Annotated in this window: 51 protein-coding genes and 2 rRNA genes (2 of these 53 running past the window's edge); 26 read left to right on the top strand and 27 right to left on the bottom strand. The window is 41.8% G+C overall.

The window, feature by feature from the left end:
* Nucleotides 1–383, bottom strand: partial view of an N-acetylmuramate alpha-1-phosphate uridylyltransferase MurU gene (murU, locus tag P4S60_RS02220; RefSeq protein ID WP_337114866.1) — the 5' portion only. 274 nt of this gene lie to the left of the window's left edge; the window shows 383 of its 657 coding nt (coding positions 1–383); its start codon is at nucleotides 381–383; its stop codon lies off the left edge, out of view.
* Complete coding sequence (locus tag P4S60_RS02215; protein WP_337114865.1) at nucleotides 380–1,381, bottom strand: aminoglycoside phosphotransferase family protein; 1,002 nt, start codon at nucleotides 1,379–1,381, stop codon at nucleotides 380–382. Before P4S60_RS02215 ends, murU begins: the two co-directional genes overlap by 4 nt.
* A 103-nt stretch (nucleotides 1,382–1,484) precedes the next feature.
* On the opposite strand from P4S60_RS02215, the gene lptD reads away from it, so the two are divergent.
* The 7 genes from lptD to P4S60_RS02180 all read left to right on the top strand — a co-directional run bounded on the left by lptD (nucleotide 1,485) and on the right by P4S60_RS02180 (nucleotide 10,213).
* Nucleotides 1,485–3,731 carry an LPS assembly protein LptD gene (lptD, locus tag P4S60_RS02210; RefSeq protein WP_337114864.1) on the top strand — a complete coding sequence of 749 codons (2,247 nt, stop codon included), beginning with the start codon at nucleotides 1,485–1,487 and terminating at the stop codon, nucleotides 3,729–3,731.
* A 36-nt stretch (nucleotides 3,732–3,767) separates the two neighbouring features.
* Nucleotides 3,768–5,060 (top strand): peptidylprolyl isomerase SurA, encoded by a 1,293-nt coding sequence (gene surA / locus P4S60_RS02205; RefSeq protein ID WP_063702976.1) that lies wholly within the window; start codon nucleotides 3,768–3,770, stop codon nucleotides 5,058–5,060.
* Nucleotides 5,061–5,065: 5 nt separating this feature from the next.
* On the top strand, nucleotides 5,066–6,058 hold the full coding sequence (gene pdxA, locus P4S60_RS02200; RefSeq protein ID WP_063702974.1) for a 4-hydroxythreonine-4-phosphate dehydrogenase PdxA: 993 nt from the start codon (nucleotides 5,066–5,068) through the stop codon (nucleotides 6,056–6,058).
* The gene (gene rsmA / locus P4S60_RS02195; RefSeq protein ID WP_063702973.1) at nucleotides 6,055–6,861 is read left to right on the top strand and encodes a 16S rRNA (adenine(1518)-N(6)/adenine(1519)-N(6))-dimethyltransferase RsmA; all 807 of its coding nucleotides are present in this window, start codon (nucleotides 6,055–6,057) and stop codon (nucleotides 6,859–6,861) included. The genes pdxA and rsmA overlap by 4 nt, the downstream gene beginning before the upstream one ends.
* Entirely contained in the window at nucleotides 6,845–7,234 is a 390-nt protein-coding gene (gene apaG / locus P4S60_RS02190; protein ID WP_054550996.1) for a Co2+/Mg2+ efflux protein ApaG, read from the top strand. Before rsmA ends, apaG begins: the two co-directional genes overlap by 17 nt.
* A gap of 6 nt (nucleotides 7,235–7,240) precedes the next feature.
* A complete protein-coding gene (locus tag P4S60_RS02185; protein WP_337114863.1) occupies nucleotides 7,241–8,056 on the top strand; it encodes a symmetrical bis(5'-nucleosyl)-tetraphosphatase in 816 nt (271 codons plus the stop codon).
* Between the two features lie 141 nt (nucleotides 8,057–8,197).
* Nucleotides 8,198–10,213 carry a methyl-accepting chemotaxis protein gene (locus P4S60_RS02180; RefSeq protein WP_337114862.1) on the top strand — a complete coding sequence of 672 codons (2,016 nt, stop codon included), beginning with the start codon at nucleotides 8,198–8,200 and terminating at the stop codon, nucleotides 10,211–10,213.
* Nucleotides 10,214–10,479: 266 nt separating this feature from the next.
* Here the strand turns inward: P4S60_RS02180 and P4S60_RS02175 are convergent, their stop codons facing one another.
* The 5 genes from P4S60_RS02175 to rplU form a co-directional block, all read right to left on the bottom strand.
* Nucleotides 10,480–10,857 (bottom strand): DUF3718 domain-containing protein, encoded by a 378-nt coding sequence (locus tag P4S60_RS02175; protein WP_063702967.1) that lies wholly within the window; start codon nucleotides 10,855–10,857, stop codon nucleotides 10,480–10,482.
* Nucleotides 10,858–10,936: 79 nt separating this feature from the next.
* Complete coding sequence (gene folA, locus P4S60_RS02170; RefSeq protein WP_442961493.1) at nucleotides 10,937–11,416, bottom strand: type 3 dihydrofolate reductase; 480 nt, start codon at nucleotides 11,414–11,416, stop codon at nucleotides 10,937–10,939.
* Between the two features lie 79 nt (nucleotides 11,417–11,495).
* The gene (cgtA, locus tag P4S60_RS02165; protein WP_063702966.1) at nucleotides 11,496–12,650 is read right to left on the bottom strand and encodes an Obg family GTPase CgtA; all 1,155 of its coding nucleotides are present in this window, start codon (nucleotides 12,648–12,650) and stop codon (nucleotides 11,496–11,498) included.
* A gap of 150 nt (nucleotides 12,651–12,800) precedes the next feature.
* Nucleotides 12,801–13,058, bottom strand: coding sequence for a 50S ribosomal protein L27 (gene rpmA / locus P4S60_RS02160; RefSeq protein WP_054551015.1), 258 nt, complete (start codon nucleotides 13,056–13,058; stop codon nucleotides 12,801–12,803).
* A gap of 16 nt (nucleotides 13,059–13,074) precedes the next feature.
* The gene (gene rplU, locus P4S60_RS02155) at nucleotides 13,075–13,386 is read right to left on the bottom strand and encodes a 50S ribosomal protein L21 (RefSeq protein ID WP_036965957.1); all 312 of its coding nucleotides are present in this window, start codon (nucleotides 13,384–13,386) and stop codon (nucleotides 13,075–13,077) included.
* Nucleotides 13,387–13,796: 410 nt separating this feature from the next.
* On the opposite strand from rplU, the gene ispB reads away from it, so the two are divergent.
* On the top strand, nucleotides 13,797–14,768 hold the full coding sequence (ispB, locus tag P4S60_RS02150; RefSeq protein WP_337114860.1) for an octaprenyl diphosphate synthase: 972 nt from the start codon (nucleotides 13,797–13,799) through the stop codon (nucleotides 14,766–14,768).
* An 89-nt stretch (nucleotides 14,769–14,857) separates the two neighbouring features.
* On the opposite strand, the gene mdh is transcribed toward ispB, so the two are convergent.
* A complete protein-coding gene (gene mdh, locus P4S60_RS02145) occupies nucleotides 14,858–15,793 on the bottom strand; it encodes a malate dehydrogenase (protein ID WP_105181340.1) in 936 nt (311 codons plus the stop codon).
* A 225-nt stretch (nucleotides 15,794–16,018) separates the two neighbouring features.
* Here mdh and argR point away from each other — a divergent pair, with 225 nt between their 5' ends.
* Nucleotides 16,019–16,486 (top strand): transcriptional regulator ArgR, encoded by a 468-nt coding sequence (gene argR / locus P4S60_RS02140; RefSeq protein WP_063702957.1) that lies wholly within the window; start codon nucleotides 16,019–16,021, stop codon nucleotides 16,484–16,486.
* Here argR and P4S60_RS02135 read toward each other — a convergent pair.
* The 11 genes from P4S60_RS02135 to ampD all read right to left on the bottom strand — a co-directional run bounded on the left by P4S60_RS02135 (nucleotide 16,483) and on the right by ampD (nucleotide 31,825).
* Nucleotides 16,483–17,382 carry a Dyp-type peroxidase gene (locus P4S60_RS02135; RefSeq protein WP_054562779.1) on the bottom strand — a complete coding sequence of 300 codons (900 nt, stop codon included), beginning with the start codon at nucleotides 17,380–17,382 and terminating at the stop codon, nucleotides 16,483–16,485. The two genes, argR and P4S60_RS02135, sit on opposite strands and share 4 nt — an antisense overlap.
* Before the next feature lie 61 nt (nucleotides 17,383–17,443).
* Nucleotides 17,444–18,487 (bottom strand): ABC transporter ATP-binding protein, encoded by a 1,044-nt coding sequence (locus P4S60_RS02130; RefSeq protein ID WP_337114859.1) that lies wholly within the window; start codon nucleotides 18,485–18,487, stop codon nucleotides 17,444–17,446.
* The gene (locus P4S60_RS02125; RefSeq protein WP_337114858.1) at nucleotides 18,484–20,118 is read right to left on the bottom strand and encodes an ABC transporter permease; all 1,635 of its coding nucleotides are present in this window, start codon (nucleotides 20,116–20,118) and stop codon (nucleotides 18,484–18,486) included. Before P4S60_RS02125 ends, P4S60_RS02130 begins: the two co-directional genes overlap by 4 nt.
* Nucleotides 20,119–20,195: 77 nt before the next feature.
* Nucleotides 20,196–21,200, bottom strand: coding sequence for a Fe(3+) ABC transporter substrate-binding protein (locus P4S60_RS02120; protein WP_337114857.1), 1,005 nt, complete (start codon nucleotides 21,198–21,200; stop codon nucleotides 20,196–20,198).
* A 793-nt stretch (nucleotides 21,201–21,993) separates the two neighbouring features.
* The gene (locus P4S60_RS02115; protein ID WP_337116812.1) at nucleotides 21,994–22,635 is read right to left on the bottom strand and encodes a tRNA-uridine aminocarboxypropyltransferase; all 642 of its coding nucleotides are present in this window, start codon (nucleotides 22,633–22,635) and stop codon (nucleotides 21,994–21,996) included.
* 372 nt (nucleotides 22,636–23,007) lie between these two features.
* Entirely contained in the window at nucleotides 23,008–24,432 is a 1,425-nt protein-coding gene (gene lpdA / locus P4S60_RS02110) for a dihydrolipoyl dehydrogenase (protein ID WP_063702946.1), read from the bottom strand.
* A gap of 188 nt (nucleotides 24,433–24,620) precedes the next feature.
* Complete coding sequence (gene aceF / locus P4S60_RS02105; protein WP_337114856.1) at nucleotides 24,621–26,519, bottom strand: pyruvate dehydrogenase complex dihydrolipoyllysine-residue acetyltransferase; 1,899 nt, start codon at nucleotides 26,517–26,519, stop codon at nucleotides 24,621–24,623.
* Between the two features lie 9 nt (nucleotides 26,520–26,528).
* Nucleotides 26,529–29,195, bottom strand: a complete 2,667-nt coding sequence (aceE, locus tag P4S60_RS02100; protein WP_337114855.1) for a pyruvate dehydrogenase (acetyl-transferring), homodimeric type — start codon at nucleotides 29,193–29,195, stop codon at nucleotides 26,529–26,531.
* Between the two features lie 85 nt (nucleotides 29,196–29,280).
* Entirely contained in the window at nucleotides 29,281–30,030 is a 750-nt protein-coding gene (pdhR, locus tag P4S60_RS02095; RefSeq protein ID WP_036965924.1) for a pyruvate dehydrogenase complex transcriptional repressor PdhR, read from the bottom strand.
* Between the two features lie 379 nt (nucleotides 30,031–30,409).
* Nucleotides 30,410–31,261, bottom strand: a complete 852-nt coding sequence (gene ampE / locus P4S60_RS02090) for a beta-lactamase regulator AmpE (protein ID WP_337114854.1) — start codon at nucleotides 31,259–31,261, stop codon at nucleotides 30,410–30,412.
* 21 nt (nucleotides 31,262–31,282) lie between these two features.
* Entirely contained in the window at nucleotides 31,283–31,825 is a 543-nt protein-coding gene (gene ampD, locus P4S60_RS02085; protein WP_337114853.1) for a 1,6-anhydro-N-acetylmuramyl-L-alanine amidase AmpD, read from the bottom strand.
* Nucleotides 31,826–32,012: 187 nt separating this feature from the next.
* Between ampD and nadC the strand changes: the two genes are divergently transcribed.
* The 8 genes from nadC (at nucleotide 32,013) to yacG (ending at nucleotide 40,254) form a co-directional block, all read left to right on the top strand.
* Nucleotides 32,013–32,861, top strand: a complete 849-nt coding sequence (gene nadC / locus P4S60_RS02080; protein ID WP_337114852.1) for a carboxylating nicotinate-nucleotide diphosphorylase — start codon at nucleotides 32,013–32,015, stop codon at nucleotides 32,859–32,861.
* A 493-nt stretch (nucleotides 32,862–33,354) separates the two neighbouring features.
* On the top strand, nucleotides 33,355–33,777 hold the full coding sequence (locus P4S60_RS02075; RefSeq protein ID WP_337114851.1) for a pilin: 423 nt from the start codon (nucleotides 33,355–33,357) through the stop codon (nucleotides 33,775–33,777).
* A gap of 49 nt (nucleotides 33,778–33,826) precedes the next feature.
* Complete coding sequence (locus P4S60_RS02070) at nucleotides 33,827–35,155, top strand: O-antigen ligase family protein (protein WP_337114850.1); 1,329 nt, start codon at nucleotides 33,827–33,829, stop codon at nucleotides 35,153–35,155.
* A 63-nt stretch (nucleotides 35,156–35,218) separates the two neighbouring features.
* Nucleotides 35,219–36,448, top strand: coding sequence for a type II secretion system F family protein (locus tag P4S60_RS02065; RefSeq protein WP_105174901.1), 1,230 nt, complete (start codon nucleotides 35,219–35,221; stop codon nucleotides 36,446–36,448).
* A 129-nt stretch (nucleotides 36,449–36,577) separates the two neighbouring features.
* A complete protein-coding gene (locus P4S60_RS02060) occupies nucleotides 36,578–37,474 on the top strand; it encodes a prepilin peptidase (RefSeq protein WP_337114849.1) in 897 nt (298 codons plus the stop codon).
* A gap of 2 nt (nucleotides 37,475–37,476) precedes the next feature.
* Entirely contained in the window at nucleotides 37,477–38,076 is a 600-nt protein-coding gene (coaE, locus tag P4S60_RS02055) for a dephospho-CoA kinase (protein WP_337114848.1), read from the top strand.
* Between the two features lie 193 nt (nucleotides 38,077–38,269).
* The gene (gene pilB / locus P4S60_RS02050) at nucleotides 38,270–39,946 is read left to right on the top strand and encodes a type IV-A pilus assembly ATPase PilB (RefSeq protein WP_337114847.1); all 1,677 of its coding nucleotides are present in this window, start codon (nucleotides 38,270–38,272) and stop codon (nucleotides 39,944–39,946) included.
* Nucleotides 39,947–40,020: 74 nt separating this feature from the next.
* A complete protein-coding gene (gene yacG / locus P4S60_RS02045) occupies nucleotides 40,021–40,254 on the top strand; it encodes a DNA gyrase inhibitor YacG (RefSeq protein ID WP_337114846.1) in 234 nt (77 codons plus the stop codon).
* Nucleotides 40,255–40,313: 59 nt separating this feature from the next.
* Here yacG and P4S60_RS02040 read toward each other — a convergent pair whose 3' ends face one another.
* Nucleotides 40,314–40,841: a Spy/CpxP family protein refolding chaperone gene (locus P4S60_RS02040; protein ID WP_337114845.1), complete on the bottom strand. Its 528-nt coding sequence runs from the start codon at nucleotides 40,839–40,841 to the stop codon at nucleotides 40,314–40,316.
* Nucleotides 40,842–41,012: 171 nt separating this feature from the next.
* Between P4S60_RS02040 and P4S60_RS02035 the strand changes: the two genes are divergently transcribed.
* From P4S60_RS02035 to P4S60_RS02025, 3 genes are read left to right on the top strand one after another with little or no spacing between them, the layout of a single operon-like run.
* Entirely contained in the window at nucleotides 41,013–41,702 is a 690-nt protein-coding gene (locus P4S60_RS02035; RefSeq protein ID WP_054550979.1) for a response regulator, read from the top strand.
* Between the two features lies 1 nt (nucleotide 41,703).
* Entirely contained in the window at nucleotides 41,704–43,089 is a 1,386-nt protein-coding gene (locus P4S60_RS02030; protein ID WP_337114844.1) for an ATP-binding protein, read from the top strand.
* Nucleotides 43,090–44,028: an alpha/beta fold hydrolase gene (locus P4S60_RS02025; RefSeq protein WP_337114843.1), complete on the top strand. Its 939-nt coding sequence runs from the start codon at nucleotides 43,090–43,092 to the stop codon at nucleotides 44,026–44,028.
* Here the strand turns inward: P4S60_RS02025 and P4S60_RS02020 are convergent.
* The gene (locus tag P4S60_RS02020; protein ID WP_337114842.1) at nucleotides 44,007–44,915 is read right to left on the bottom strand and encodes a cation diffusion facilitator family transporter; all 909 of its coding nucleotides are present in this window, start codon (nucleotides 44,913–44,915) and stop codon (nucleotides 44,007–44,009) included. The genes P4S60_RS02025 and P4S60_RS02020 overlap by 22 nt on opposite strands.
* A 101-nt stretch (nucleotides 44,916–45,016) precedes the next feature.
* Between P4S60_RS02020 and trmL the strand changes: the two genes are divergently transcribed.
* Both trmL and P4S60_RS02010 read left to right on the top strand, forming a co-directional pair.
* On the top strand, nucleotides 45,017–45,481 hold the full coding sequence (gene trmL / locus P4S60_RS02015) for a tRNA (uridine(34)/cytosine(34)/5-carboxymethylaminomethyluridine(34)-2'-O)-methyltransferase TrmL (RefSeq protein ID WP_054550977.1): 465 nt from the start codon (nucleotides 45,017–45,019) through the stop codon (nucleotides 45,479–45,481).
* Between the two features lie 104 nt (nucleotides 45,482–45,585).
* Entirely contained in the window at nucleotides 45,586–47,469 is a 1,884-nt protein-coding gene (locus tag P4S60_RS02010; protein ID WP_337114841.1) for a putative bifunctional diguanylate cyclase/phosphodiesterase, read from the top strand.
* Between the two features lie 74 nt (nucleotides 47,470–47,543).
* On the opposite strand, the gene gpsA is transcribed toward P4S60_RS02010, so the two are convergent.
* The 4 genes from gpsA to P4S60_RS01990 are packed head-to-tail and all read right to left on the bottom strand — an operon-like array spanning nucleotide 47,544 to nucleotide 49,804.
* The gene (gpsA, locus tag P4S60_RS02005; protein ID WP_337114840.1) at nucleotides 47,544–48,551 is read right to left on the bottom strand and encodes an NAD(P)H-dependent glycerol-3-phosphate dehydrogenase; all 1,008 of its coding nucleotides are present in this window, start codon (nucleotides 48,549–48,551) and stop codon (nucleotides 47,544–47,546) included.
* 3 nt (nucleotides 48,552–48,554) lie between these two features.
* The gene (gene secB / locus P4S60_RS02000; RefSeq protein ID WP_058586639.1) at nucleotides 48,555–49,043 is read right to left on the bottom strand and encodes a protein-export chaperone SecB; all 489 of its coding nucleotides are present in this window, start codon (nucleotides 49,041–49,043) and stop codon (nucleotides 48,555–48,557) included.
* Between the two features lie 41 nt (nucleotides 49,044–49,084).
* The gene (gene grxC / locus P4S60_RS01995) at nucleotides 49,085–49,342 is read right to left on the bottom strand and encodes a glutaredoxin 3 (protein ID WP_054550973.1); all 258 of its coding nucleotides are present in this window, start codon (nucleotides 49,340–49,342) and stop codon (nucleotides 49,085–49,087) included.
* Nucleotides 49,343–49,372: 30 nt separating this feature from the next.
* A complete protein-coding gene (locus tag P4S60_RS01990; RefSeq protein WP_054562817.1) occupies nucleotides 49,373–49,804 on the bottom strand; it encodes a rhodanese-like domain-containing protein in 432 nt (143 codons plus the stop codon).
* Between the two features lie 192 nt (nucleotides 49,805–49,996).
* Between P4S60_RS01990 and gpmM the strand changes: the two genes are divergently transcribed.
* From gpmM to P4S60_RS01970, 4 genes are read left to right on the top strand one after another with little or no spacing between them, the layout of a single operon-like run.
* The gene (gene gpmM, locus P4S60_RS01985) at nucleotides 49,997–51,541 is read left to right on the top strand and encodes a 2,3-bisphosphoglycerate-independent phosphoglycerate mutase (protein WP_063702902.1); all 1,545 of its coding nucleotides are present in this window, start codon (nucleotides 49,997–49,999) and stop codon (nucleotides 51,539–51,541) included.
* 3 nt (nucleotides 51,542–51,544) lie between these two features.
* Entirely contained in the window at nucleotides 51,545–52,684 is a 1,140-nt protein-coding gene (locus P4S60_RS01980) for a murein hydrolase activator EnvC family protein (protein ID WP_337114839.1), read from the top strand.
* Nucleotides 52,685–52,719: 35 nt separating this feature from the next.
* Nucleotides 52,720–53,988, top strand: coding sequence for a S41 family peptidase (locus P4S60_RS01975; protein ID WP_337114838.1), 1,269 nt, complete (start codon nucleotides 52,720–52,722; stop codon nucleotides 53,986–53,988).
* 35 nt (nucleotides 53,989–54,023) lie between these two features.
* Nucleotides 54,024–54,782 (top strand): divergent polysaccharide deacetylase family protein, encoded by a 759-nt coding sequence (locus tag P4S60_RS01970; RefSeq protein ID WP_337114837.1) that lies wholly within the window; start codon nucleotides 54,024–54,026, stop codon nucleotides 54,780–54,782.
* Nucleotides 54,783–55,392: 610 nt separating this feature from the next.
* On the opposite strand, the gene rrf is transcribed toward P4S60_RS01970, so the two are convergent.
* A 5S ribosomal RNA gene (gene rrf / locus P4S60_RS01965) occupies nucleotides 55,393–55,507 on the bottom strand.
* Between the two features lie 126 nt (nucleotides 55,508–55,633).
* Nucleotides 55,634–57,671: ribosomal RNA gene (locus P4S60_RS01960) — 23S ribosomal RNA — on the bottom strand; it runs 847 nt beyond the window's last position.

Genomic DNA, 57,671 nt, shown 5'->3' with positions numbered 1-57,671 from the left:
TGCGCCTCACCGGCTTGCAGGTGCAACTGCATTAACGAAGTAACATCGTAATCAGTAAACACATCACCATTGATGACAATAAATTGTTCGCCCAATAACGGCAATGCTTGAATGATTCCCCCGGCGGTTTCAAGCCCCCCAGCCTGCTCTTGGCTGTAAGTGATCGATACACCAAACTGCGAACCATCACCGAAATACTCTGTTATTTTGTCGCCTTGCCAGGCAAGGTTAATAACAATATCGGTAACCCCGGCTTGACGTAAGTTATTAATATGATGCTCTAATAGTGGCTTGCCGTTAATTTTTAGCATCGGCTTTGGCATCGTTTCGGTTAGCGGCATCATGCGTTTACCACGCCCCGCCGCTAGGATCATTGCTTTCATTTGGACTCTTTCGTTAAACGCTGCTTAGCCTGTGGAATAATTATCTGCTCTATCCACTGACCAAGGGCTGTTAACTCTGGGTATTCTTTACTGACATTACTGATGTATGTAAGGGTTGGCAGTACATTATTCAAATAGCCAGACTTACCGTCACGTAATTTTAAGCGGCAAAATATGCCCGCAGCTTTTAAATGACGCTGCACGCCGGTTAAATCAAACCAACGTTTAAACATCGCAAACGAGGTGTCTTGCAATAGCTGCTGCTCGCTAAATTCGTCATAAGCGTAATGTAAAAGGTAGTCGAGCTCTTGCTCTGGTAGCTTGAAATAGCAATCTCTTAATAACGACACAAGGTCATAACACACCGGCCCTTGTACGGCATCTTGATAATCAATAATCGCCCATTGCTGCCCTGTGCGCATAATATTACGGCTATGGAAGTCTCGGTGCACCGTAACAATTGGTTGCTCAAGGGCATTATTAATTAATAACTCACAGGCTTGTTGCCACATTTTCTGCTCATCAGCAGAGAGTTGCTCACCGATAAAGTTATCGACTAAGCAATCTCTAAAAATGCTTAGCTCAAACTGTAAAAACTCGCCATCAAATACTTTCATATATTGGGCAGGCGGGATTTGCGCCCACTGTGCACTTAACTTTATTAGATGTTTGTAGTGCAAAGTGCGGTCTTCGTCGCCCAGTAAATCAGCCAAATGAGTATTGCCTAAATCACTCAGCAAGAAGAAGCCTTGTTTTTCATCAGCCTGAAGAATTTTTGGTAATTTAAACCCATGCTGAGAAAATACTTTGTTGAGTTCTATATAAGGTGTGTTATCTAGTTTGTCTGGATCTGAGTCCATGACAATATAGCTTTGATCACCTGTATTTACGCGGAAATAACGGCGAAAACTCGCATCCCCAGTGATGGCGGCTAATTGATATTCATCCTCTTTAAAGTGAGGATTTAAAAACTGCTGTAAACTTTTATAACGATTCATTTAGTAAGATATCTATTTTTCACTAAGTCAATTACTGTATTTGCCATTGTTTTCCTTTATTATGTCTAGCTTATATCCAACCAAAGAGCATTAAGGTCATTAAATGAGCAAAACCTGGGGCATAATGATGCTAAGCGTACTTAGCGCACCATCGTTCGCCGAAACTGAACTGACACACAATTTTTGTGGCACTTCAATGCAAACCAGAGCTTGGCAACCGCTCCCTGGCCTTGAACTTAATATGATCGATATCAAATCCGATGATATTGAACTATTGGGTACCCAAAGCGCAGAATTTACCGGTAATGTAGATATTAACACCCTAACGATGAATTTGTCCGCACAAAGTGCACTGATTGACAAACAACGTGGGTTACTTAATGCAACCGGCCCTATCGTTTATCGCGATAAAGTAAGCCAAATTAATAGCTCTGGGCTCAATGCGGATTTAAATAATTCTGAATTAAGCTTGCTTGGTGCTGATTATAAGCTCACCGACCAACTAGGTCATGGTGGCGCAGAAAAACTAACAGTCAACGAGTCTGGCCTAAACCTGATGAACGCAAGCTTTACTACCTGCCCCGGCGAAACACCGGTGTGGGCAATCGAAGCTGACGAAATTGACTTATCTAGTGAAGATGGCTGGGGCGAAACCCACAATACCGTATTACGAGTATTTGATACGCCCGTGCTTTATATTCCCTATTTTACGTTTCCGTTAGATGACCGCCGTAAATCAGGTTTATTAACACCTAATTTCTCAAGTTCTGGTCGCTACGGTATTGAAACTATCACTCCGTATTATTGGAATATTGCACCTAATTACGACGCCACCATTACGCCTCGCTATATGTCGAAGCGCGGCTTGCAAATGATTGGTGAGTTTCGTTATTTAACTGAGCAAAACAACGGTCTCATTGCCGTTGAGTATCTAGATAAAGATGATGAAGAGCCAAATGTTGACTCGCGTTATCTATTCCATTGGCAGCAGCAAAGCTACTTTGGTGAGAACTGGCGCGGTATTATCGATATTACTAACGTTAGTGATGATAACTACTTAACCGATTTAAATTCTGGTTATGCGACCCGTACAGACACTCAGTTATACCGCACAGGTTCACTCACCCACTTAGGTGACACTTGGCGTACTAATATCAAGTTGCAAAGTTTTGAAGTGCTTGGTGATCACCGCGAATCATACGCGGCGCTGCCACAAATTAGCTTTTCGCAAACTGATGCCTATGATTTTTATGGCGTTGATTTAACCTTAGATGGTGAGCTTAGCTACTTCACGAATGATGATGCCGTCATTGATGAAGCAAGCCGTGTTCACATAGAACCGAAAGCAAGTTTTGGTTATCAAGAATATGCCTGGTCGTTTTTATCTGAATTCAGCTTACTGCATACAGAATATAATCAGCATGGTGATTTAACAGGTACCGACTACGACGAAAAAGTCACCCGTACCCTGCCAAAAGTGCGTTTATACAGCCAATTAAATTTTGAGCGTGAAACTGCGTTTTTCTTTAAAGATGGTATTCAAACACTTGAACCACAAATTCAGTACTTGTACACCCCTAATAAAGACCAATCAAACATTGGCCTTTACGATACGGCAAAATTACAAGATGACTTTTTTGGTTTATTTAGAGACCGTCGATTCTCAAGCATCGACCGCATTGCCACTGCGAACCAATTTACGTTAGGTGCGACAACTCGCTTGTTTAGCAGCGAAAACGAAGAAGTATTTAATTTCAGCGCTGGCCAAATTTTCTATTTAAGTGATGAGGCTAAACCTACATCACAAGGTATTAATGTTGATACTAACTACAATGCATTGTTCGCGACGCAAACCATGTTACATTGGCACCGTCGCTGGTATTTATCAGGTGGTATTCAATACGACACTGATGGCAAAGAAATTATTCAATCAAATATCACCTTAGATTATAAAGGTGACGATAAACAGCTCGTGCAATTGAACCATCGCTATGCAAATGATGTCTCAGGCAATACAATCGAGCAAGTTGGTCTATTTACTAGCATTCCGCTATCGCAAGATTGGCAGTTTGTTGGCAGCTATCACCGCGATTTAGAAAGTGGTCGTAGTATTGAGGTTTTCAGCGGTCTTCAGTATGAATCGTGCTGTTGGGCGTTTCAAATCACAGGCCGTCGTCAAATCGAAACTGATTTAAACCAGGCGATTGGTCAAGAGCAAGCAACCTTTGATACCAGTATTGGCTTCAATATCGTATTAAAAGGGCTTGGAAGTAAAAGCCGTTATGATGCACAAAAATTATTACAACAAGGTATTTTTGGCTATCGTAGACCGTATTTTCTTAATAACTAGTACCGCAGTACTATTAGCAAGAGTATTAGAAAAAGTATGAATTTAAAAAAATTATTTGCATCTGCATTATTAACAGTTGGCCTTTGCCAAAGCGTTTTCGCAAAACCTGTCGAAATCGACAAAGTCGTTGGTGTAGTTAACCAAGGTGTTATTTTACAAAGTGAAGTAGATACCATAATCAACCGAGTAAAAACTCAAGCTGCAGAGCAAGGTCAAGAATTACCTTCTGATGACACGCTTCGTATTCAAGCAATTGAACGTTTAGTTAACCAAACGCTGATGATGCAACTTGCTGAGCGAATGGGCTTAGAAATCTCTGATTCTCAGTTAGACCAAACGCTAGAAAACATGGCGCGCGAGCAAGGTGGTTCAATCGCTGATTTACGCCGTACAATTGAAGCTGCAGGCGAGAGCTACCCAGCATACCGTGAAGAAATTCGTAAAGAAATCACCACACAACAAGTTATGCGTGCGAACGTTGACCGTCGCATCTATATCAGCCCGCAAGAAATCGATAACCTTTTAAAAATTATGGAAACTCAAGGTAAAAGTGCCGAAGAGTACGATATTGGTCACATCCTGATTGATATTCCAAGTGATGCAACACCGGATGAAATCACCAGTGCTAAAACGCGTGCGGACAAAGTTATCGAATTTTTAAAAGAAGGCAAAGAATTTAAACGTATCGCTATTTCATCTTCTAGTGGTTCAAAAGCACTTGAAGGTGGTCAGCTTGGTTGGATGAGCATTAACGAAATGCCATCACTATTCGCTGAGGCGGTAAAAGGTCATAAAAAAGATGATATCGTTGGCCCGCTTCGCTCAGGCGCTGGTTTCCACATTATTAAAGTGCAAGATGTTCGTGGCCGCCAAGTAGTTGAAACTACTGAAGTTCGCTCGCGTCATATCTTAGTTAAACCATCAATTATTTTAAGCGAAGAAAAAGCCCGTGACATGCTTAAAGGCTTTGCAAAAGACCTTCGTGAAGGTAAGGCTGACTTTGCTGAGCTTGCTAAAGAGTACTCTGAAGATCCAGGTTCTGCATTAAAAGGCGGTGAGTACGATTGGACAGACCCAAGTACTTATGTACCAGAGTTCAAAAATACTCTGCTTTCGCTAGAAAAAAATGAAATCAGTGAGCCGTTCAGAACACAGTTTGGTTGGCACATTGTACAGCTACTTGATAAGCGTGTAGCAGATAAAACAGAGCAAGCTAAGCGTAACCGCGCTCACCAACTCCTGTTTAATCGTAAATTTAAAGAAGAAAGTTTCAACTGGCAGCAAGAAATGCGTGAGCAAGCACACGTTGATATTTTCCCAACAGAATAAAAATTATGACCATTAGAATTGCAATTACCCCAGGAGAGCCAGCTGGTATTGGCCCTGATTTACTTATCAAGTTAGCGCAGCACCAGTGGGATGCCCAACTGGTGGTGATTGCTGATGGTGCGCTGTTAAAACAGCGCGCCAAGTTGCTTGGCTTAGACATTAACTTAATTGACTTTGATGATAGCCAAACGCCTAGTATTGCGCCTGCTGGCAGTGTTTACTTACACCAAGTAGATTTAGGCACAGACGTTGAAGTAGGTGTACTAAATGACGCCAATGGTCAATATGTACTTGACACATTACGTATCGCCAGTGAAAAAAATATGGACGGTACCTTTGCCGCAGTTGTTACAGGCCCAGTACATAAAGGGATTATCAACAAAGCAGGTATCTCATTCAGCGGTCACACTGAGTATTTTGCACAGCAATCGAATACTGCTGATGTCGTGATGTTGTTAGCAACCGAAGGCTTGCGCGTAGCACTTGTCACGACGCATATACCGCTTGCTTATGTATCGCGCGCAATCACCGTTGAGCGTTTAAGTAAAGTTGCCACTATTTTAAACCATGACTTGCAAACTAAGTTTGGTATTGAAAAACCGCGTATCCTCGTCTGTGGCCTCAATCCACATGCTGGCGAAGATGGTCATTTAGGCACTGAAGAAATTGATACCATAGCGCCAACGTTAGAGCTATTAAATAACCAAGGCATGAACTTAATTGGACCATTGCCTGCTGATACCCTTTTCCAAGATAAATACCTTTCGCAAGCAGATGCAGTGCTAGCAATGTATCACGATCAGGGATTACCTGTGCTAAAATACAAAGGTTTCGGCAATTCGGTCAACATCACCCTTGGCCTGCCATTTATTCGCACCTCAGTAGACCATGGTACGGCACTCGATTTAGCCGGCACGGGTACTGCTGATGTAGGTAGTTTTGAATTAGCGATCCGCGAAGCAATTAAGCTCGCCCATGAAAAAGCACAGAATCAATGACAGATAAAGTACATTTAGGACACCGCGCACGTAAGCGTTTTGGTCAAAACTTTTTAAACGATGACATGATCATCGACAAAATCGTCACGGCTATCGATCCTAAACCTGAAGACAATTTAGTAGAAATCGGCCCGGGTCTTGGTGCAATCACTGAGCCAGTAGCTGATTTAAGTGGCCACCTAACTGTTGTTGAGCTAGATAAAGACTTAGCAGAACGTTTAACAAGCCACCCATTCTTAGGGCCAAAATTAACGGTGCATCAAGGCGATGCAATGAAGTTTGATTTTAGCACTCTGATCAAGTCTGACGAAAAATTAAAGATTTTTGGTAACTTACCTTATAACGTATCGACCCCACTGCTATTCCATTTATTTGAGTTCGCAGATAACGTTGAGCATATGCACTTTATGCTACAAAAAGAAGTGGTCAAGCGTATGGTAGCAGGCCCGGGTAGTAAAGCGTTTGGCCGTTTAAGTGTAATGACACAATATTACTGCCACGCAATGCCTGTGATTGATGTGCCACCTGAGTGCTTCAAGCCAGCCCCTAAGGTTGATTCAGCGGTTATTCGCTTGATCCCGAAAAAGCCAGAGCAACGCACAGCTAAAAGCACTAAACTTTTAAATACAGTATGTTTAGAAGCGTTTAATCAACGCCGTAAGACACTGCGTAACAGCTTAGCTAACTTGCTTACAGCTGAAGAGCTAACAGGTATCGGTATAGATATCACTCTTCGTGCAGAAAGCCTGTCTTTACAACAATTTATTGATATAGCTAATTGGATTTATGACAACAAGCAGTAATTTAGGTTCTCCAATTAAGGTGTCGGTTGAGACCTTCTATGTAGAAGGTCAATCAGAGCCTGAACAAGATAAATACGTTTTTGCTTACTCAATCACCATAAAAAACCACAGTTTATGTAGTGCTAAGCTTTTGAGTCGTTACTGGTTAATTACCGATGCCAACGGCAAAGAAGTGGAAGTACAAGGTGAAGGCGTTGTTGGTGAGACACCGACCATTGCCCCTGGTGAAAGTTACAAATACACCAGCGGTGCAGTACTTGATACCCCTGTCGGGACGATGCAAGGCCACTACACCATGCGCAACGAGTTTGGTACTGAGTTTGAAGCACCAATCGAGGTGTTTCGTTTAGCCCGTCCAAACATTTTGCACTAGGTAACAATGGCTGACTACGCAATTGGTGACTTACAGGGCTGTTATAGTGAATTTGATACGCTCTTAAAACGTGTCGATTTTAATCCAAGCCAAGATCATCTTTACTTAGTCGGCGATATTGTCGCTCGAGGCCCTGATTCACTCGCCTGCCTCGAGCACCTATATACAATGCAAGGCAGTGTCAGTATTACCCTTGGTAATCATGATTTACACCTTATTGCTTGTCATTATCTAAATAAACCAGCAAACCCTAAAGATAAACTTGCTGATGTTTTTAATAGCCCAAAACGTGCTGAATATATTCACTTTTTGCAACAGCAACCATTAGCCTTATGGCTTGAACGCTATGACATGCTCATAAGCCATGCTGGCTTAAACCCTAATTGGTCGATAAAAAAAGCACTAAAGCGTGCTCGCTTTGCAGAGCGTTGCTATCAAGGTGCTGATGCAAGTCATTACTTTGCCAATATGTATGACCCCCATCCATTAGCATGGCAATCAACATTACCTAACCAAGCTAAATTTCGTTATATCGTTAATTACTTCACGCGCATGCGCTTTGTTAATTTGCTTGGTGAACTCGATTTCAGTAACAAAACCAGCATTAGTGAAGATAGCTCAATAATCCCTTGGTTCGAGCATCCGAATGTGAGTAAGCTCAAGCAACAGATCACATTTGGTCATTGGGCTGCTTTAGAAGGTAAAGTTAAAGCTAAAAATATTCACGCTCTCGACACCGGCTGTGTATGGGGAGGTGCTATGACACTCATGGAACTCAGCCAAAAAGGCTGTTTTGTCGAAAAATCCCACTCTTTTATCTAAATAAACTGAAAAATAGCTGAACATCTGTTAGATTTATAACAATTAAAGTTAATTTAATTTAAAGCTAATTAAATTTAAATACTTAACTAATTGGCAACCTTGCCGATAAGTGTTGATTAGTACTATTTTCTGGAATTACATATGAACTTGACCGTTAGACAGCGTATTTGGGGTGGCTTTATTGTTATTACGTTACTCCTGCTATTTATTGGTGGTAACTCGTTGATCAGAATTACCAACATTGATCAATCAACGCGACGAGTTAATCAGCTGTCATTACCGGCTCTCGATAAAAGTTATGAGTTGCAGGTTGAATTCATTTTGATGAGTAAATCTGCACAAGCCAGCTTTTACACCACATCACAAGATGAGTTAGCGGCTCTTCGCAAGAATTTTACTGAACAGAAAAAGCGTTACGATAGCTCTTACCAAGAGCTACAGCAGATAGTGAGTAACGATCCTAAACTGAAACAAAGCAGCCAAGAAGTTGAACAAACTTATAAACGTTTTGCTAAATCTGTTGATAACCTTTTCGCAGATAAACAAACTCAGCTAGAACTGAATAAAACGCTACGCACGCAGCTTGAAAGTATCGAGATCAGCGCTGAAGATGCTAACTCAGTTGTGCTAGATATCATTGATATTGATGGCCTTGAAGAAAACCACTCACGTGCTTATCAAGCTGCCAACAACATGGAAAACAACTTCCAGTCAGTCGTCACTAATAGTACCGATATGTTAACGGTTAAAACCCTTAACACATTAGATATTATTAAAAATGAGCAAGTTTACTACTTGGAAGAAGTTGAACGAAGCCTTGGCCTTATCCGCCCAGCTATCATTGATAATAATGCTGACTTATATAATGACCTAAATGGTTATTTTGAAAGCCTTGCCAATAACGTGCGCGGCAACAACAGTTTATCAGCAAATAAAAAGCGCTTAATTGATGCAATTGCACAAACTGAATCTGAACTAGCCAATGCAGAAAAATCAACGGCCGAAGCCCTGAAACAACTTAAAGAGCTTGTTGATCAAGCAACAGTCCTTGCCTTTGACTTACAGCAAGATGTGAGCGGCAATGTATCAACGGCGACTATTTGGACTTGGATTGCCATGGTTATCGCGACTTTAATTGCTATTGCAGTGGCGGCGATTACTGTAAACCGTATTACTAAACCTCTGTCTGAAGTAAACCGTATTCTTGATATTGTTGCTAGCGGTGACATGACTCAACGCCTAGATGATTCAGCTAAAGATGAGTTTGGTGAGCTATCACGAAGCTGTAATACACTCATCGAAAGTTTACGTACGCTTATTCAAGGTATTATCTCTCGCTCTACACAGCTTGCTGCGGCATCTGAAGAAACTTCAGCAATCACTGAAGAATCAAGCCAAGCTATTCGTAATCAACAAGCGCAAGTTGAACAAGCTGCCACAGCAACCACGGAAATGAGCAGCACATCACAAGCGGTAAGCAGCAGTGCTCAACAAGCACTTAGTGAAATTAAGAACGCAGATAAAGAAGCTGACCGTGTTAAAGGTATTTCTTCGCAAAACAAAGCGACTATTGAACAACTTGCCCGTGAAGTTGATGATGCATCACAAGTTATCAATCAACTACACAAAGACAGCGCATCAATTGGCGGTATCTTAGATGTTATTCGTGGCATTGCAGAGCAAACTAACCTACTTGCGCTTAATGCTGCAATTGAAGCTGCACGTGCTGGCGAACAAGGCCGAGGCTTCGCTGTTGTAGCTGACGAGGTTCGCTCTTTAGCAAGCAAGACTCAAGAGTCGACCCAAGAGATCCAAGCTATGATTGAATCACTTCAGGTTGGCGCTGAAGCTGCTGTATCGGCGATGTCGAAAGGTAAGCAACAAGCTGAGTCGTGTGTTGAGCAGTCAGACCTTGCCAACACAGCCCTTGATTCAATCACTGCAGCCGTTGCACAAGCTCATAATGTAAGCGAAGAGATCTCAACAGCCGCTCACGAACAGCAACAAGTATCACAAGAAATTAGCGAACGCTTAGAGTCGATTGTGGCAATTGCAGAGCAAACAGCTGAGGGCGCAAACCAAACCAATATTTCAAGTTCAGAAGTTGCTAAGTTAGCAGAAGAACTACGTTTATCGGTCGATGCGTTTAAAGTTTAAGAAGATGTAAACGAGTTACGATTTAACAAAGATAGAAGCCGTGTTTGTGAAAACAAACACGGCTTTTTTGTATGTATTCATATCAATTCGCCTACCTTGTGAGCTGACTACACTTAATATTAGCCTGCCTCCCCTCCCAAATAGGCGCATTTTTTAATAGCAAATAATTACGTATTACAGCGAGTAGGAATTAATTTAGCGAAGCGTTTTTCAGGCATAAAAAAACCGCAACGAGTGCGGTTTCTTAAATTCTATTGGCTTTTAAATTAAAGACCTGCGCGGTCTTTAATAACAGCGATTAGTGGTGAACCACCGTGGCCGTTTGCTTCAGCCCATGCGATGTCTGCACCGTCTTCTAAAGAACTTTTAGATAAGTTCTTAACGATGTATTCACCTGTATCTGCTGCGCCGCTTTCGATTGCATGACGAAGCATGTTATTACCATTACACTGTACAGCATCAAAGATGTTACGGATTTTAACACGTGAGCTCTTAAGCTTATCACGTAAACGGTTTTTATCATCTGCTGCAATATACTCACAGATTGAAACCGCTAATTGATCATCAGCTTTTGCTGGTGCTGTATACGCAACTGACGCTGAAACAACAGCCGCTGCAAGTAACATATTTGGTAACTTCATCATATTTTGCCCTTATGTAATACTTTCTTCTTACCAAGATTGTGTAATATTGTACCAACTAATTAATTTTACCGCAATAATGTTACGAATTTTTGTACAGGGTTACAAACGTATACGAGTAAGGGTTTTTGTTATCAGGCTGATGCTGTTCTTGCTCGACAACTGTCCAATTAGCAACACTTTCGTAATCTGGGAACTGCGTATCACCGCTCACTTCAAGATCGATGAATGTTAAGTATAGTCGATCTGTCTGAGATAGAAATTGTTCGTAGATATTTCCGCCACCTATAATCATAACTTCTTCAACATCAGCAACCAATGCCAGCGCAGCCTCTGGTGAAGTAACCACCTCAATGCCTTCTGCTGTGTAATCAGCATTGCGCGTGATAATAATATTTTGACGTCCAGGTAAAGGGCGACCAATCGATTCAAACGTCTTACGGCCCATAATAACAGGCTTTGCCATAGTTACTTTTTTAAAGTGCTGTAGATCGGCGGGTAAATGCCATGGCATTTGGTTGTCTTGGCCTATTACTCGGTTATTTGCCATAGCAGCAATCATTGAAATTTTCACACTAAACCTTAATACTTTTTTCTTATTAATAAAAAAGGAGCGCATGGCTCCTTTTCAGTTTAAAATTTTATCGTTGGTAGATAACTTCTACATCGTAGTCATCATCATCCCAGTCGTCATCCCAATCATCATCATCTTGAGATGTTGCTTTCTGATGATAAGTATCCCACTTAAATTCAACTTCTTCTTTCTCTTCTTCAGCGAATTTCTCTTTCGGCATACTATCAAGCAGCGCCATAATGTCATGACACAATGCTTGGGTATTTTGCTTGTTTGCAGCAGAGATACGGTAAACATTAACCTCTTCACCTAGCTCTTCGGCAATTTCATTACACAGTGCTTCGGCTTCATCTTCTGGCAATAAGTCGATTTTGTTAAATACTAACCAACGCGGCTTTTCAGCAAGCTTAGGGCTGTATTGGTGTAGCTCGTTAATAATCGCAAAGGCATTATCAACTGGGTTAGTACCATCAACTGGCATAATATCAATAATATGCAGTAATACACGACAACGCTCTAAGTGCTTTAAGAAGCGAATACCCAGACCCGCACCTTCTGAAGCGCCTTCAATAAGACCAGGAATATCTGCAATAACAAATGATTTATTCGCATCTGGGCGTACTACACCAAGGTTAGGAATAAGCGTTGTAAATGGGTAATCAGCCACTTTTGGTTTTGCCGCCGAAACACTACGGATAAATGTTGATTTACCAGCATTAGGTAAACCCAGCAAACCAACATCGGCAAGTAGCATTAACTCAAGGCGTAAGCTGCGAACTTCACCTGGAGTACCCAACGTCTTTTGACGAGGTGCACGGTTAGTACTTGATTTAAAACGTGCATTTCCCAAGCCATGGAAACCACCTTTCGCAACTACAATTTTTTGACCATGTTTAGTCAGATCACCTAATGACTCTTCTGTATCAACGTCTGTAATACGCGTACCAACAGGTACCTTAAGCGTTAAATCAGCGCCTTTTTTACCTGTCATGTTACGGCTTTGACCATTAGTGCCGCGCTCTGCTTTATGAAAACGCTCAAATTGATAGTCAATCAACGTATTTAAGTTTTCATCGGCTTGTAGATAAACGCTGCCGCCATCGCCGCCGTCGCCGCCATCAGGACCGCCATCTGGTACATATTTTTCACGTCGGAAAGATACGACACCGCTGCCGCCATCACCCGCGTCACAACGAATTTCTACTTCATCTACAAACTTCATGATTACTCACTTTAAGATTGGCTTGTTAATAACTCTATTATATACCTAAGTGCCCTATTCAGCACCCAATGCCAAGGCGCTTAGGTATATATTTATGCGCCTCAAAACAAAAAACCCCGCAAAGGCGGGGTTTTTCAAATATCGAGATGATTACTCAGCTACGATATTTACGTATTTACGGTTTAAAGGACCTTTCTGTTCGAATTGAACTTTACCATCTGCTTTTGCGAAGATAGTGTGGTCTTTACCGATACCTACGTTTGCGCCAGCGTGGAAACGAGTACCACGTTGACGAACAATGATGCTACCCGCTAGAACTGATTCGCCACCAAAACGCTTAACACCTAGGCGTTTGCTTTCTGAATCGCGACCGTTACGAGTACTACCAGCTGCTTTTTTATGTGCCATTTCTCAGTACCTCTAATTAAGCGCTAATGCCAGTGATTTTAACTTCAGTGAACCATTGACGATGGCCCATTTGCTTACGAGAATGCTTACGACGTCTAAATTTAACAATCTTAACTTTCTCACCGCGACCGTGTGAAACAACCTCAGCTGTTACTTTACCACCGTTTACGAACGGTACACCGATCTCGATTTTCTCACCATCAGCAACTAAAAGTACTGAATCAAATTCAACTGCTGCACCAGTTTCAACGTCTAATTTCTCAAGACGAATTGTTTGACCTTCAGTCACACGGTGCTGTTTACCACCACTTTGGAAAACCGCGTACATAATTAACTCCGTCTGTGCGCCCTCAAATCGACGCAACTAAAATATTCTTCAATAGGGCGCGAAGTTTACGCTAATGTGCAAAAACTAGCAAGCCTCTTTTTCGATAAAATGAATAAAAAATAGCTGCATTGAGAGCAATTCAATATTTTCCCCTATTCTATCCTAAAAACACCACATGCCAAGCGGTTTTTACGATCTCATGACAATTAAATTACGCTAATAATACGCACCTTTAAAATTCAAAAAGCTGATCACTTATTAATCAAGGTTATAAATTTATGTCAGCAAAATTGATCTGAAATAAAAAACTTTACAGTGTTTTTTTAATGAATCATCACAAAATATCGAGCAAGCGCTTTTTTTGTTGTACAATCAGCCCCGTATACCCATAAATATTGGCTCGGAGATCAATGGATATAAAAGCTATCCAGACGTTAATCGAAAATGAAATGGATGACGTCAATCAACTTATACACGCCCAAATGCGCTCAGATGTCGCATTGGTTAACCAACTCGGTTTATACATAGTAAACAGCGGTGGTAAGCGCGTTCGACCTATGTTGGCCATTTTAGCGGCAAAAGCACTCGGTTATGAGGGCAAAGACCATATTACGCTTGCTACTATCATCGAATTTATTCATACCGCGACATTACTGCATGACGACGTTGTCGACGAGTCACATTTACGCCGTGGTACACCAACAGCCAATGCTGAATTTGGTAATGCAGCGAGCGTTTTGGTGGGTGACTTTATCTATACACGTTCATTTCAGTTGATGGTTGGCCTAGGTAAAATGTCAATTATGCAAATTCTAGCTGATGCAACGAATGTTATCGCTGAAGGCGAAGTATTACAGCTAATGAACTGTAATGACCCAGACACGACAGAACAAAGCTACATGCAGGTTATTTACAGCAAAACTGCAAAATTGTTCGAAGCCGCAACTGGCCTTGCTGCAATTATTACCGAGCAAGATGAGCAAACCCTTGAAGCATTAAACTTATACGGTATGCATCTTGGCACGGCATTTCAATTAGTGGATGATGTACTTGATTACAACGCCGATGCTGAGCAACTTGGTAAAAACATTGGCGATGATTTAGCTGAAGGTAAACCTACCCTACCGCTTATCTACGCAATGCAAAAAGGCACCCCAGAGCAAGTGAAGCTAATTAGAGACGCTATTGAGCTTGGCAATGGTATGGATCACTTAGAGAGCATTCTAGCAGCATTAGCTGACACTAAAGCGCTTGAGTTTGCAATGCAAAAAGCTGAGCAAGAAGCTGACAAAGCGATTGCTTGTATTGCTTTCTTACCAGACACACCGTACAAACAAGCATTAGAGAGTTTGGCACGCATCGCCGTTGCCCGCGATCATTAAACGCTATTTATTCGAGCCATTAAAAAAGCCTGCATATGCAGGCTTTTTTGTTTTCGGCGATTTAAAAAACCGCCTATCATCTGTCGGAATTAACCGTTGATGAAATCAACACCTTCTTGGATGTCTTTGTTAAGAGTAGCTAGCATGTCGTTTTTAGCTTGCTCTTCGAATGCACTTAACTCACCGTAAGAAAGGATTTCTTCAACGCCGTTTTTACCTAAACGAACTGGGTGTGCGAAATATGCTGCGTCACCGTTTTCAACTGCAACGTATGCGTAATCAACAACTTCTTCACCTTGTAAGCCTTTAACTAAAGACATACAGAAGCGTGCTGCTGCAGCACCCATTGAAAGAGTCGCTGAACCGCCACCCGCTTTAGCGTTAACAACTTCAGTACCTGCGTTTTGGATACGTGGAGTTAATGCTGCAACTTCTTCGTCAGTGAAAGTAACACCTTCAACTTGAGAAAGAAGAGGAAGGATTGTAGTACCTGAGTGACCGCCGATCACTGGAACTTTAACGTCAGTTGCGCTTAAACCTTTAAGTTCAGCAACAAATGCTTCTGAACGGATCACGTCAAGCGTTGTGATACCGAATACACGGTTAGCATCGTAAGTACCTGCTTTTTTGAATACTTCAGCAACAATTGGCACAGTGCCGTTAACTGGGTTAGTGATGATACCCACTAACGCTTTAGGACAGTTTCTAACGATGCCTTCAGCTAATGTTTTGATGATACCTGCGTTTACGTTGAAAAGGTCCGCACGGTCCATGCCTGGCTTACGTGGCATACCCGCTGGGATAAGAACGATATCACAACCAGCTAATGCTGCGTCTAGGCTGTCAGCACCAAAGCCTTCAACTTTAACGTCTGTTGGGATGTGAGAAAGATCAACCGCTACACCAGGAACAACAGGGGCAACATCGTATAACGATAATTCAGAACCTGCAGGTAAACTTGTTTTTAATAATAAAGACAATGCTTGGCCGATACCGCCAGCTGCGCCTAAAACAGCAACTTTCATTGGAATTCTCCGTAATTTGAGGTAGGAAATATTTGTGGCCCTAAAGATAATGAAATTAGCGACTAAAAACAAATTTATCCTGCTTATTTCGCGTATAATTTCGACCATAGTTGTAAACTTAGCTGTAAAGACACAGCATTTTGGACGACATTGTAAACTAATACTGCATAAATATGCAGAGTTGTGTAGAATTACTCCACATTTGATGAATAAAGAAACGAAAACATGCAACCACAAGACAAACAAGAAGCACTGATCAAAGCGTTTAAAGCGCTATTAAAAGAAGAAAACTTCGGCTCACAAGGTGAGATTGTCGAAGCATTAAAAGAGCAAGGCTTTGATAATATTAGCCAAAGTAAAGTCTCTCGCATGTTAAGCAAGTTCGGTGCGGTACGTACTCGCAATGCAAAACAAGAAATGGTGTATTGTTTACCGGCTGAAATGGGTGTGCCAACAGCGAAAAGCCCGCTTCGCCAACTTGTTATCGATATTATGCATAACGAAATGATGATTATTATTCGCACTAGCCCAGGCGCAGCACAATTAATTGCTCGCTTACTTGATTCACTCGGTAAGGCGGATGGTGTACTAGGTACGATTGCAGGTGACGACACTATTTTTATCGCCCCTGCGAAGATTTCTGAAATCGATGTCACGCTTGAGCGCGTGCGCACTTTATTCGATACCGTTTAAAGTTGCTTTAAGAAGTTTACTGACGGGGCGAAAAAAGCAGATCCCATATCGGCTTGAGTAAAATCGAGCCAATGATCATAGCAATCGCCCTGCCCTAAGCGACTCTTTAATACCTGTTCAAACGCATCCCCTTGCGCAGCACACGAAACCATTAAAATTCCCTGCTTATGCACATCACCAAATGGCATGCTTTGGTTTAGCAATAGTGGCTGGCCATGCTCATCTTTTAATTCACTACGAACCGCATGACTGGTTTCTACAGCAGGCACAATCAAGGTGTTATCTAAACGCGTGCGCCCCATGATTTGCTCTTGCTCAGACAACGATAAATGCTGCCAGACACTCAAATCATGCACAAAGCGCTGAACATGGATATAACTGCCTTGGTCTTCAAAGTGACCCGGTTTATCGATAAGTGCTGTACTACGCTTTTGGCGACCATGCGGCGTATCACCCGCATAGATAAAGCCGTTAAAATCACGCCCGTCTAAAAATCGAAAATTACGAACCTGCTCCACCAGCTCAACATCCGGTGTTAATAATTTTAGGATTTGCAGGGCAAATAGATGATTGACATCTTCGCGGTCTGAGCGAATTTGTACAAACAAATCAAATGGCTGGGCACTAATCACATGCTCACTGTGAGTTACATTCGGAAAGCTTTGCAATTGACTAGGAATAAACTCGGGCAAGATATGCGGCCAATACTGAGCACCAAGGGCAACCACGCACGACAGCATGGCTTCTGAGAACTGATCAGCAAACTCATCTTGAATGACGCTGACGCGTTTTAGTTTTTTACGTAATGACTCATCATGGCCATCGTAAACATTAAAAAACAGGTGCAAACCATGTAAGTTTGCTTCAGCACAAATCCCAGATTGCGCTTGCGCCATAGTGAATCCTTAGCTTCTCGTTATTTGCACAAAGCCAAGGATTCAAGATTGTTATTTAGTACTAATCATGAAAAAAATTGACTGTGTGCGGCATTATTTTTATTTTTACAGGCTGCTCAACAGCTAACACGCGATCTTGCTCTGCGGCAACTTCACACTCTTGCCCTGCAATATTGATACGGTACACATAACGCGTGCCGATAAAGCGTCTTTGCAAGATAGTTAAACTGTTTGCGTCACTGTGCGCAGCTTCACACAACTGAATATGGTGCGGTCTTATATACACTTGACCTTGCTGGCAATTAGTATTGCTTACCGTCAATGACTGAACCACACCAAACGCCGTTTCGTATTCAGTTGGCGTTAATACTTTTGCCGTTAAGTATATGCCCGTACCAAGAAACTCTGCAACCACCTTTGAGTTAGGTTGACTAAATAACTGCTCCGGAGAGCCCTGTTGGGCGATTTTTCCACCATGCATAACAGCAAGCGTGTCAGCAAATGCGAAAGCTTCTTCCTTTGAGTGAGTAACAAATACCGCAGAAACCTGCTGAGCTTTAATAATGCGGCGTATATCGGCGATAAGCTCAAAACGTACTTGTGTATCAATATTCGAAAATGGCTCATCAAGTAATAATAAACTTGGTTTGTAAGCAAGTGCACGGGCTATTGCCACTCGTTGCTGCTGGCCACCTGAAAGCTGATGCGGGTATCGCTGTGCACAACCATCGAGTTTAACAAGGCTAAGCATTTCATCTACACGCTCGCGCTTTTGTGCTTTGCTCATGTTGCTAAGGCCAAACGCAATGTTGTCGCTCACCGTTAAATGAGGAAACAGCGCATAGTCTTGGAACATCATGCCAATATTACGTTTTTCCGGTGCAACAAACAGCCCGCTATCGTTGACCACTTTAGAATCAATACTCATATAGCCTTGCTCAGGCTGTAAAATCCCGGCAATTGCCTTTAAGGTGGTGGTTTTGCCGCAGCCACTTGCGCCAAGCAAACAGACGATTTCATCTTGTTCAACATTGAGGTTTAGTTCACTCAAAACCTGAGTCGCATTGTACTGATAAGCTAAGTCTTTAATTATCAAATGACTCATGAGTGATTTTGCTCCATCGAACGATTAACGAAATACAAAGGGATTAACCCAACTAACACGATAAACAAGGCCGAAATTGACGCAAGCTCCAATTGCTCATCACTAACATATTGAAAAACATGGGTGGCCAGCGTTTCAAAATTAAAAGGTCTAAGTAATAGAGCGGCCGGTAATTCTTTCATGCACTCAATAAACACTAATAAGCCAGCTGTTAAAATGCCGCGCTTTAATAGCGGTAAATGTACTCGCCAAAGGGTTTGTAAGGGCCCTTTGCCCATTGATTGGCTGGCCATATCAAGTGAAGGGCTAATACGTAAAAAACTGCTTTCAAGTGCGCCATGTGCAATCGCATAAAAACGCACAACGTAAGCAAAGATCATCGCAAATAAAGTGCCACTTAAAAGTAACCCCGGTGATAAACCAAAAGGCTCAAGCCAATTATTTAATGCATCATCCAGCTGTGTTAATGGCAGTAATACGGCAATCGCTAACACAGTACCAGGTAAGGCGTAGCCAGTACTTGCTAAACGCCCTGGGATCAAAGGGCAAGCTTGTTTAGCAATGCGCTGATAAAACAATACCAATAAGCTCAATAGGATAGTTGCAATGCTCACCACAACAGCCACTTTAAAACTTTGCCAAGCGTAATTAAAAAATGCCCCATTCCATGCTTCATCTGCATAGACAATGGCGTATTTAACTAACACCCCAACCGGTAGGATAAAAGCCAATACCAGCACAACGGTGCAAGCCAAGCTTGCAGCCCACGCCGCACCGCCTTTTAAGCGATACAAGGTTGCGCTGTTAACGCTTGACTGACGTTCATACACAGCTTGATTACGACGACTAAAACGTTCAACCATGATGGTTAAAAACAAAATCAGTAACATAATGCCTGAAATTTTCGCCGCCGCGGTTAATGAGTAATAGCCAAGCCACGTATCGTATACAGCGGTAGTGAGCGTACTTACAGCAAAGTAATTGACGGTAGCAAAATCAGCCATGGCCTCCATACTGATTAATATAACCCCTGCCACAATCGCCCCACGACCAAGAGGCAAACTAACGCGTAAAAAACTTTGTAATGGTGAGAGGCCCATCAGCTGACTAGCTTGCACTAGTTTAAAAGACTGCTCTCTGAGTGCCGTTTTAAAAATTAGGTATAAGTAAGGATAGAGTACCAAGGCAATCATAAAAATAGCCCCAGTCAATGTACGAATATCAAAAAACCAGTAATCGTCTGGTGATTGCCAACCAAACCAGTCTCTGAGTGCGAGCTGTACAGGCCCTGCGTACTCAAGTAAGTCGGTATACACGTAGGCGATAAGATAAGTTGGCATTGCTAAAGGCAGCATTAACGCCCATTCAAATTGCTTACGCCCAGGAAAGTCACAATATGCAGTTAACCAAGCTAACGGCAATGCAATTACACAGCTTAACAGCCCTACCCCTGCAATGAGTATGAGTGTATTACGGGTATAATCCCACAGCACCGTATCGAAAAGGTGCTGAAATACATCTGAATCCCCTTGCAGAGATTCAAATAACAAAAAGCCTAATGGCGTAACAAGCAACAGGCCAATAAGCCAGGCTATAAGCTGCCAACGCGACAGCGAAAACTTCACATGCATAAGTGGATTAATACCAGATAAAATAAAAGCTGTTAAAAAACAGCTTTTATAAAATTGTGTAACGAGGAATGTTCTCGTTATAAATCAAACTTTACTTCATCAATCAGCTTCAGTGCCACAGGGCGATATTTGCTGATCTCATCAAGAGGAAGAGTGTCTTCTTTAAACTCACCCCATGATGCAACCATCTCAGATAATGCAACCCCTTGCTTTACAGGGTATTCCATATTCACTGAAGCATACATATTTTGCGCCTTATTGTCGGTCATATACTCAATCAGTTTCAAGGCATTTTCAGGGTTTTTAGCATAACGGGTCATAACAACGCCCGATACATTGATATGAGAACCTCGGTTTGTTTGGTTAGGAAAGTTAATATAAACCGCTTCAGCCCATGATTTTTGCTGCTCATCTTGCATCATTTTACCAAAATAGTAGCTGTTGCCTAACGCCAGATCACATAAACCTTCTTTTACTGCTTTGACTTGCGCTCTGTCATTCCCTTGCGGCTTACGTGCTAAATTGGCTTTAACCCCCTCAAGCCATTGCTTAGTTTTTGCTTCGCCATGGTGAGCGACCATAGAAGCAACTAAACCTAAATTGTATGGATGTTTGCCAGAGCGAGTACAGATTTTACCTTTGTATTTTGGGTCCGCTAAATCTTCGTAAGTTAGCTCTGCAAGTGCACCAACGCGCTCTTTTGAAGAGTAAACATTACGTACGCGTTTAGTAAGTGCTATCCACTGACCATCTGCATCGCGAAAGGTGCTTGGCACATTCGCGTTTACCACATCACTATTGATTGACTGCGTTAAACCTAAATCTTCTAGTTGAATAAGTGCACTAAAATTTGAAGTTAATACTAAATCAGCCTTACTGTGTTTACCTTCACGCTTAACACGCTCAATCAGCCCTTTTTTTGCAAATACCACATTAGTTTTAATGCCTGTTTGCTTGGTGAAATCGTCCAAAATAGGTTGAATTAAGAACGGTTGGCGAAACGAGTAAATATTTACTACATCAGCAGCAAATGCTGGCGCAGTTAAAAATGCGCTAAGTAATACAAAGGCTGTTTTTTTCATTTTATTACACCTAAATAATAACAATTATCAAAATATTTTACCTAGAGTTAGGGCAAAGTGCACCCGTTTAAACTCATAAATAAACTAACCAAGCTGCCATTTGGGAATTTACATGTAAGACATATCTCACCCGCATGGCAGTTATTGAGTAAAAAGCACCAGAAAACACTACACAAAAACCCATAACCAGCTGAAATAAAACAACTTAGTTTAAATGACAATAAAATAACCAGCAGTTTAAACAAGATTTTGACCTACTCAGCGCTTCCTATTTCTCTATAATTACTTACATCAACTAAGCAAGAAGCTTAATGAGTAGATGGATAAGGAAGCATTACTCATAAAACCGCGGAATAAGGTTCATTAGGAGAATAAGGAATCAAGGACAGGCTCAGGAAGAGTAACGCAATGGAGTGACAACCTACGGACAACATCAGGATGATGTGGAATGGCATAACAGCAGGACGTTGTTATACAGGAAGTTCAAAAAGTGGAATAAAGGACAGGCCGTTAGGGCATCGCAATGGATTTGCAAGTAAAGGGATAGTGTCAGGATGGCACGTAAGGGAATGGTAAAGTAATTACCAGCAAGGATGTAAAGGACTAATAAGGAAACAAGGCTGGATTGCCTTATATTGCACAGAACCAATAAGTAAAGTGTAATCGCATGGATTGGCAAAGTTTAGGGAGTTGATTAGATTCAATTGCAGGATGCAAAAAATTAAGAAGATTCCGCAAGCGCGACTAGTGATAGTACGCGCTTTTCTTTTGCCTACAATTTAGTAAAGAGTTATTACTCCGGTCGCCCCTTATTTCGCTTACCAAGCAGGTAGGCATCTCTGAACTTAATAAAATGTTGTTCTAGCTTTTGAGTAGCGTCTTTCTCACCCGCAAGGGCAAGTACCATAATTGCCACCTCAGCGGTGCCTAGTTGATGTTCGTGTGGAGCTACACGTAATCGATAATCCGAGAGCTTTTCAGGTGTGATTGAAAGTACGGGTAAATTATCCAGATAAGGACTTTTACGGATCATTTTCTTTGCTTCGCGCCAAGTACCATCTAAAAAGATAAACAACGGACGCTTACCTTCAACAGGAGTTACTTCGGTGATCACCCGTACTTCGTCGTCAACATCGCTGGCAGGGAAAATAACCATTGGTTGATACTGAGGATCCGCCAACAAGCTCAGTAAGGCATCATCAGGATTCGTTCGATCCCATTTAAAGGCATAGTTTTCTGGCACGATTTCAGCAATTAAACGGCCAGTATTTGACGGCTTAAAACTCTCATTGTGATACATAAGTAAACAGACTGCGGCATCGCACTTTGCCTGCTCAACGCCGTCACAAATACAATAGTGCTCGGCTAATAAACATCGCTCACAACGTGTTAGTTTTGCTCCTCGCGCTTTAAATTCACGACGAGACTCAGCCATTTGTTGAGTGCGAAGCACTAACACGGAATTATTTGAGATAGTAGCCACTGTATTTACCAGAAAATTAAACGGCGCGTATTGTAGCTAAAAATATGGGGAATAGATATTAATCTAAGTGGTTAGTGGTTAGTGGTTAGTGGTTAGTGGTTAGTGGTTAGTGGTTAGTGGTTAGTGGTTAGTGGTTAGTGGTTAGTGGTTAGTGGTTAGTGGTTAAACAAGTATAATTCATTTCATGTATGACAAACTTTTGTTCAATTGCAAAAAATAAAACCACTCTCTCGATCAACTAACGTCTAACATCTGATATCTAACCTCTAAGAAAGCAAAAAACCCAGCCAAAGCTGGGTTTTTAAAACGATTAGTCAAAAGAACTTACTTCTTTTTAACTGCCTTTTTGTTTGGAAGGTCAGTGATTGAACCTTCGAAGATTTCAGCAGCTAGACCGATTGATTCGTTTAATGTTGGGTGAGCGTGAATAGTTAACGCTAGGTCTTCACCGTCTGCGCCCATTTCAACTGCTAAGCCGATTTCACCTAGCATTTCACCTGCGTTGATACCAACCATAGCACCACCGATAACACGACCAGAGTCTTTATCGAAGATTAGCTTAGTTTGGCCTTCAGTACGTGCTGAAGCGATTGCACGACCAGAAGCAGCCCAAGGGAATACAGCAGTTTCGATGCTTAAGCCTTGCTCTTTAGCTTCTTTTTCAGTTACACCAACCCATGCGATTTCTGGATCTGTGTATGCGATTGAAGGGATGCACTTAGGATCGAAGAAGTGTTTCTGACCAGAGATAACTTCTGCAGCAACATGACCTTCGTGAACCGCTTTATGTGCAAGCATTGGTTGACCAACGATATCACCGATAGCGAAGATGTGACCAACGTTTGTTTTAAGCTGCTTATCAACATTGATGAAACCACGCTCATCAACATTAACGCCTGCTTTATCAGCGTCAACAAGCTTACCGTTAGGTGTACGACCTACCGCAACAAGTACTTTGTCGTAACGTACTGCGTCAGCTGGTGCATTTTTACCTTCGAATGAAACGTATAGACCGTCTTCTTTCGCTTCAACACCAACAACTTTAGTAGAAAGCATTACGTTGAACTTATCTTTAACGTAACGTTGGTAGATTTTGATAACGTCTTTATCAGCTGCTGGAACTAATTGATCAGCAAACTCAACTACGTCAATTTCAGAACCTAGCGCACGGTATACAGTACCCATCTCAAGACCGATGATACCACCACCTAAAACAAGTAGTTTCTCAGGAACGTCTTTAAGCTCTAGTGCACCTGTTGAGTCAATTACACGGTCATCTTCAGGGATGAAAGGTAAGTTAACAGGTTGAGAACCTGCTGCAATAATAGCATTGTCAAAAGTGATTGTTGTTGTACCGTCAGTACCTTCAACAGCAATTGTGTTGCTGCCAGTGAATTTACCGTAACCGTTAACAACTTTCACTTTACGCATTTTAGCCATGCCGTCTAGGCCGCCAGTTAATTGACCGATTACAGACTCTTTCCAAGAACGGATTTTGTCTAGGTCGATTTCAGGCTTGCCAAAAGTAACGCCGTGAGATGACATTTCTGCAGCGTCATCGATCACTTTAGCTACGTGTAAAAGTGCTTTTGAAGGAATACAACCCACATTTAGACATACACCGCCTAATGTGTTGCGAGATTCTACCAATGTTACTTCTAAGCCCAAGTCAGCAGCACGGAAAGCCGCAGAATAACCACCAGGACCACCGCCTAGTACAACAACTTGAGTTTTTAATTCGTTGCTCATGCTATTACCTTAAATGTTTGAACGGGACACTGCCCCTATGTTTAACTGCCATGTTTCTGCAAGGCAGAAAGGGAGAGCAGATATCTATACCAAGATTGTTCTATGGCAAAGATTGTATCATTGCCAATGGTAAAAATCCCAGCAAAAAACACCTTGCTGGGATTTGATTCTTATAATTTACGAGACGATTACATCACTAGTTGACGAATATCGCTCATGTAGCTTGCTAGCGTCACAGTAAAGCGTGCTGCTAGGGCACCGTCAATAACCCTATGGTCGTATGACATTGATAATGGAACCATTAATTTAGGTTCAAACTCTTTGCCATTCCACTTAGGTTTCATTTCTGACTTAGATACACCCAAGATAGCAACTTCAGGCGCATTCACAATTGGTGTGAACGCTGTACCACCGATACCACCAAGGCTTGAGATTGTGAAACAACCGCCTTGCATATCTGATGACGTTAGCTTGCCGTCACGTGCTTTCGCAGAAATTTCCATTAACTCACGAGAAAGCTCAATGATGCCTTTCTTATCTACATCTTTGAATACTGGAACAACCAAACCGTTTGGCGTATCAACAGCAACACCGATATTGATGTACTTCTTCAAGATTAAGCTTTCGCCATCTTCAGACAGTGAAGAGTTAAACGTTGGGAATTCAGCAAGTGCTTTAGCCGCTGCTTTCATTACAAACACAAGTGGTGTGATTTTAACACCCAACTTTTTCTTCTCAGCAAGCGCATTTTGCTCTTTACGGAATACTTCCAGGCTTGTGATATCAGCTTCGTCAAACTGTGTAACATGCGGGATTTGCACCCAGTTACGGTGTAAGTTAGCGCCTGATAGCTTTTGAATACGAGAAAGTTTTTTCTCTTCGATTTCACCAAACTTAGCAAAATCAACTTTAGGCCAAGGAATAAGACCTAGCTCGCCGCCACCGGCATTACCTTTACCTGCAGATAGTTGACCTGACTCAACTTTCTTCACAAGATCTTTCACGTAGTTTTGTACGTCTTCTTTCACGACACGATTCTTACGACCTGTGCCTTTTACGTTCGCTAGGTTAATACCAAACTCACGCGCTAAACGACGTACAACTGGCGATGCATGTGCATAGGCTTTGTTATCTGCAAAACCTTCGTTGCTTGCAGATGCTGACGCAGGCTTTTCAGCCGCAGGCGCTTTTGCTGCAGGTGCAGGCGCTGCTTCAGTTTTTGCAGGAGCAGGCACCGCTGCAGCTGGCGCACTACCGGCTACTTCAAATACAAAGATAAGTGAGCCAGTTGATACTTTATCGCCAGCTGCTACTTTGATTTCTTTAACAGTACCAGCAAATGGTGCAGGTACTTCCATTGATGCTTTATCGCCTTCAACGTTTAAGATTGATTGATCTTCTTCAACCTTATCGCCAACAGCAACCATCACTTCGGTTACTTCAACTTCATCACCACCGATATCAGGCACGTTTACTTCTTTAGTACCAGATGCCGTTGCTGCCGGAGCCGCTTCAGCTGGCGCTGCTTCTGTTGCAGGTGCTTCAGAGCCGCTTGATGCTGTTTCAAAAACGAAGATTAAAGAGCCAGTTTTCACTTTATCGCCAGTCGCGATTTTGATCTCTTTAACAGTACCAGCAAATGGTGCAGGTACTTCCATTGATGCTTTATCGCCTTCAACGCTTAATAAAGATTGCTCTTCTTCAACCGTGTCACCTACCGCAACCATGATTTCAGTTACTTCAACTTCATCATCACCGATATCTGGCACAGTCACTTCCTGTGTAGCAGAAGCTGAAGATGCAGCTGCTGGAGCAGGTGCTTCTTCTTTCGATTGTGCTGGCGCAGCAGCTTGTTCTTCACCTTCGAAGATCATGATAAGTGAACCGGTCGTTACCGTATCACCTTCAGCTACTTTAATTTCTTTAACCGTACCTGCTTGTGCAGCAGGTACTTCCATTGATGCTTTGTCGCCTTCAACCGTTAATAACGATTGGTCAACCTCAACCTTATCACCAACGCTAACAAGGATTTCGGTTACTTCAACGTCATCGCCACCGATATCTGGTACTTTAATTTCAATACTCATTGGAACCTCTTATGCGTATAGCGGGTTAACTTTGTTTGTGTCGATGTCGAACTTCTTGATTGCTTCAACAACCACTGACTTCTCAACTTCACCACGTTTAGCAAGCTCAGATAATGTTGCAACCACAACATAGCCCGCATTAACTTCGAAGTGACGACGTAAGTTTTCACGGCTATCAGAACGACCGTAACCATCAGTACCCAACACTTTATAGTTGCTGCTTGGTACAAATGAACGAACTTGTTCTGCGTAGTTCTTCATGTAGTCTGTTGCAGCAACAGTCACTGCATCTGTTAATGCATTTGTGATGTAAGCAGTCTTTTGCTCTGCTTCAGGGTTAAGCATGTTGAAACGTTCAACATCTTGACCGTCACGTGTTAACTCGTTGAATGACGTTACAGAGAATACATCTGAACCAATACCATACTCTTCGCTTAGGATTTGTGCCGCTTTACGCACTTCAATCATGATAGTACCTGAACCTAGTAACTGTACTTTCGCTTTCTCGCCAGCCACAGTTTCAAGTTTGTAGATACCTTTACGAATACCTTCTTCAGCGCCTTCTGGCATTGCTGGTTGATGGTAGTTTTCGTTCATTAGCGTTAGGTAGTAGAACACGTTTTCTTGGTCTTCACCGTACATGCGACGAATACCGTCTTGCATGATTACCGCTACTTCGTATGCGAATGTTGGGTCATAAGAAATACAGTTAGGAACTGTGTTAGCAAGAATGTGGCTATGACCGTCTTCGTGCTGTAAACCTTCACCGTTTAGTGTAGTACGACCTGCCGTAGCACCTAGTAAGAAACCACGTGCTTGCTGGTCACCAGCCATCCACGCCATATCACCTACACGTTGGAAGCCAAACATTGAGTAGTAGATGTAGAATGGGATCATTGGTAAATCGTTAGTGCTGTATGATGTTGCAGCAGCAACCCATGATGACATTGCACCTAACTCATTGATACCTTCTTGTAATACCTGACCTGAAGTTGCTTCTTTATAGTAAGAAACGATGTCGCGGTCTTGCGGCGTATAGTTTTGGCCATGTGGGTTATAAATACCGATTTGACGGAATAAACCTTCCATACCAAATGTACGCGCTTCATCGGCGATGATAGGCACGATGTTTTTACCAATGCCTTTGTCTTTTAGTAACACGTTAAGTGCACGAACAAAGCCCATTGTTGTAGATATGTCACGTTTTTGCTCTTCAAGTAACGGCTTGAACGCGTCAACTTCTGGTAATACTAATTTTTCAGAGAAGTTAGGAATACGCTTCGGCGTGTAACCTTGTAGTGCTTCACGGCGAGCGTGAAGGTACTTGTGCTCTTCTGAACCTTCTTCAAGCGTTAAGTATGGTAGATCAGCTAACTGGTCATCAGAGACAAGATCTTGTAAACCTAGACGTGAACGTAGGTGTGCTACGTGCGTCATGTCCATTTTCTTAACTTGGTGCGCGATGTTTTTACCTTCAGCCGCTTCACCCATGCCGTAACCTTTTACAGTTTTAGCTAGGATCACAGTTGGACGGTCTTTGGTTTCTTCCGCTTTTTTGAATGCAGCGAAAAGTTTTGAAGGCTCATGACCACCACGCTTAAGTGCGAAGATCTCTTCATCAGTCATATCAGCAACAAGCGCAGCTGTTTCTGGGTAACGACCAAAGAAGTGTTCACGAACGTATGCACCATCTTTTGCTTTATAAGTTTGGTAATCACCGTCAATCGTTTCGTTCATTAACTGCAGTAATTTACCTGTTGTATCTTTAGCAAGTAGGATATCCCAACCACTACCCCATACAACTTTAATCACGTTCCAGCCTGCGCCTTTGAATAGGCCTTCAAGCTCTTGAATGATCTTACCGTTACCCATTACTGGGCCATCTAAACGCTGTAGGTTACAGTTGATTAGGTAACATAGGTTATCTAGCTTCTCACGCGCGCCGAAAGAGATTGCACCACGTGATTCTGGCTCATCCATCTCACCGTCGCCTAAGAAAGCGTACACGCGTTGGTTTTTAGTGTCTTTTAAGCCACGACCGTCTAGGTATTTTAAGAAACGAGCTTGGTAGATTGAGGCAATTGGACCAAGACCCATAGATACCGTAGGGAACTGCCAGAATTCAGGCATTAATTTAGGGTGTGGGTATGAAGGAAGACCTTTACCATCAACTTCTTGACGGAAGTTATCAAGTTGCTCAGCAGTTAAACGACCTTCAACAAATGCACGTGCATAGATACCTGGAGAAATGTGACCTTGGTAATAGACTAAATCACCGCCATCAACATCGTTTGGTGCTTTGAAGAAGTGGTTAAAACATACTTCATAGAATGCCGCTGAAGACTGGTAAGACGCCATATGGCCGCCTAAGTCTAGATCTTTTTTCGACGCACGTAATACGATCATGATCGCATTCCAACGGATGATTGAACGAATTCGACGTTCAATGTTTACGTCACCTGGGTAAGCAGGTTCTTGATCTACCGGAATGGTATTAACGTAGTTAGTGGTTGTGCCAGTAGGCATATCAACACCGTCTAAACGGGCTTGCTCTAACACTTGCTCAAGTAAGAATTGAGCACGTTCAACACCTTCTTCACGCACAACAGACTCAAGGGCTTGTAACCACTCTTGTGTTTCTAGCGCGTCTACGTCAATTTTATTGACTTCAGACATATGGAGGTTTCCTTATGTTTAAAATACTAATTATTTTAATAAATCTTAAAATTAAGTAGTTAACTAAACTTAGCTAATCACTTGCTTAATGTTGTTTGGTGCGTCTTAAACTACGTTCAATTCGCGAATGCTCTTTGCCAGCCTCAAGTAAGGCTTCTTCGATAAAGGCTAAGTGAGCATTACTAGCAAGACGTGCTTGCTCTGGGTTTCCTTCAATAACCGCATCCATCAACAGTCGTCTATGTTCTGCGAGCTGCTGGCTGATCTGTGGTTTTTTTAACAGTACAGTTAAATTCTGTAATACATTTTGCTCTAGCAAGGCCTGCATACCACGTACTAAATGTAGCAGTACAACGTTATGAGACGCTTCTGCCACACTAAAATGAAATGCATTTATTGCTTTTGCTTTTTGCACAATGTCGTCATTAACGAGCGCAATGTTGTCAAAGCTTTGTTTTACTTTTTTGAAGTCATTCGTCGTGCCACGCATAGCTGCATAATATGCTGCAATTCCTTCAAGGGCATGACGAAATTCGAGTAAATCAAATTGTGACTCTGGATGCTTACTAATCAAATCAAAAAGCGGATCAGTGAGCCCCTCTTCAAGCTGATTTTTTACGAACGTTCCGCCTCCTTGACGACGCGTTACTAACCCCTTGGCTTCTAGCTTTTGAATCGCCTCACGCAGTGAAGGTCGCGATACTTCAAATTGTTTCGCTAATTCACGTTCCGGAGGCAGCTTTTCGCCTGGCGCTAACGACCCCTCAAGAATCATATTCTCAAGTTGTTGTAAAATTACATCAGATAATTTTGCTGCTTTAATCTTTAAAGACATTTATTAACGTCCGCATTGTTATGCGCTAACCCCATAAATATCGGGTATTTAGCCTTGTGTTTTGACCAAAAAGGTAAATTGGTCATACCAAATTTGTCGCATACGTTATCAAAAACCCGTATTTCTGTCAATTTCACTACGTTCAGCGCCTAGTTACACCCTAACGTAATTCGTCTAAAGATTAAACAGTATGGATTAAAGTGGCTTTTTCTGAAGGAAAAAACAATAAAAAAGAAATGGTCAGACCAGATTGGCGAACAAAGCTATTTAGAGGTAAGGTTTTAGATGTTAGTTGAATTGAGCAGCTTTGTAGCAGCGGGTTTACCCCGCGACAAAACTCGTAAACACCTATAAATCAAAACGCGATATAAAATCGCGCCTACGCCAAGCCACCAAATAAAGTAAGTGCTGCGATGATCACCAAAAAGAACAATACGTTTCTTTTTACAAGCTTCATCATGCAAGTAGCTTCATAAGTACAGCCAAAATGTTGCTGCTCAATTTGCTCAGCAGCAAGTGCGGTTTGTGTAACAACTTTTCGGTTACTCACTGAAAAGTCGAGCACATACTTCAGCCAACAACTGGTACCTTTATTAAAGTTACCAATCACTAAATAACCAAAGCTTGCAACCCGAGCTGGTAACCAATCGAGCCAAAACAGTAAGCTATGTACTAGTTTAAAACGCTTAGCATAGGCAACACTGTGATCATCCCTTACTTTGTCAGCAAAAGTACGAACTAATGCGTAAAGCACCGCGCCAGGCACACCTAAAACCACAAACCAAAAAATAACTGCACAATAAAAGCGAAAATTTAGCCAAGCTAAAGTTTGGCCAAAAGTCTCACCTTGAGGGTCGTCTTCTGTTTTCTTTTGACCCATTTGTAATGCATATAAGGTAGCTGCTTCTTGGTCGTTGCGGGTTAACGCATTTAAGTAAGACTTATATAAAGCACGTTGCTTAGCACAGCCAAAACAAACTAGTAGTACAGCAACATTCACAGCCAGCTGCCAGATGATAAATTCGGATAGTTGATAGATTAATGCAACAGCCACTACAGGTAACATTAACCAAATCAAAAAGCCAATTGGCGAATTAAATAAGCCTTTTTCTGAGAGTTGCTTTTGCGAGTGCTTAAGATAGGTATTGGCATAAAAACCGATTTGCCAGTAGTTAGCTCGAGCCCCTAAACGCTCAATTACCAAAGCAATAATTATTGAAATTAAGATCATGCTTTTACCTATATCCTTTAACTAAAACACTAAATCAAAATAGTATTGCCAATCAAAACTCGCTCCAGGGTCAGTTTTTCTGCCCGGTGCAATATCACAATGGCCAACAATGCGCGAACGGTTTATGTCAGGGTACTTTGCCATCAACGCCTTAGTCACTAAGTGTAATGCATTATACTGGGCTTGGGTATACGCCAAGGTGTCGGTACCTTCAAGCTCAATGCCCACACTAAAATCATTGCAGCGCTCTCTGCCTTCAAACGTTGAGATACCAGCGTGCCAAGCTCGTTTTTCAAAAGGCACGTACTGAATAACTTCACCAGTGCGACGAATAAAGCAATGCGCAGAGACTCTTAAGCCTTTTAAATCAGTAAAGCTTTCGTGCGCCGTACAATCAATTGCCCCCATAAATAAATCATCAACATAAGGCGTTGCAAACTGCCCTGCTGGCAATGAAATATTATGAATAACTAGTAATGACACCTCGCCCTCAGGGCGCTCATCGTAATGTGTACAGGGCCTTTGTAACACATTGTTTAATTGGCCCAATTCATTTATATGCATATTAAAAACTAACGATGACAATAAAGTTAAATAGTGTAAAGGGTTAAAATCTCAGGGTCTAGTTGCTTTGATTCAATCACTTAAAGTAAGAGTAAGGATACTTTACTATGACCGATCTTTGTCTTCTATTAAGGGGTTAAACATAGTAAAATTTCGCCAATTTATTAATAAACAATGAGCTTTAGACATGTCAGTCCCTCACACTTTAATTAGCCAACTGGTAAAACTCGCCCTTGATGAAGATTTAGATTACCAAAGCTCAAATGACGGTGATATTACCGCGCAACTAATTCCAGAAAATGAGCTAGCTAATGCTAAAGTAATTACTCGTGAAGACTGTGTATTTTGTGGTAAAGACATTATTTTAGAAGTATTTAAGCAAGTTGATCCTTCAGTTGAAGTTGACGTAGTCGTAAATGACGGTGACAAAGTAGCTGCAAATAGCACACTTTTTACAGCATCTGGCTCAGCTCGTGCTATTTTAACTGCAGAGCGCACTGCTCTTAACTTTGTACAAACCCTCTCTGGTACAGCAACAACAACAGCTCATTATGTAAAAGAGCTTGAGGGTACGACTACACAGCTGCTCGACACGCGTAAAACAATTCCAGGATTACGTGCGTTACAAAAATATGCTGTAAAATGTGGCGGCGGCGCGAATCATCGCATCGGTCTTTTTGATGCATTCCTAATTAAAGAAAACCACATTGCTGCCTGCGGGGGTATTGATAAAGCTGTCGCTCAAGCTAAAGTAAACCATCCTGCCAAGCCAGTTGAAGTAGAAGTAGAATCACTTGATGAACTTGAACAAGCGATCACTGCGGGAGCTGATATCATCATGCTCGATAACTTTACTGTAGAGCAAATTCAACAAGCAGTTGTGCTTACAGATAAGCGAGCAAAGCTTGAAGTATCAGGCAACATGACACTTGAAACTTTAAAAGCCTATTCACAGGCCGGTGTTGACTTTATTTCAAGTGGCGCACTTACAAAAAATTTACAATCAATCGATCTTTCAATGCGATTTAACGGCTAAAAATTCTTTTATACGTATTTAATGTTTTACCTAATTCGTTGACAAGAAAATAAAAAAAGCATTAAATACGTCAAAAGCCTGAACAGATAACAAAAAATCAATATCTTTTTAGCGCTTTTGACTATTTTGTATACGCACGTCCTGAACCTACACAAGATTGCAATCAATTCAATAAGTTCCTGCAAGGATGCGGTGTCTATAAATAGTACAAATATGTGTAACTAAGCTTATTTTACATCAAACAAAGGTAGGAAAGTTCTGAAAAACTGCTTACTGAACAGGAAAATAGCTTCCAAAAACATTTATTGATGCTAAAGTAAATTTATACACGCTTAACCAGTAAGGTTTTTACTACTTTGTTAACATTTAAGCGTTAATAAAAGTTGTTTTAAGTAAAACTGTAAGATTTATCCTGTAAATTAAGCAATGGTTTTACAACGCTGAAGTTACAGCTAAACTTACTAAATCATCATATCCTTTAGGAGAGGAACAAATGACACAACAAAACCAACAGGGTTTCACCCTAATTGAATTAATGATTGTAGTTGCAATCATAGGTATTCTTGCTGCAGTAGCTCTTCCTGCATACTCTGACTACCAAGCATCATCAAAATTAACAGCTGGTCTAGCTGAAATTACTGGTGCAAAGACAGAGTTTGAAATCAAGAAAAACAACGGTGAAACAATTTCTAGCGTTTCAGATCTTAAAAGCATCAAAAACACTTCAACGAAAAATTGTACAATTACAGCATCTGACTCAACAATTGTTTGTACTATTGTAAATGCACCATCACAACTAGCTAGCGCAGTTGTAACTTGGACTAGAGATAATTCTACAGGAGCTTGGACTTGTGCGACTACAGGCTTGTCTACTGATAACAAAGATTTAGCACCAAAAAGCTGCCCACAGTCTTAATACTTAGCTTTGTTAAAGTGCCTTTTCAGAGGCACTTTAACTTTTCAAGATGAAAACATTTCCTTTTATAACAACTCTTTGTGTATTTTATTTCTTTTTAACACTTCTACCATTTATTCCAGTATATTCTTTTGATTATCATAATCACCAAAGAATATTACAAGTAATTTTACTGTCTTTAAGTTCCATAACTTTTTTAATAAAACTCAGCGCACGCAAAAAACAGCTTTCAACTCCCATAATAAGCAAACTAATATACCTATTTATCATAATGGGGGTTATTTCATCTATTTTATCAAAAGAAGAAAATTTCAGTTTATTTTATACAATTCACTTTTCTTTCCTCTTTATACTTTCTTTAGCAGTATTTAATGACGAAAGTAAGAAGAGAACTCTCTATTTTATAGTCTCTATTGTAATCATTCATAGCATCCTGGTATTAGTTTGCTTTTTGAATGTAATTTTCTCCATTGCTGACCAAGTACAGCTTAACCCATTTGTAATCTATCAAAATTTCATCAACATTCGATTTTTTAATCAAGTTCAAGTTTTCATAATACCTTTACTAATATTCTTATTGAAACATAAGGATGTTAAACGCGTAGTATGCTTTTTTCTTACTTTAAACTTTCTCTTAATGTTTATAGGGCATGCAAGAGGTGCTTTATTAACTTTTATTATTATTTTATTGCTATCTCAACTTTTTGATAAACATCAAAGAAAAGAGTACCAAATTGCATTTGTTTGCCTTTTAATCGGTTTTTTAAGTTATTACACCTGTAATGTACTTTTCAGCTTCGGAGAAACTTCTTTAAATACAAGCTCTTCAGGCAGGTTATTCATATGGCAAGAAACTATTTCTGAGTTCACCTGGCAACAACTTTTTATAGGCAATGGACCAGGAGTATTTCAAATCTCATTAGAAGGTCGAGCCCCTATGAGCCACCCTCACTCTTCTGTTATAGAGATTATTAACGAATGGGGCTTTTTAGCATTTATTTTTTTATCTTTAGCTATTTATTTAACAGTTAAAAATGCTGTCACTTATCTTGTAGTAAATAATGAAGACAGTTCGTCAAAAGCACTACTTTACTCCTTCATCTCTGGCCTTATATATTCTTTGTTATCAGGAGTACATGTAATGCCAGTTTCACAAACGTTACTATTTATTATATGGGGTCTACTGCTGGCTCGAACTTCAAATAAAGCTCTAGCATTAGTTAAGTTTAAAAGATGGAAATTAGTTTTTTTTGCTATCATAATAGCCGCAGTGTGGTATTTTTATGGATGGGTGGCTTTAGAAACCTATCAAAAAATGAACCCTGATACAGGTTATATAATTGGGCCAAGGTTTTGGTCTATCGCTCATAGATTATGAAATATAACAATCTAAACTTTCAGAATAATATTTTAAAACATTACAATAAGATGGGTTTTATCCATGGCTAAAAAACAGGAAGATAAAGACCTAGATACATTCCAATGGGTAGGTGTTAATGCTAGGGGTAAAAAGCTGGAAGGAGAGCTAACAGGGAGTAGTATTGCTCTAATTAAAGCTCAGTTACGTAAACAAGGTATTACACCATCAAAAGTAAAGCGTAAACCAAAACCTCTTTTCGGCATTAAAAGTGTACAAAAAATAACCCCTAAAGATATCGCATTAATTACTCGTCAAATTGCAACTATGCTCATGGCCGGTGTACCTTTGATTCAATCAATCGAGCTTATAGCATCAGGTGCGAAAAACAAAAGTGTTGCGAAATTAATGGATGAAGTTGGTGATGAAGTGAAAGCCGGTGTACCACTTTCTCAAGCTCTTCGAAAGCACCCTCGTTACTTTGATGACCTTTACTGCGACTTAGTTGCTTCGGGTGAACAATCTGGTGCGCTTGATAAAATATTTGACCGTGTTGCTATATACAAAGAAAAAGCCGAGGCATTGAAGTCAAAAATAAAGAAAGCTATGTTTTACCCTATTTCAGTAATTGTCATAGCTGTCATTGTTACTTCAATCCTTTTAATTTTTGTTGTACCACAATTTCAAGATATTTTTAGTGGCTTTGGTGCTGAATTACCGAGTTTCACTTTAATGGTGATTGGTATTTCGGAATTTCTACAAGAATACTGGTGGATAATACTCATCGCTTTTGTTGCATTTGGTTATGCATTTAAAGAAGCATTAATTCGCAGCAAAAAATTCCGCGATGCTAACGATAGAGCCATATTAAAACTTCCTGTCATTGGTATGATTTTGAATAAAGCAGCAGTTGCTCGCTATGCTCGTACTTTATCAACCACCTTCGCAGCTGGTGTGCCCTTAGTTGATGCGCTTGATTCTGCCGCGGGCGCTTCAGGTAATGCAGTATACCGTTATGCAATTTTAGAGATAAAAGCCGAGGTAAGTTCAGGTAACTTAATGAACTGGGCGATGAAAAACGCTAAGATCTTTCCTGATATGGTTGTACAAATGGTGGCTATAGGTGAAGAGTCTGGCTCACTTGATGGTATGCTTGCTAAAGTGGCAACGATATATGAGCAAGAAGTCGATGATGCCGTAGATGGTTTATCAAGCTTACTTGAGCCTCTAATTATGGCTGTTTTAGGTGTGCTTGTTGGTGGTTTAATTGTTGCTATGTACTTGCCTATATTCCAATTAGGTTCGGTGATTTAAACATTGCTGTAAGTTGTAAGTTAAATTCCAAACACTAGTTGATAGCTTGCAACATAAAATAAATAATAAGAATCGTTCAATACAGCGAAATAAAATCGGCCTTTAAATGGCCAGAAGTTAGGTATTTTAATGGAAAACTTTTTTCTTGATATAACCACTGCCATGCAAAGTCAGCAGTGGTTTTATTTTTTGACCGTCGGCTTAGTAAGCCTGTGTATTGGTAGCTTTTTGAATGTGGTGATTTATCGTTTGCCACTGATGATGAAAAGAGAGTGGCAAACTGAGTGCCGTATTGTATTGGCTGATGAGCTCAATTCAAAACAGCAAACAGAACAAGCTCCCTTTAATTTAGTAAAACCTAATTCAACTTGCCCTAAATGCAAAGCACCGATTAAAGCTTGGCAAAATATCCCTGTCTTAAGTTGGCTATTGCTTAAAGGTCGCTGTTCAAATTGTCAAACACCGATTTCTGTGCGCTACCCTATTGTTGAAATGCTTACAGCGGTTTTAAGTTTAATTGTTGCTGTCGTGTTTGGACCAACTAAGCTAGCTCTTCTTTATATATTGATTACTTGGGTGTTAGTCGCTTTAACCTTTATCGATATAGATCACATGTTACTGCCTGACCAACTCACTTTGCCACTCGTTTGGCTTGCGCTGATTGCGGCCACTATGGATATTACCATTGCACCGAGCGATGCGATTATCGGCGCCGCGGTTGGCTACCTGAGTTTATGGAGTGTTTACTGGTTGTTTAAGCTTGCTACGGGTAAAGAAGGCATGGGTTATGGCGACTTTAAACTTTTAGCCGTATTTGGTGCACTACTTGGCTGGCAAGATATTTTAACTATCGTGCTGTTATCAAGTGTCGTAGGTGCCATCATCGGCATTGCACAAATCATCATTCAAGGTAAAGACAAAACTACGCCAATCCCATTTGGGCCCTACCTTGCCATAGCTGGATGGCTAACCTTACTTTGGGGTGAGCAAATTCAAAGCTATTACTTTAACTATTTAGGTTACTAATTATGGCAAACTGGGTTTTAGGGCTAACTGGCGGTATTGGTTCAGGTAAAAGTGCGGTAAGCGCCATGTTTGAAGAGTTTGGCATTCCGGTGGTTGATGCCGATATTGTAGCCAGAGAAGTCGTCGAGCCTGGCTCACTTGGCCTTAAAAAAATTACTGAACATTTTGGTGATGAGATACTCACGAGTAACGGCACGCTTGATCGCGCAAAACTAAGAGCAATTATCTTTGCTGATGAATCACAAAAGCAATGGCTAAATAGTTTATTGCATCCACTTATTCGAGAAACAATGTTGAGCCAGTTAAATCAGGCCACCAGCCACTATGTCATATTAGTTGCTCCCTTACTTTTTGAAAACGGCTTAGAAAAATACTGCAATCATACCTTACTAATTGATGTTCCTGTTGATGTACAAATAACAAGAACAACAGCCCGAGATAACATATCTGATGAATTAGCCAAGCAAATCATAGCCTCACAAATGAGCAGAGCTGATAAAAAACAAAAAGCGGGTGATATTTTGGATAACAACCGCCCTCTTATAGAAGTAAAAGCTGATGTGCAAAAGCTGCACAAAAAGTACCTAATGCACTCTCACTAGGGTATTGATTTTATTTATAGATTCTCATGAATTAGAACCCACAAAAACCAATACAAAAGTACCAACCCACATTCTAAACAACTGAGTTTTAGATGAATTTATTTTGCAATTTTCCTAAAATCAGACAAGACTGATGTAATAGCCTTACTTTTTCTGTTAGATTGTGGCAATAAAGGATCAATCTAGGTGCGCAATGAATATAAACTCACCGCTACTTCGAAAATTTATTACACTCGGTCGCATTGATGCAGAGACCGTAAAATCAAAGCAGCGCGAATATAACTCTACTGCAGAGCTTATTTCTAAAACATGTGGAATGGCTGGACATGAGCTCGCAGAGCAATGTACAGATCTTTTTCGTGTGCCTTATTTTGACATCAAAGACTTTGACGTTGCGAACATTAGCGAAGAACTTGTTAAAGACAAACTCATTCGTGAGCACCACATTCTACCTCTCGTTAAAAAAGGCCGTAAGCTTTACATTGCCGCCTCAGATCCAACCGACTACGGTGCCTTTGAAAACTTTGAATTTAGTACGGGCCTTTCATGTGAAGTGGTCGTTGTTGATTACACGCAACTTGAAAACAAAATCGAGCAATTACTTGATGCCGCAGGTGGCTTACATTTAAGTGAAGATGAGTTTAAAGAACTTGGTGAGCTTGAAACAGAAGCACCTCGTGACTTAGCCAGCAAAGATGAAGACAAAGACGATGCCCCTATTATTGTCTACATCAATAAAATTTTAATGGATGCGATAAAAAAAGGTGCATCAGATCTACACTTTGAGCCTTATGAACATCGTTACCGCGTACGTTTTCGTATCGATGGTATTTTGCATGAAATGGCAAGTCCGCCAAATAGCTTAGCGAGCCGCTTATCAGCGCGAATCAAGGTTATGTCACGACTTGATATAGCAGAAAAGCGAAAACCTCAAGACGGCCGTATTAAGCTTAAAATCACTGAACGTAAAAGTATCGACTTCCGTGTAAGTACCTTGCCTACCCTTTGGGGCGAGAAAATCGTAATGCGTATTCTCGACTCATCAAGTGCTATGCTTGGTATCGATGTACTTGGCTATGAGCCAGAGCAGAAAAAGCTTTACATGGATGCACTTGATCAACCGCAAGGCATGATCTTAGTAACCGGTCCAACGGGCTCTGGTAAAACGGTATCACTTTATACGGGTTTAAATATTCTTAACCAGCCAGAGCGTAATATCAGTACTGCCGAGGATCCAGTAGAGATCAACCTTGAAGGGATTAACCAAGTACAAATTAATCCAAAGGCAGATATGACCTTTGCCAATGCATTAAAGGCTTTCTTACGACAAGATCCTGATGTGGTTATGGTGGGTGAGATCCGTGACCTTGAAACCGCTGAAATAGCAATTAAAGCGGCGCAAACGGGTCACTTAGTTTTATCAACCCTGCATACCAACTCAGCGCCAGAAACTCTTACCCGTCTTTTAAATATGGGTGTTCCTGCTTACAACGTAGCAAGTTCAATCAGTCTTATTATTGCGCGGCGTCTTGCAAGACGACTTTGTCCTAAGTGTAAAACGCCAGAAAAACTACCTGATGAAGAACTTATTCGCCAAGGCTTTGATAAAGACAAGCTTAGCGAGATACAACTGTTTGCACCAAAAGGTTGTGATAGCTGTACTGAAGGCTATAAAGGTCGAGTGGGTATTTACGAAGTCATGCAGATTACCCCTGAAATAGCACAAATTATCATGCGTGGTGGTAACTCACTCGAAATCGCTGAAGTATCTCTGTGTTCAGGTTTTAATAACCTACGTTTATCTGGCCTGAAGAAAGCCGCCGATGGTGTTACTTCACTGGCAGAAATAAACCGAGTTACGAGTTTCTAATAAAAATTCGTGACTGGATTATCAGCCGACTGTTCAGTAAGATCTGACAAAAGTGCTTATTTGAGAGTTATTCCATGCCAACAGTTGTAAACTGCCCAACATGCAAAGCCAAAGTTGAATGGTCAGAGCAAAGTCCGCATCGTCCATTTTGCTCAAAACGCTGCCAGCTGATAGATTTAGGCGAGTGGTCGTTTGAAAACAATAAAATTTCTAGCTCAATTAGCAATGCTAATGATCTGAGCCAAGATATGATTGAGGATATCGAAGCGATGCTGGCGAAAAACGATGATTCATTCTTCAAAGAATAAAGCGGAACAATAAAAATGCGGCATTTGCCGCATTTTTTAATAGTAATACCAATTCGCTTTTAACCTTCTGAGCTTTCATCTCCTTGCTCGCCACGTGGACCATGGTGGCCCTTTTTGTGACCTTTTTTACGAAGGTGCTTTTTAATCTCTTGATAGCTTTCGCGTTGTTCAGCATTTAAAACCTGCCAAATCGCATGGTCAGATTTCATTTTTATCATTGCAAACTGCTGGCCTTTCTCTTGGCGCGCTTTAATCAGCTCTAATGCTGCATTTTCGTCAAATGCTTTTGTTGCTAACAACGTATCCATTTTCTCTTTGTGTGCGGCACGAGCGGCTTTCATTGCATCTTTATCACCACGCAGTGCTGCAAATTGTGTTTTCTGCTCGGCAAAAATCGCTTTAAGTTGCGTTTGCTGATCTTCTGTAAGTTGTAATTTATCAATACCGCGCTCAGAAAGTAAAAAACGAGCCTGTGGGTTCATTCCTCGGTTAAAGTCACCTTTCGCTATTGCTGAAGTAGCACCGACACTGGCTGCTGCTAAACCACAAACAAGTACGAATTTAGAAAGCTTATTTGAAATAGTCATAATCATTACCTTTTGTTGGGTTGTGCTCTGTTGTCGTTTCCGACTGATGGGTTAACTATAACTAACTCAATGCAAAGGAACGCAAACCAGTGTAAAGGTTGTGTAAAGATTCACTTTTACACAATTTACTGAGTAAAATAACCTTAAAGAAATAAATAGCTAGGTGTCAGAATGAAATTATTAATGATCGACGACGATACAGGATTGTGCGAATTACTCAGCGAGTACTTATCAGCACAAGGTTTTACAGTAGAGTGTGTTCATGATGGCGCTGAAGGCCTAAAACAAGCTATAAAGCATAACTACGAACTCATATTGCTTGATGTGATGCTACCCTCTATGGATGGCTTTGAGGTGCTAAAGCAGTTAAGACAACATAAGCTTACTCCAGTGATCATGCTAACCGCGAAAGGCGAAGACTTTGATCGTATCTTTGGTTTAGAGCTAGGCGCAGATGATTATATTCCTAAGCCATTTAACCACAGAGAACTGCTAGCTCGCGTTAAAGCAATTACCCGTCGCATCGAACATATCAATAGCTTATCGAGCCAACAGGCCAGCTCATTGAGTGTAAACAGCATCAATGTTAATTTTGCAACGCGAGAAGCTTCTGTTAAAGACAATGTACTTAGTCTAACCGGCACTGAGTATGAGATCCTTGCCATGCTAGTACAACATGCCGGTGAAGTGATCAGCAAAGAACAAATAAGTGAGCAAGTCCTTGGTAGACGCCTTGCCCCTTTTGACCGTTCAATCGATATGCATGTCAGCAACATCCGTAAAAAGATTGCAGAACACGTTAGTAATGAACGGATCAAAACCATGCGTGGCAGTGGTTATGTATTAATACAAGGCGAATAATATGCAAACTCCAAGCTGGCTAAAGCATCCTCGCCATTATTTGTTTTTAAAAATATTTGCCTGGTTTTGGGTTACCGTTATAGCGACTATCACAATACTGGTGTTTTTAAGCCAGTTAACGAGCAATGTCGGCAATGACGACCTGCGTGGGCCTATGCTGAAAAATCTTGAGTACACCGCGAAAAGCATTGAACGCATTGTTGCTAAACACGGTAAACCGACTCAAGAAGTTTTATCTCATCCACGCTTATCAAAGCATAAATTGCTGTACTTAAATGGTGAGGTGCATGGTGTTGAAATGCTTAGCGAACCTGTATCCAAAGACATTGATTTAAGCTTGCTGAACTTTACCAAATATATGCGCCCGCAAATTATTTTTACTGATGAATACCAAGCTTATGGACCGGTAGTTTTGAATGTGCCTGAAGGTAAGTTTTATCTTTATGAGATTGATGAAAAACGTAAAAAACCATTTTTTGTCAGCTTATGGCTAATGCCATTTTGGCTAAAGCTACTGATAGCTTTAATCGCCTCATTGATGCTGAGTTTCTTCTTTAGCCGTAACTTAATTGCGCCCATTAATAGTTTAAAAGAAACCGCAAAAAAGCTAGCTCATGGTGACTTAACAGCCCGTGCCGATGTGTCTCCTACTCGTCAAGATGAGTTAGGTATACTTGGCCGTGACTTTAATACCATGGCAGTGCAACTTGAGCAGCTTATTAGCGCCCAAAAACGACTATTAGCAGATATTTCTCATGAACTACGCTCACCATTAACGCGCTTAAAAATGGCCACAGGCCTTGCACAAATGCAAGCCGATGATGCTCAACACGCTTATTTAGAGCGCATTGAAAAAGAGGCCAATCAGCTCGATAAAATGATTGCCGATGTACTTCAAGTTTCACGTTTAGAAGCCAAAAGTCAGACTCTGGCGTTGAGTACACAGTCCCTACAAGTGATTGTTGATCATGTACTCAACGATGCTCAATTTGAGGCCAAGCAAAGTAATAAAGAGCTTATTGTTAAAGGCACACTAACAGCCGATTTAAAATGCGATGAAACCTTAATAGCCAGCGCGCTTGAGAATGTACTACGTAATGCCATTAAATACGCAGAACATTCAATCTCAATAGGCTTAGTTGAATCAGATGCTATCTACATCACCATTTGTGATGACGGTAAAGGGGTTGATGAAGCGAACCTAACAAGGTTGTGTGAACCTTTCTTCCGTCAGGAACATGCTCGTGATAGAAGCACAGGCGGCACGGGCTTAGGCCTTGCTATTGCAAAGAATGCTATCTCAGCACATGATGGTACACTAACACTTGAAAACCAAGAACATGGCGGACTGTGCGTCAACATCCGTCTACCTTTTAAGAGTAAGTAAATGTTTTACAGTAGCGAAGCAAGTCTTGTCAGTAACCTACCTAATATTAATCAGTTTTTTTCAGAGCAATTACAACAAGACTTTCTAAGCACCGCTCATGGCAAGCTTTATTACGGCTATGCGATTCCTCAGCAAGCAAAAACGGCTATCATTATCAGTACTGGCCGAATAGAGTCTTTAATTAAGTACAAAGAGTTGTTATGGGAGCTATATCAAAATGGCTTTGCGATTTTTAGCATCGATCACCAAGGTCAAGGTCGCTCTTATCGTCATTTAAAAAACGCTCATAAGGGTTATGTAAACCGCTTTACTGACTACGCTGATGACTTTGCTGTATTTATAGAAAAAGTGGTGCAGCAACACTGGCAAGGAAAGCAGGTTTTGCTTGGCCACTCAATGGGCAGTGCCATTGCCTATGATTACCTATCGCGTTATCAGCATCAATTTGCAGGGGCTTTTTTATCAGCGCCGATGTTTGATATCTATACCAAGGGCACGCCAAAGCCTGTAGCAAAACTGGCTGCTAAAATTGCATCCTTACTTGGTCTTGGCCGCAGTTACGCATTTGGCCAAAGCGATTATTTACCAGTCGACTTTGCAGCGAATGAGCTAACCAGTAGTGAAATTCGATATAAGCTGTTCAGAGAGCTTTATGCAGCAGAAGGTGATTTACAACTAGGTGGCGTAACCTATGGCTGGCTCAATGCATCATTTGATTTTATTGCTTCTTTAGTCGATAAAAAAGTCAATATTCCTTTATTTATTGCCAGCGCCGAGCAAGATACCGTGGTCGATAACGGCGCGCAATTTGCACTTAGTTATAGGCAAAAAGCACAACTGAAAACCTATGCGGGCGCTCGCCACGAGTTATTGTGCGAACGCGACGAGATTAGACAAGCCGTGCTCAGTGATTTTTATCAATTTTGTGCAGAACTTTGACGTGTTTTGTTAACCACTGAAAGCGGGTCAAGGTGCATCAAAATATCCATTTCGCAATCAAAATGCGTTTGAATTAACGCCTCTACTTCATCAGCAACTTGATGGGCTCTTATCAATGATAATGAGTCTTCCAGCTCTAAATGCATCTGAATAAACTTAATTTTACCACCTTGACGGGTACGAATATCATGGGCGCCAAATACGTCTTGATGACTATTCACAATGGCCAGTATTTGTTGTTTCTCTTCATCAGGAAGCTCTTTATCCATTAAGTGATCAGCACTTTCGCGAGCAATATCCCAGCTGTTATAAAGTAAGTAAACGGCCACACCAATAGCAAACAATGGATCGGCATAAGCAACACCGTACTTAGCTAACACAATTGCCAGCAATACCGCCAAGTTTAAGATTAAATCGCCTTTGTAGTGAATCGAGTCTGCTTTAATGGCGATTGATTCGGTGTGATTTATCACCTTTGTTTGCACAAATACCACCACGAGCGTACAAACAATAGCAAAGATACTGACCCAGATACCAAGGTCAGAATGCTTTAAGGTCACCGGATTAAATAAGCGCTCAATGCCATGAAACGCTAAAAAACAACCAGAGCCTGCTATAAAAGCAGCTTGTGCAAGCCCAGCTAACGCTTCGGCTTTACCGTGACCAAAGCGATGATCGTCATCAGCAGGACGCAGTGCATAGCCAAGCACTAAAAAACTCATCAGTGATGCAGTGATATCCATTAACGAATCGGTCAATGAACCCAGCATTGACGCCGAGCCAGATGCAAGCCATGCCCAGCTTTTTGCCGCAATCATTAAACTCACCATAACAATGGTGACTAGGCTGGCTGTTTTAACCCAAAACTCATAACTACGATGCTGCACAACGACTTACCTTTAGTGAGTAACTGTGTTGAGTATATCATCTTTTAATTCTAGTTCGTGTATACTCAGCAGCAGATAAAATCCTTTTAAATGAGATTCACATGCTTGATATTGTGTTGTACCAACCAGAAATTCCACCAAACACGGGTAATATCATTCGCTTATGCGCAAACACAGGTTATGCGTTACACCTAATTGAACCACTTGGGTTTGAGTGGGATGATAAACGCGTAAAACGTGCAGGTCTTGATTATCATGAGTTTAGCCATGTACAGCGCCATGCCTCGTTTGAAGCATATCTTGAAAAATGCCAACCGAAAAAAGTCTATGCTTGCACTACCAAGGGCAGTCAATTTCATCATCAAGCACAATACCAACCCGGCGACTGTTTAGTGTTTGGCCCTGAAACACGTGGCTTACCTGATGAACTCATTCAATCGTTGCCGAAAGAACAACGTGTACGCATTCCAATGCAAAAAGACAGCCGTAGTATGAACTTATCTAACTCAGTTGCTGTATTTGTTTATGAATCTTGGCGTCAGCTGGGGTTTGTGAACGGCCAATAACTCATTGAAAAAGCGCTTGTAATAAATATTTACTAATTGTTTAGCACGACCATTTTTTATGGACTAACCTAAATAGGTGAGTTTGTTCCTAAAGATGGATTTTAATGCGCTTTTTCGCCCGGGTATGCAGTATCATTTTGCTGATGCAGCACTTTTCTAGTGCTGCTTCTGCTGCTGTGTCTAATCCCTCTATCTCGCAAGCCCCCAATACAACGCCCCTGTTACTAGTGATCCTTTTAGCGATTGTCATCCTCATCGGTGCGGTTATCTATTACCAAAGAAATCAAAAGATGACGCTAATGGATGCCCTACTTTCCCAGTCTAAAGATGGTATTTGGGTCACCGATGAACAGTTTCGGATCATAGAAATTAATAACGCATTTAGTGAAATATCGGGTTATAAAAAAGCCGATGTACTTGGTAAAAAATTCAAAGCATTAACGCAAGCCGGCCGTGATACACAACTCGAAGAAATCATTCAACAAGAACTAAGAAATGACGGTTATTGGTCTGGCGAAATTTGGAATTTACGCAAAGATGGGCAACCCTATGCCATTGATTTATGTATAACAAAAGTGACCACACCACGCTTTGCAAAAAGCTCTGTACGTTACGTTGGCATGTTTTCTGATGTCACAGCTCGTAAGAATAACGAGCGAACTATGCTCAAGCTCACTACCAAAGACAGTGTCACTGGCTTATCAAACCGCGCAATTTATATAGAGTCCCTTGAAAAAGCAATCAATGCTTGTAACGACACTTACCCAAGCCTGTTGATCATCTTTATCGACATAGACAATTTCAAAAAGATTAACGACTCGCTCGGTCACACAGTTGGCGATGTATTGCTAAAAGAAGTGGCCTGTCGTTTAACTGACTCACTAAATTCAGGCTTTACTATTGCAAGACTCGGTGCAGATGAGTTCGCAGTACTCGTGCCGCCCTATCTTTACTCAGGCAAAACCGTATTCTTTGCAAAAAAAACCGCAGACATCGTGCTTCAGCAGTTTAAAACCCCATTTATGTTAGATGGCTTTGAGACCTCACTATCAGCTTGCTGCGGCCTTGCTATCTATCCAGACAATGCCTACAACTGTGAATACTTAATGCGCGCTGCAAATAGTGCTTTGAATCATGCAAAAAAAATGGGTCGTAATACATATCAATTTTTTGATAAAGACCGTCATACACTCGACCCAACCGAATTAACCAAAGAAAGCGCTTTATTCAGAGCTATTACCAACAATGAGTTTGAGCTTTATTTTCAGCCTAAGTTTGATGCCCAGCATAATCAGTTATACGGCTTTGAAGCCTTAGTTCGCTGGCCTCAAGAAGATGGCAGTGTGATTAACCCCGATGAGTTCATTCCGCTAGCCGAACAAAATGGTGCCATTATTCCGCTTACCCAGTTACTAATGGAGCAGCTGCTTAATCAATTGGCACAGTGGCGCAAACAAAGTATTTCGTTTGGTAATGTCGCAATTAATATTTCAGCCTTACACTTTCAGCAAAGTAGTCTTATTGAAACACTCATCGACAACTTAGCAAAATTTGACGTGCCGGCGCATTGCTTAGAGCTTGAGATCACAGAAAGCGCCATGATGGATAACCCTGAATTTGCAGAGCAGCAAATGAATCGTATTAAATCAATTGGTGTGCACATCGCGCTGGATGACTTTGGTACGGGTCATTCATCACTCAGTTACTTAAAGCGTTTTCCGATCGATACGCTAAAAATTGACAAGTCCTTCGTAAAAGATATCGATAAAAACGACCAAGATCGCAACATCACCGCCACCATAGTACGGCTAGCTAAATATTTGGATATTAATGTGGTAGCTGAAGGAGTAGAAACTGAAGAGCAAGCCTACATGCTGCATATTATGGGCTGTCATTTTCAACAAGGGTATTATTACTGTAAACCACTAAAAGCTGAGCAAGTCAGCGAATTTATTAATGATACGCTAGAAAAGCAGCAGTCTAGCTAGTGGTTACAACTGTACATTAAATAAAAAACGCGATTAATAAATCGCGTTTTTTATTTAACAGTGCACAATCTAAATTATTCAGATTTTTGCTCACGACCAAGTAGTGCCATCGCAGCTTCTTTTACATCTTTATTTTCATAAAGCACTTTGTAAATTTGCTCCGTTATTGGCATTTCAATACCAGTACGCTCAGCAAGTAAATACACTTCTTTAGTATTTCTATAGCCTTCGACAACCTGACCAATAGATTCAATCGCTGCTTCTACGCCTTCACCTTTACCAAGAGCAAGGCCAAAACGACGATTACGAGATTGGTTATCTGTACAGGTTAAGATCAAGTCACCGAGGCCAGCCATACCCATGAAGGTATCTGAACGAGCACCCAATGCACAACCTAAACGACACAGCTCAGCTAAACCGCGTGTGATCAACGCTGTACGAGCGTTGGCACCAAAACCAAAGCCGTCAGAAATGCCTGCGCCAATCGCAATAACATTTTTAACTGCACCACCAAGCTGTATACCAATGAAATCATCATTGTTATACACCCTAAATGAACGACCACAGTGTAAAAGGTCAGCCAATTGCTTAGCGAAATCTTTAGAAGTCGACGATACCGAAATTGCAGTTGGTAAACCCATTGCCATTTCTTTTGCAAAAGTAGGCCCAGAAAGCACAGCCAGTGGAATATCATCCCCTAACTCTTGCACTGCTACTTCTTGCAGTAAACGGCCAGTATTAGGTTCTAAACCTTTGGTAGCCCATGCAACCTCAGCACCTTCTAACAACCAAGGTTTAATTTTTTCAAGTGTGCCAGCAAAGGCATGACTTGGCACAACAACAAGAATGATCTTGCTTGCTTTAACTGCCGTTTCTAAATCAGCTTCTAGTTGAAGCGTGTCAGGAAAGCTAACATCAGGAACATAACGTTGATTCTTTCGCTCAGCTGCAAGCGTGGCAACGTCATCGCTATTGCGGCCCCACAAAGTAACTGGGTGGCCATTTCTGGCAAAGCAAATAGCAAGGGCGGTGCCATAAGACCCCGCCCCTAATACTGTAACAGCTGATTGTGCTGTACTCATAGCTTATGCGTCTGCAGTTGCCTGTTGATCTTGAGCTGCACGTTGTTGCATGTATTGAGCAAATAGTGCGTCAAAGTTAACTGGCGCTAAGTTTAATTGTGGGAAAGTACCACGGTTAACTAGGTTTGATACTGCTTCACGAGCGTAAGGGAAAAGTACGTTCGGGCAGAAAGCACCTAACATGTGTGCTAGTTGTACTTCTTCAACTTCACCAATTGTGAAAATACCCGCTTGTTGGATTTCACATAGGAATGCAGTTTCTTCACCGATTGAAGCCGTTACTGTTAACGCAAGAACAACTTCAAACACACCTTCTTCTAATTTGTTAGAACGAGTATCTAAGTCAAGCTTAACTTCAGGAGTCCACTCTTTTTGGAAAATAGCAGGTGAGTTAGGCGTCTCAAAAGAAACATCTTTAGTGTAGATGCGTTGGATTGAGAATTGAGCGCCGGCTTGTTGTTCTGCTGCTGCGTTTTGATTTTCTTCGTTCATTGTAATTCCTAACTTGTATTCGTTTTTATATTTAAAATTTATTAAGCGTTAAGCTTTGCGTCTAAAAGGCCTTGCGCTTCAATTGCCATCATGTCGTCACAACCGCCGATATGTTCATCATTAATGAAAATTTGCGGAACTGTGTAACCACCATTTGCTTTGTCGATCATTTCATCACGACGCTCAGGGTGAACACCAATATCGATATTCGTGTAGTCTACACCTTTACTGTCTAACAACGCCAAAGCACGTTGGCAAAATGGACAATATGCTTTTGTGTAAAGAACAACATTACTCATAATAATTCCTCTATCGGGCAGTGAGCTTTATTAACGACCGGTCGTTGTTGGTAAGCTAGCTGATTGCCAAGCGCCCATACCGCCCGCTAACACATAAACACGCTCAAAACCTGCTTTATGCATTGCAGTTGCGATACCTGAGGCAGTCATGCCCGTGGTACATACTAGTATAATGGGTTTAGTCTTAAACTTTTCAAGGCTTGAAAAGTCAGATTGCTTTGCTTTTTCTGGATTTAAGTGAGTTGCGCCTGCAATACGGCCAGAGTTAAACTCTTTTTGTGCACGTATATCAATCACTTGACCATCGTCACGGTTAATTAGCAAGGTAAGTTGCTGTGGGTTAATTTGACGGATAGCCGAAAATTTACTTTTAAACCAACTGCTGATCAGCATAGCGACTAATGCTAACCAGATAATGCTCAAAACCGGATGATTTGAGATAAATTCAATATATTGATCCATGCGTTTTCCACTAAGAAATTTAGGTACCACAGCGCATAGCCATGGGTTAATTAAAATTTGCCACGCAAGTATACGTGCTTGAATTGAAAATGCTAGGGCGTGAAATATTTTAATATGACATATTGATAGCTGATCAAAACCATAAAACACGGTATGCTAGTGATATATAAGTGCCAATCTTCAGGAGCTATAATGACAGAGCATAAAAAACCATTGGTATTAATGATCTTAGACGGTTGGGGATACCGTGAAGACACAGAAAGTAACGCCATTCTTGCTGCTAATACCCCAGTACTCGACAACCTTTGGGCAACCCGCCCACATACATTAATTTCAGGTTCGGGACTTGATGTTGGTTTACCTGCAGGACAAATGGGTAACTCTGAAGTAGGCCACGTAAATTTAGGTGCTGGCCGTATTGTTTATCAAGATTTTACTCGCATCACTAAAGCCATTGATGATGGTGAATTCGATAGCAATCCAGCACTAGTTGATAATATCGACAAAGCAGTAAATGCAGGCAAAGCCGTGCATATCATGGGCCTTTTAAGCCCAGGTGGCGTTCATAGTCACGAAGACCATATTGTTGCGACGATCGAACTAGCTGCTAAGCGCGGTGCAAAAGAAGTTTACTTCCATGGTTTCTTAGACGGTCGAGACACGCCACCACGCAGTGCAAAAGCCTCAATTGAGCGTATCGAAGCTGTATTTGCTGAACTTGGCTGTGGCCGTTTAGCAACGCTTGTTGGTCGTTATTATGCAATGGACCGCGATAATCGTTGGAATCGTGTCGAGCTTGCTTATGACGTTATGGTAAGTGGCATTGCTGAATATAGCTACACAGATGGTGTAACCGCACTAGAAGCTGCTTATGCACGTGACGAGAATGATGAATTTGTTGCTGCAACAACAGTAATACCTGAAGGCCAAACAGCAGCCGAGATCAATGACGGCGACACTGTTATCTTTGCTAACTTTAGAGCAGACCGAGCACGTGAAATGACTCGTGCCTTTGTTGATGCTGACTTCAGTGGTTTTGATAAGAAAAAATCACCACAGTTAAGCGCATTTGTAATGATGACTGAGTATGCAGCAGACATCAAAGCACCGATTGCGTTTGCACCAGAGCCTTTAACAAATGTATTAGGCGAATGGTTAGAGAAACAAGGTAAAACACAGCTACGTATTTCTGAAACAGAAAAATACGCACACGTGACCTTTTTCTTTAGTGGTGGCCGTGAAGATGAATTTGTTGGTGAAACACGCGAACTTATCCCTTCACCTCAAGTTGCAACATATGATCTGCAACCAGAAATGAACTCAGAAATGCTAACCGATAAACTTGTTGAAGCAATCGCTAGCGGTAAATACGATGCCATCATCTGTAACTACCCTAACGGAGACATGGTAGGTCACTCAGGGGTATTCGAAGCTGCAGTGAAAGCATGTGAGGCAGTCGATCACTGTATTGGTCGAGTGATTGCTGCACTTGAAGAACATGGCGGTGAAGCGCTGATCACAGCCGATCATGGTAATGCCGAACAAATGGCTAACCCGGCTACAGGGCAAGCACATACCGCACACACAAGTGAGCCAGTGCCATTTATTTATGTTGGCCGTGATGCAACACCACATGACGGTAAAACATTAAGTGATGTAGCACCAACAATGCTTCACCTACTCGGCTTAGAGCAGCCAAGTGAAATGACTGGTAAACCAATCATGACGCTGAAATAAGCTATGAGTAAATGTATTAACCACTTCCTTAAAACTGGTTTAATACTGACTTCATTAGTAACAACTTCGGTTGTTGCTAATGAAGATCAAACCAAAAAAGACTTATCAGACATTCAATCAGCTTTACAAAAAACAGAGGCTGAGCTTAAAGGTCAGCGCAAGTCTATTGCCCAGATGCGCAAAGATCTTCGCGCTCATGAACTCGACATAGCTAAAAATGCCAAAGCATTAAATTTGGCAGCACAGTCAGTTAAAGAAAACGAACAACAACAACGCGAACAACAAGCTAAAGCTGAACAACTTAAAGCCCAGCAAGCACAGCGCCAAACCTTATTAGCTGCACAACTAAAAAGTGCCTACATGGCGGGTAGCCACGACTACTCAAAGATGCTGCTTAGCCAGCAAGACACGGCCAAAATTGAGCGCACACTAAGTTATTACAATTACCTCAATAAAGCGCGAATCGAACAAATCGAAGAGCTCAAAGCACTACAGCAAGAAATTGCGGATAATCAAGCTGAACTTGAGAAAACCAAACAACGCCTACTAGCCCTATACGACGAACAAAATAGACGTCAGCAAGCTTTAGTCAATGCACAACAAGAACGTAAAACTAACCTTAATAAACTCCAGTCAGCGTTAAAAGAAACGAAGAGCTCAATTGATTACTTAAAAGAAAATGAGCAAACCCTAATTACCGCCATCGAAGAGCTTGAACAAGAGCGAAACGAAAAAGTTGAGTTACTCGGTTTACAAAGTAGCAAAGGTAAACTCGACTGGCCAACCAAAGGTGATTTGCGCCATCGTTTTGGGCAACGTAAACACGGCAACCTAGATTGGAAAGGCGTGCTGATCAGTGCAAAAGAAGGCAGTAATGTTAAAAGTGTCCAGAACGGCCAAGTAGTTTACGCTGACTGGCTAAATGGCTTTGGTTGGGTTATCGCTATTGATCATGGCGATGGCTTCATGAGCTTGTATGGCCACGCTCAAACGCTGCTTCGCGATGTTGGCGACCTTGTTAGAGAAGGCGAAACGATAGCTTTAGTCGGTCAAAGCGGCGGACAACCCGATCCTGGTCTATACTTTGAAATACGCCACAAAGGACGCGCAGTAAATCCTGTAAAATGGTGCAGACGCATTTAATTGATTAAATAGCTGCACCCAATGAGGAGCAGCTGATGCTAAACACAACTTACTCTTACAAAGCGCATTTATCCCCAGCTAAGTATGTCACTCAGCTGTCTTTTATATTACTTGTCGGCTTGCTATGGCTGATGCTGCAATCGTTTCAAGCTATTGCAAAACCCTCGTTAAAGTCACTACAGCATCAGCAATTAAACGAAATCCTGTTTAATATTCACACCTACTATGTTGATGATCTTAAGCTGCAAAACTCATTTGTAACTCAGCCAGATAACTTACAAGTTGAAGCGTTATTTTCACGCCTTGACCCATACTCAAAGTATCTGGATGAAACAGAACTTGATGCAATTTTCAGTAGCACAAATGGCAGATACACCGGGCTCGGTATAGAGGTAAAAGTCGAAGAGGGTCGTGTATATATTGTGAATACTATAAATAATTCACCGGCAGCGCTTGCGGGCCTTCAAGTGAATGATGAAGTCATAGCGATCAATCAACAGCCTATTTTGGACAAAAGCATCGAAGAAGTGGCCAAGTTAATTCGTCAAAGCGGTCAAAGCGCTGTTGATGTTGCTGTTAAAAGAGAGAAAGAAACCGAGTTAAACTTCTCTATTAAGCGTCAGCAAATTAACCTAGAAAGCGTGCGTGGCCATTTAGCAGATACAGGCGTTGCGCTTATCAGTATCAACGCATTTAACAATCACACATTGCATGATGTTGCTCGCGAAATTGCGAAAATGCAAATCACCAATAGCTTCCCACTTTCAGGTTTAATTATTGATTTACGCGATAACCCCGGCGGTACATTGCAAGGGGCCGTTGAAGTCGCCGATCTGTTTTTGGATAACGGCACCATAGTATCAACCAAAGGTCGCTTTAATGAAGCTAATCAGAAGTACCAAGCTCACAAGGGCGACATACTCAGTGGCGCGCCTATTGCTGTTCTGATTAACGAAAACTCAGCCTCTGCGGCTGAAATACTTGCAGCAGCACTGAGAGATAATCAACGGGCGGTGTTAATTGGCGAAACCTCATTTGGTAAAGGCTCAGTGCAATCATTGATACCATTAGGTAACGGTAATACCGCATTAAAACTGACCACAGCACGTTATTACACACCCGCGGGTCAATCTATTGATGGGAAAGGGATCACCCCAGATGTGAGTATTAATCAAACAATGCTTTCAGAAATTGACCAAGGCGTTATAATAAAAAACATTCAAGAATTGGCGCTTTTTAGCTCACTTCTAGATAGACAAGACAAAAAGCAACTTACAGCAAAGCAACTCGTTATTATGCAGTAAGTAAATGCTCACAACGGATATAATAATTACAAAAAGTGAACTTAAAAACAGGCTTATTACTCGCCGTATGTTGCCTACCGCTATTTTGCCAAGCAAAGCAAATAGCTATAGTAATCGATGATATAGGCAATCATCAGCGCGATCTTGAAATATTAAATTTACCAGGGCAAGTGACCTTCTCAATCTTGCCCCATACACCCTATTCACAAATATTTGCTGAACGCGCCAGTAAAACCCACAAAGAATTGCTTTTACATGTACCAATGCAAGCGCTTGATAAAAGTAAAGCACTTGGTCCGGGTGCGCTCACCGATACTATGACTAAGTCAGAGTTACAAACGACTCTTGGTCATGCGTTAGCCTCTCTACCACAAGTAAAAGGGGTCAATAACCACATGGGATCTGAGCTCACACAGCTTACCGAGCCAATGAAATGGACGATGGAAATATTAAAGAAACGCGGTTTGTACTTCTTAGATAGCCGTACAACGAGTCAAAGTGAAGCACAAAATGTTGCTAACCTGTATGGTGTCGCAAACGTATCTCGTCATGTATTTCTTGATAACAATGTCACCCAAAGCCAACTACAACATCAACTTGAAGAACTAAAAACCAAAGCTGAGCACTTCAACTATGCAATCGCCATTGCCCACCCTTACCCAGAAACTGTTGCATTTCTCCAGCAAGTACTCCCAAAACTACAACAACAAGGCTACGAGCTTGTTCCCCTGTCACAACTAGTCGAAACAAAATACATTCAACTTGCCAAAGCTGAGCAAAGACAAGGGGAATAAGTGTTATAAACGGGAGTGGTGAGTTAGCAAGAGTAAAGTTAGCGAGGGGAAAGTTGAAAGAGTAAAGTTTGAAAGTCTGGCGTAGGTTGGGTAGAGCGCGACGAAACCTAATACAGAGCTATCAGCTTTCAGTCGCGCGGTGTGGGTGTTTGGTGCTGCATTTCCCTTTGCCGGAGGTTCTAGGTTCTAGGTTCTAGGTTCTAGGTTCTAGGTTCTAGGCAAAGTGTACTTGTAGGAATGGCTTTAGCCATGAATATTCTTGTTCTGATCTGAATTCGGCACTGAAGTGCCTCCTACGGAGGTTTGTTGCTGAGGGTGACTCAGTTACCTAGCAACCCGGTAGATCAACTAACATCTATTATCTGACGTCTGATGTTTCTTGTCTATTCGGCACTGAAGTGCCTCCTACGGGGTTTGTTGCTGAGGGTGACTCTCTACTAAACAACCCCACGGTTCAACTTTACTCTTGCTAACTAGCAACTCGCTAACTCGTGTTGGGTTTCGGCGCGCTCTACCCAACCTACCTGAAGAATGAATAGGGCACGTTATGTGGATAGCTCCAGACGCAAAAAAGCCCGACTCTTTCGAATCGGGCTTTCTCTTATTTGGAGCCTGGCGATGTCCTACTTTCACATGGCAAATGCCACACTATCATCGGCGCTGTTTCGTTTCACTACTGAGTTCGGCATGGGGTCAGGTGGGTCCAAAACGCTATTGTCACCAAGCAAATTTGGTTTTAATTCGCTCTTTTGAGCAAATTAATAAATCTGGAATTCTGATATCAAGTAAATGTCTACTTTAGTTTCTTAACTTCTGTCTGTTACGCTGTCATAAAACGCGTTTGGCGTTGTATGGTTAAGCCTCACGGGTAATTAGTACAAGGTTAGCTTAATGGCTCACACCACTTCCACATCCTGCCTATCAACGTTGTAGTCTTCAACGGCCCTTCAGAGACTTTAAAAGTCTAGTGAGAACTCATCTCGAGGCCTGCTTCGCGCTTAGATGCTTTCAGCGCTTATCAGTTCCGAACGTAGCTACCGGGCAATGCCATTGGCATGACAACCCGAACACCAGCGGTTCGTTCACTCCGGTCCTCTCGTACTAGGAGCAACCCCTCTCAATTCTCAAACGCCCACGGCAGATAGGGACCGAACTGTCTCACGACGTTCTAAACCCAGCTCGCGTACCACTTTAAATGGCGAACAGCCATACCCTTGGGACCGACTTCAGCCCCAGGATGTGATGAGCCGACATCGAGGTGCCAAACACCGCCGTCGATATGAACTCTTGGGCGGTATCAGCCTGTTATCCCCGGAGTACCTTTTATCCGTTGAGCGATGGCCCTTCCATTCAGAACCACCGGATCACTATGACCTACTTTCGTACCTGCTCGACGTGTCTGTCTCGCAGTTAAGCTGGCTTCTACCATTACACTAACCGTACGATGTCCGACCGTACTTAGCCAACCTTCGTGCTCCTCCGTTACTCTTTGGGAGGAGACCGCCCCAGTCAAACTACCCACCAGGCACTGTCCGTAACCCCGATAAGGGGCCGACGTTAGAACATCAAAACTACAAGGGTGGTATTTCAAGGACGGCTCCACAAAAACTAGCGTTTCTGCTTCAAAGCCTCCCACCTATCCTACACATGTAGGTTCAATGTTCAGTGCCAAGCTGTAGTAAAGGTTCACGGGGTCTTTCCGTCTAGCCGCGGGTACACAGCATCTTCACTGCGATTTCAATTTCACTGAGTCTCGGGTGGAGACAGCGTGGCCATGGTTACACCATTCGTGCAGGTCGGAACTTACCCGACAAGGAATTTCGCTACCTTAGGACCGTTATAGTTACGGCCGCCGTTTACCGGGGCTTCGATCAAGAGCTTCGTCCGAAAACTAACCCCATCAATTAACCTTCCGGCACCGGGCAGGTGTCACACCGTATACGTCATCTTGCGATTTTGCACAGTGCTGTGTTTTTAATAAACAGTCCCAGCCACCTGGTCACTGCGGCTCCCGTCCGCTTAGAGAGCAAGTCTCATCACAGATAGGAGCGTACCTTCTCCCGAAGTTACGGTACGATTTTGCCTAGTTCCTTCACCCGAGTTCTCTCAAGCGCCTTAGTATTCTCTACCTGACCACCTGTGTCGGTTTGGGGTACGATTCGGTATAATCTGAAGCTTAGAGGCTTTTCCTGGAAGTATGGCATCAACAACTTCACCACCTTAGTGGCTCGTCTCGTGTCTCAGTCTTAAGAGTCCGGATTTTCCTAAACTCTCAACCTACTCACTTTCACATGGACAACCAACGCCATGCTTGTTTAGCCTGCTCCGTCCCCCCATCGCAATTATACCAAGTACGGGAATATTAACCCGTTTCCCATCGACTACGCCTTTCGGCCTCGCCTTAGGGGTCGACTTACCCTACCCTGATTAACATGGGATAGGAACCCTTGGTCTTCCGGCGTGCGGGTTTTTCACCCGCATTATCGTTACTCATGTCAGCATTCGCACTTCTGATACCTCCAGCATACCTCCCGGTACACCTTCAACGGCTTACAGAACGCTCCCCTACCACTCAAAATAAATTTTGAATCCGCAGCTTCGGTGCATAGTTTAGCCCCGTTACATCTTCCGCGCAGACCGACTCGACCAGTGAGCTATTACGCTTTCTTTAAAGGATGGCTGCTTCTAAGCCAACCTCCTGGCTGTCTGGGCCTTTCCACATCGTTTCCCACTTAACTATGACTTTGGGACCTTAGCTGGCGGTCTGGGTTGTTTCCCTCTTCACGACGGACGTTAGCACCCGCCGTGTGTCTCCCGGATAGTACTTTACGGTATTCGGAGTTTGCAAAGGGTTGGTAAGTCGGGATGACCCCCTAGCCTTAACAGTGC

The sequence above is a fragment of the Pseudoalteromonas sp. Hal040 genome, assembly GCF_037162425.1.
Taxonomy (GTDB): domain Bacteria; phylum Pseudomonadota; class Gammaproteobacteria; order Enterobacterales; family Alteromonadaceae; genus Pseudoalteromonas; species Pseudoalteromonas gelatinilytica.
The sequence above is the reverse complement of the archived record's forward strand: the minus strand, read 5'-3'. Positions and strand labels throughout refer to the sequence as shown.

Coding starts and splice junctions, on each gene's coding strand:
- P4S60_RS02215 (WP_337114865.1), bottom strand. CDS start 1,381: ATGAATCGTTATAAAAGTTTACAGCAGTTTTTAAATCCTCACTTTAAA.
- lptD (WP_337114864.1), top strand. CDS start 1,485: ATGAGCAAAACCTGGGGCATAATGATGCTAAGCGTACTTAGCGCACCA.
- surA (WP_063702976.1), top strand. CDS start 3,768: ATGAATTTAAAAAAATTATTTGCATCTGCATTATTAACAGTTGGCCTT.
- pdxA (WP_063702974.1), top strand. CDS start 5,066: ATGACCATTAGAATTGCAATTACCCCAGGAGAGCCAGCTGGTATTGGC.
- rsmA (WP_063702973.1), top strand. CDS start 6,055: ATGACAGATAAAGTACATTTAGGACACCGCGCACGTAAGCGTTTTGGT.
- apaG (WP_054550996.1), top strand. CDS start 6,845: ATGACAACAAGCAGTAATTTAGGTTCTCCAATTAAGGTGTCGGTTGAG.
- P4S60_RS02185 (WP_337114863.1), top strand. CDS start 7,241: ATGGCTGACTACGCAATTGGTGACTTACAGGGCTGTTATAGTGAATTT.
- P4S60_RS02180 (WP_337114862.1), top strand. CDS start 8,198: ATGAACTTGACCGTTAGACAGCGTATTTGGGGTGGCTTTATTGTTATT.
- P4S60_RS02175 (WP_063702967.1), bottom strand. CDS start 10,857: ATGATGAAGTTACCAAATATGTTACTTGCAGCGGCTGTTGTTTCAGCG.
- folA (WP_442961493.1), bottom strand. CDS start 11,416: ATGATTGCTGCTATGGCAAATAACCGAGTAATAGGCCAAGACAACCAA.
- cgtA (WP_063702966.1), bottom strand. CDS start 12,650: ATGAAGTTTGTAGATGAAGTAGAAATTCGTTGTGACGCGGGTGATGGC.
- rpmA (WP_054551015.1), bottom strand. CDS start 13,058: ATGGCACATAAAAAAGCAGCTGGTAGTACTCGTAACGGTCGCGATTCA.
- rplU (WP_036965957.1), bottom strand. CDS start 13,386: ATGTACGCGGTTTTCCAAAGTGGTGGTAAACAGCACCGTGTGACTGAA.
- ispB (WP_337114860.1), top strand. CDS start 13,797: ATGGATATAAAAGCTATCCAGACGTTAATCGAAAATGAAATGGATGAC.
- mdh (WP_105181340.1), bottom strand. CDS start 15,793: ATGAAAGTTGCTGTTTTAGGCGCAGCTGGCGGTATCGGCCAAGCATTG.
- argR (WP_063702957.1), top strand. CDS start 16,019: ATGCAACCACAAGACAAACAAGAAGCACTGATCAAAGCGTTTAAAGCG.
- P4S60_RS02135 (WP_054562779.1), bottom strand. CDS start 17,382: ATGGCGCAAGCGCAATCTGGGATTTGTGCTGAAGCAAACTTACATGGT.
- P4S60_RS02130 (WP_337114859.1), bottom strand. CDS start 18,487: ATGAGTCATTTGATAATTAAAGACTTAGCTTATCAGTACAATGCGACT.
- P4S60_RS02125 (WP_337114858.1), bottom strand. CDS start 20,118: ATGCATGTGAAGTTTTCGCTGTCGCGTTGGCAGCTTATAGCCTGGCTT.
- P4S60_RS02120 (WP_337114857.1), bottom strand. CDS start 21,200: ATGAAAAAAACAGCCTTTGTATTACTTAGCGCATTTTTAACTGCGCCA.
- P4S60_RS02115 (WP_337116812.1), bottom strand. CDS start 22,635: ATGGCTGAGTCTCGTCGTGAATTTAAAGCGCGAGGAGCAAAACTAACA.
- lpdA (WP_063702946.1), bottom strand. CDS start 24,432: ATGAGCAACGAATTAAAAACTCAAGTTGTTGTACTAGGCGGTGGTCCT.
- aceF (WP_337114856.1), bottom strand. CDS start 26,519: ATGAGTATTGAAATTAAAGTACCAGATATCGGTGGCGATGACGTTGAA.
- aceE (WP_337114855.1), bottom strand. CDS start 29,195: ATGTCTGAAGTCAATAAAATTGACGTAGACGCGCTAGAAACACAAGAG.
- pdhR (WP_036965924.1), bottom strand. CDS start 30,030: ATGTCTTTAAAGATTAAAGCAGCAAAATTATCTGATGTAATTTTACAA.
- ampE (WP_337114854.1), bottom strand. CDS start 31,261: ATGATCTTAATTTCAATAATTATTGCTTTGGTAATTGAGCGTTTAGGG.
- ampD (WP_337114853.1), bottom strand. CDS start 31,825: ATGCATATAAATGAATTGGGCCAATTAAACAATGTGTTACAAAGGCCC.
- nadC (WP_337114852.1), top strand. CDS start 32,013: ATGTCAGTCCCTCACACTTTAATTAGCCAACTGGTAAAACTCGCCCTT.
- P4S60_RS02075 (WP_337114851.1), top strand. CDS start 33,355: ATGACACAACAAAACCAACAGGGTTTCACCCTAATTGAATTAATGATT.
- P4S60_RS02070 (WP_337114850.1), top strand. CDS start 33,827: ATGAAAACATTTCCTTTTATAACAACTCTTTGTGTATTTTATTTCTTT.
- P4S60_RS02065 (WP_105174901.1), top strand. CDS start 35,219: ATGGCTAAAAAACAGGAAGATAAAGACCTAGATACATTCCAATGGGTA.
- P4S60_RS02060 (WP_337114849.1), top strand. CDS start 36,578: ATGGAAAACTTTTTTCTTGATATAACCACTGCCATGCAAAGTCAGCAG.
- coaE (WP_337114848.1), top strand. CDS start 37,477: ATGGCAAACTGGGTTTTAGGGCTAACTGGCGGTATTGGTTCAGGTAAA.
- pilB (WP_337114847.1), top strand. CDS start 38,270: ATGAATATAAACTCACCGCTACTTCGAAAATTTATTACACTCGGTCGC.
- yacG (WP_337114846.1), top strand. CDS start 40,021: ATGCCAACAGTTGTAAACTGCCCAACATGCAAAGCCAAAGTTGAATGG.
- P4S60_RS02040 (WP_337114845.1), bottom strand. CDS start 40,841: ATGACTATTTCAAATAAGCTTTCTAAATTCGTACTTGTTTGTGGTTTA.
- P4S60_RS02035 (WP_054550979.1), top strand. CDS start 41,013: ATGAAATTATTAATGATCGACGACGATACAGGATTGTGCGAATTACTC.
- P4S60_RS02030 (WP_337114844.1), top strand. CDS start 41,704: ATGCAAACTCCAAGCTGGCTAAAGCATCCTCGCCATTATTTGTTTTTA.
- P4S60_RS02025 (WP_337114843.1), top strand. CDS start 43,090: ATGTTTTACAGTAGCGAAGCAAGTCTTGTCAGTAACCTACCTAATATT.
- trmL (WP_054550977.1), top strand. CDS start 45,017: ATGCTTGATATTGTGTTGTACCAACCAGAAATTCCACCAAACACGGGT.
- P4S60_RS02010 (WP_337114841.1), top strand. CDS start 45,586: ATGCGCTTTTTCGCCCGGGTATGCAGTATCATTTTGCTGATGCAGCAC.
- gpsA (WP_337114840.1), bottom strand. CDS start 48,551: ATGAGTACAGCACAATCAGCTGTTACAGTATTAGGGGCGGGGTCTTAT.
- secB (WP_058586639.1), bottom strand. CDS start 49,043: ATGAACGAAGAAAATCAAAACGCAGCAGCAGAACAACAAGCCGGCGCT.
- grxC (WP_054550973.1), bottom strand. CDS start 49,342: ATGAGTAATGTTGTTCTTTACACAAAAGCATATTGTCCATTTTGCCAA.
- P4S60_RS01990 (WP_054562817.1), bottom strand. CDS start 49,804: ATGGATCAATATATTGAATTTATCTCAAATCATCCGGTTTTGAGCATT.
- gpmM (WP_063702902.1), top strand. CDS start 49,997: ATGACAGAGCATAAAAAACCATTGGTATTAATGATCTTAGACGGTTGG.
- P4S60_RS01980 (WP_337114839.1), top strand. CDS start 51,545: ATGAGTAAATGTATTAACCACTTCCTTAAAACTGGTTTAATACTGACT.
- P4S60_RS01975 (WP_337114838.1), top strand. CDS start 52,720: ATGCTAAACACAACTTACTCTTACAAAGCGCATTTATCCCCAGCTAAG.